This window comes from Neorhizobium sp. S3-V5DH (assembly GCF_004343065.1).
GTDB classification, from domain to species: Bacteria; Pseudomonadota; Alphaproteobacteria; order Rhizobiales; family Rhizobiaceae; genus Neorhizobium; species Neorhizobium huautlense.
Window position 1 is genome coordinate 1 of the sequence record NZ_SMCL01000032.1, and the last position, 48,260, is coordinate 48,260.

The window sequence follows — 48,260 nt, forward strand, 5'->3', positions numbered from 1 at the left end:
TGCCGGCGCATCCGAAGAGATGTCTGCGACATCGGAAGAACTGGCCGCTCAGGCCGAGGAACTGCAGGCATCGATCGCCTTCTTCAAGGTCGATCGCACCGGCTCCAAGCAGCGAGGCCAGATCGCAGCAACCAAGCAAGCCCCAGCAAGATCTTCAGCACAGCCGACGCATAAAGGCTACACCACCCGGCCGGCTGAACAATCGTTGGCGGCGCAGCAGGCCCGTGCCAGGGGTTTCGCCCTCGACCTATCCATGGGTGGGCCGGACTCCGACGACGATGATTTCAGGGAGCGTGCATAATGGCTGCAATATCTTCCGAAGCGCAATTCGTAACCTTCGCCCTCGGCGAAGAGCTCTTCGCGGTCCCCGTGGAGGTGGTCCGCGAGATCCTTGACCATGAGGAGCCGTTCAAGATCCCGCATGGCCCGGAATATCTTCTGGGGTTGCGCGATGTCCGCGGTCAGGGTGTCCCGGTTATTGATCTCCGTCTGCGTCTCGGGATGTCCAGGACCGTCAAGACGTCCCATACGCGGATCCTGGTGCTCGATGTGCCTGTCGCCGATCGCGTTCTGGCGCTCGGCCTTGTGGCAGATCGGGTTTTCGAAGTCGTGCCGTTCCGCAGCGAGCAGATCGAGACCGCACCGGACATCGGCGTGCGCTGGCGCTCGGACTACATCGCGGGCGTCGTGCGACGGGACGGCGGCTTCGTGGTCATTGTCGATCTTGCGCGACTGTTCTCGGATTCCGGTTCGGCCCTCGCCGATGTCGGGCCGCAGGCTCAGGTCGCGTAGGAACAGGGACGCGGGCCTGGAAAGTCAACATGACGGGGGTGAGTGCGTGAGCATGGCGATGAGAAGCCAGCCGCTCGACGATCGGCTGAGCAAGCGCGATTTCGACGTACTGGCGGAATACATATACAATTACAGCGGCATCAAGATGCCCCATACGAAAATGACCATGCTGGAGGGGCGGCTTCGGCGGCGCCTGCGGGTCACCGGCATGCAGACCTTCGACAGCTATTGCGACTATCTTTTCAAGCAAGGCGGCATCGAGGCGGAAGCGATCTTCCTCATCGACGCGGTCACGACCAACAAGACCGACTTCTTCCGTGAACCGAAACATTTCGAATACATGACGAGGGCGGCACTGCCGGATATCCTGCGGAACTTCAACGAGCGACGCATCCGTACCTGGAGCTCCGCCTGCTCGACCGGCGCAGAACCTTACACCATGGCCATGGTGCTGTCCGACTATCTTGCGGCCAACGCGCCGGAGAGGGATTATTTCGTACTCGCAACGGACCTCTCCACCGACGTGCTGCAAAAGGCTCAACGCGGCATCTATCAGAGCGAACTTCTTCAGCCGGTCCCGTCCGAGATGATGCGGAAATACGTGATGCGGGCGTCGGATCCCCGCCGGCATGAAATGCGTATCGCTCCCAAGCTCCGTTCCCATGTGGGCTTCGCACGGCTGAACCTGATGGACGACGCCTATGCCGTCGGCGATCCGATGCATATGATTTTCTGCCGCAACGTCTTGATTTACTTCGATAAACATACCCAGAGCCATGTACTTACAAGGCTCTGTGACCGGCTGATGCCGGGGGGTTATCTGTTCATTGGCCATTCCGAAACGGTAACGGGGTTCGATCTGCCGATCAGACAGGTCGCGAATACGATCTTCAGGCGAGTATGAGCATGATGGGCAAAATCCGCGTCCTGATCATCGATGACTCGGCGAGCGTCCGGCAGATTTTGTCTTCAATCCTGTCGGCCGATCCCGATATCGAAGTCATGGGGGTCGCCAACGATCCCTTCATGGCGGCGCGGAAGATTCGTGAAGAAATCCCCGACGTCATCACGCTCGATGTCGAAATGCCCCAGATGGACGGCATCACTTTCCTGCGCAAGCTAATGTCGCAGCATCCCATTCCGGTGGTGATGTGTTCATCGCTGACGGAAGCCGGATCGGAAACTCTGATGCAGGCGCTGGAAGCCGGCGCCGTGGATATCATTCTGAAGCCGAAGATCGGCGCGGCGGATCATCTCGCCGAAGCGGCCGATCGCATCCGAACTGCGGTCAAAGGTGCCGCCCGCGCCCGGGTCGGCAAGCTGCGCGCATCGCGACTTGTGGAAGGAAGCACAACCGCCAAGCTTACCGCGGATGCGATCATGCCGCCTCCAAGAGCCGGCGCCATGGCAAAAACGACCGAAATGGTCGTCTGCGTCGGCGCGTCCACCGGCGGCACCGAAGCATTGCGCGAGCTTCTCGAGGCCCTGCCCGCTAACTCGCCGGGCATCGTCATCGTCCAGCACATGCCGGAGAAATTCACCGCAGCGTTTGCCCAACGCCTTAACAGCCTCTGCCAGGTGGAGGTCAAGGAGGCTGTCGACGGCGATCCTGTTCTGCGCGGCCACGTGCTGATCGCGCCCGGCGACAAGCACATGCTGCTCGAACGGCGTGGCGCCCGTTACGAAGTCTCCATCCGGTCTGGGCCGCTCGTCAGTCGCCATCGCCCTTCTGTCGACGTGCTGTTCCGCTCCGCCGCGAGGTCAGCGGGCGCCAACGCCATGGGCGTTATCATGACCGGCATGGGCGACGACGGCGCCCGCGGCATGAATGAGATGCATCAGGCCGGCGCCTATACGGTTGCCCAGGATGAAGCCACCTCGGTCGTCTTCGGCATGCCGAAGGAAGCGATCGCACATGGGGGCGTCGACAGGATCGTGCCGCTCGACCAGATCGGGCGGGAAATCCTAGCTGCCGATCGCCGGCGGTGAAATCTGCCAATTCAGCCTTCATGCCTCATTAACCATGTTTGGCAAGAATGACGCCACGCATCATGAGGGTGCGGTGAAGAGCAATTTGCGCTCGGCAGCCGGACGGGGACCCAAGATGCCAGTTATAACCTTTGCCAACACCAAGGGCGGTGCAGGCAAGACCACGGCCGTGCTTCTTCTCGCCACAGAACTGGTAGAGCAAGGCTATCGCGTCACGATCCTCGATGCCGATCCGCAATACTGGATCTCGCGCTGGCATCAGCTCTCGCCGGCGGACGACAGGCTCAATGTCATCTCCTATGTCACCCAGGCGTCGATCGAACGCCATATCCTGGAAAACCGGCACAAGACGGACTATTTCGTGCTGGATCTGCCCGGCGCCCAGAGCCCGCTGCTCGCCAAGGCGATCGGCCTCTCAGACCATGTCCTGATCCCCATCCAGGGCTGCGCCATGGACGCCCAAGGGGGCGCCAACGTCCTGGAACTGCTGCGCTACCTCGCAGAAAAGGCCAACCTCCGCGTGCCCCATTCCGTGGTGCTGACGCGCGTCAACTCCATGGTGACCACTCGCGCCCTGCTGACGGTCAAGATGCTGCTCGCAGAGCGCAATGTCGACGTGCTCGATACGCCGATCATCGAACGTGCTGCGTTCCGCGACATCTTCGATCTCGGCGGCACGCTTTACACGATGGACGAAGCCCGGATCAGCAATCTCGACAAGGCCCGGCAAAATGCAAGGCTTTTCGCGCTGGAAATGCTCCGCCGCGTGCCATTGCACAAACGCGCGCCGCTTTCGAGCCGCTTCGTCCGGGCCGCCTGAAGCGCGACCGGAAGAACTCTGCCTGGAGGTGAGTTTATGGCCGCGTCTTCTTGATCACGGTCACCGTGCCGGCATCGGCATCGACTGTAACCCAATCGCCGGTCTCGATCACCAACAGCGGATCCCGATCGAGATCGGTGACCGCCGGCACGCGGGTGACGACCGCACCGAGCGCGATCTTCGTCGTCATCCGCGTAAAGATCATCGCCGCAGGCTGGACGCCGTTCAATCGCGTCATATGGAAATAGGCCGACCAGCCGGACGAGCCCTTGGCGCCGGGAAAGACCAGAACCTTGCCGGCGAATGAGACCCCCCTGAGCTCGTGGCGACGTTCTATGATTGCACCGCTCCGCTCGTTGATGCCGCCCCAGCCGGAAATCGTCTCTGATGTCACCAGCGCCTCGCCCTCCGAGCGCCCCCCCACCACCTTGCGCCCCTTGAGGACGATGGTTTCAGTTCTGGTTTCGGCCGCGATATCCATCAGATCCTCCCGTTCCACGTCCCCGTCAGCGCGGCATCCACGCAATCACGTACGGAGCCGAACCAACCCTGCACCCCGGTGATCGCCGGCAGATAATGCGCCTGCTTGGCGGAATCGGTGGCGATGACGCGGGTCCCCTGTGGCAAACGGCGGGAGATGGCGGGACAGGTGTCGCTCATCACGACGCCGCCTGCTTCCTTGATGACATCGATGTAGCCATTGCGTTCGGCGACCTGCTTGATGGCCCGCGGCGTGTGCACCCACAGCGCCACATCCGAATGAATTCGATTGCCCTCAAGGAGATGGGCGATCAGCGACATCTGATCGATGGAGTTATGCGGGCAGCCAAGCATGATGAAATCGACTTTTTTCTCGGTCGCGCTCTGCAGCTTCTCATAGGTCTCGCGACGTTGTTGAGAACCGTACCGGAACGTGCCCTGCATTTTGCGGCCACCAAAGGCTTCCTCGACCGATTCCGCTTCCGGCGTGATCCCGGGGATATGATACATCTCGACACCGCCCGACGATGCCGCGGCAGCGCCAAAATGTTTGAGCTTGACGAGATCCGGCTGGCGGATAGGGCCTTCCACGACGGGAATATCTTCGCCGATCACCTCGCCGAGGTAATAGCCCAAAAGCCCCCAATCCATCATCTCGTCGACCTCGATATCGAGCTCGACCAAATGGGTGCCGCGACGGTTTTCGGTGATGTGGAAACCCCAATAAGGAATTCGGCCCGTCAGCGCCGCGGCACCGGTACTTTCCTTTCCCTCGACATTGGTTCGGGCACCCAGCACGGAGTTGCAGTAGATCACCGCCGAGGATTCCATCCATGCGCAATGCTCGCCCTTCACCGGCACATTGCCAACCTGATAGGGCGTGCAGGTGGCGAACATGTTGACGCCGCGGCGGCCGAGGAACTTTTCGTTTTCCCGCTGCATGTCCACAAGGGATTTATCAACGCCCTGCAGTTCCCAATTGTCGTTGTCGATACCGGTGATCAGCTGGCAGGTATGCGCCACCATATGCGGCACCTCCACCACCTCGTCGCTGTCGAGGTTGAGCTCGGAATAGACATGCTCCATGCCCTTCCGGGCGATCGGCTGCACAGAGGGCGTCGAGGCGTTGAAGGCGCCTGCAACATTGTTGGTCTCGACCAGCCGTTCAGCGCCGAGCGCTTCGCCGTAGCGCACGAGCAGGTCCATGGCACGTGCCTTGGCACGGCCGTGCTCGCCGTCATACATAGCCTTCTCATAGTCGCTCAGCTTCATCGCTTCCTCCTCACGATGCGGCGCGCATTTCCTCGTCGGACCAGCGATAATGCTTCTTTTCGACATTATCAGAAACCCGTTCGCGAAGTGCTGCGAGATCGATCTGGTGCACGCTGCCCGTCCCGGCAAGATCGAGAGCATTGGCGGCGGCCATGCCCATGCCGATGCAAGGCCCCATGACCCTTACACTCGAAAGGGCGGCGGAATCCGCATCGATACACCGACCGGCGGCCGCAACGTTATCGCATTCCTCCGGCGTCAGGCTGCCGAGCGGGATGTAGTGGGCATGGTCCTCGTCGAAGGTGATCCAATGATGACCGTCGCCATGATCATGCAACTCGATCGGCCACGCCGTGCGGGCGACAGCATCGTCAAACCTGGTGCCAGCCTTTATCTCTTCCACCGTCAGATGATGCCGACCGGCGATCCAGCGGGTCTGACGGATGCCCGGCAGGCCGAAGGAGCGGATGCGGGCATTGCCGAAGCATTCGGGAAACTCCGTCTTCAGGAACTCCACAGCACGCGCTGCCTGGTCTTTGCCTTCAAGCGCCTTCCTGGATGCCTCAACCGGATCGAGCGGCGTCTCCACATGGGTCATGTTCATTGCGGCGATGCCGCGGCCGGGAATAGTGAAGCCAAGCCCCTCGCGACGCAGGAGGCCGTAACCCGCGCCCTTGTCCTTCATCCGGTCGGCGATCTCGTAGCGCGTCGGCTGCTTTGCCTCATCGATATTCTCCAGTACCACCATCTGCGTGCCGAAGACGCCGCCCCTTTCGGGCTCGCGGCACGCAAAACCGGCTTGCCAGACGAGTGCGGCATCGCCGCTTGCCTCAACCCAGCCCGTAGCCTCGACGGATACGCCGCCGTAACGCGTCATGAAGTCCGTCTGAACGATACGTCGTCCCTCGACATGCACGTCGAGAATGGTGGCGCCAAGCACGACCTGAATACCCGCCTCAAGAACGGCATTCTCCATCCAGCGCCCGAGCACCACTTCGTCGTAATAAACGACGGTGGTATTTGGTCCGTGCCGGTAATGGACTGCCTTGTCCTGCGTCTCGAGGTAGGCAAGCAGCTCATCGGCCACGCCGTAGGTGAATTGATAGCCGTGGGTGCCGTTGGAAAAGAGGCCGCAGAAGGTGGCGATGATCGAGTTGACGGCCTGTCCGCCAAGCGCTGCCTGTCCATCCACGATGACCACCGAACGGCCGAGCCGAGCCGCTTCGAGGGCTGCGGAAATACCGGCGATACCCGCGCCGACGACGCAGATATCTGCCTTAAGCTTGCGAAACGGCGCCGCCTTTTCGCGCCTGACGATCCGGGTTTCCCTGCTCAGCATCTGTGACATCACGCCTCTTTCGCACGGTGCCGTATCCTGTCGGCACTTATCGGTCGGATGGTAGCTGAAGATACCGTCATCGGAACCCGGCAAGTTAAGCGATCAGCTTTCGTGTTTTGCGAAAACTGGAAGGTAAACAAGCGCTGATCTCCTGTCAGAAGGCAGGAATGTCCTGTGTTGGAATTCCTTGCGCAAACCGTTTCTGCGCATAGGCGATGAACTCGGCGACGACGTTCCTGTTCATCTTGATGCGCGGCACCGACGCCTTGACCCATAACGGTTCAACCGGAAACTCCGGCATCACTTCCTCCAGCATACCATTGTCCAGATCCGACTGCGCGAGGAACCGCGGGAGGATCGCGAGCCCTAATCCCTGCCTGGCGGCGGCAAGCAGGATACGGCTGTCGTTCGCGGTAAAATTCGAGGTTATTTCCACGTTGAGCGCGCTTGTTTCCAATTGGAAGGTCCAGGTCGTGCCGATGGTATGGAACGTGATGCATTCATGGCCGACAAGCTCTGTCGGAGTCTTGGGCCTCCTGCGGTTTGCAAAATAACTCGGTGCCGCGCAAAGGGCTCGCGGATACGGGCAGAGCGGGTGGTCGATCACATAGGCATAGGATTGCGGCAACGCGCCCACCGCCACATCAAACCCTTCCTCCAGCGGGTTCACGGAGCGGTCGAGCAGCACGATCTCCAGCTTGACCCGCGGATTGGCCGCCTGGAAGGCGGCACAGATATCGCCGAAGAACATCGACGTCAGCGTCGTCGGCGCCTTGATGCGCAGCGAACCTGTCAATCCCAGTTCCTGCGTATTGGGCGTGGCCAAGGTCTCCTCGATCTCCCCGACGAGAAGCTGCAGCCGCGGCCTTAACCGCTCCCCATCGAGCGTCAACGCCAAACGTCGCGTTGTACGCACGAAAAGCTGGGTTTTCAGATGGTCTTCGAGACGCCTGACCCGCTTCGTGATGACGGAGGTCGCAACACCCAGATCTCGACCGGCCGCAGAAAAACTCCCAGCGCGGGCGGTTGCGAGAAAGGCGCCGATATCGAGAAGTATGTTCACTGTCTTCTCATTCCGAGCAAAAATCGAAGCGGGCATCAGACATGCAAATCAGAGCCTGCGCAACTTCACCTTATTTACAAAGCGCGCTATGAAGTGCGAACTCCGCCCTCACCCGTTCTACCGCCCTGATATCGGAGAGGCGCAATGCTATCCAGGCAGATACGGTCGCCCAGGCGGCGCGCATATAATGGTCCGCGCGGTAAAGCGCCGCGTCAGGATCACTCTGCATCGCCATCATCCGCTCGCTCAGCGCCTCAAAGTCGTCGAGAACCGTAAGCAGCGCCTCTGACGCCTCCGGATGTTCCGCGGAATAGGCGTCCACCTCGTCCCGCGCCTTCTGAAGAAAAACGCTGAGCCCCTTGCCCTCGTCACGCCAGAGGCGCCGCGCCAGAAAATCCAACGCCTGCATACCCGTCGTGCCTTCGTAAATCGTCATGACGCGGGAATCCCGCAGATACTGTTCGAGGGGCCAGTCACGGGTGAAGCCGGCGCCGCCGAGCACCTGTATTGCCCGATGGGCGACATCGAAGCCCGTTTCCGCGCCGAAATTCTTGATCAGCGGCAGCATCCAGCCGCAAAAATCCTCCAGCCCCGGCTCGGCTTCCAACTGAGCCAGATCCATGGCAGTCGCCAGTTCCAGCACTGCTGCGCGCATGATTTCGGTCGAGCTGCGCAACTCATGGAGCTGTCGCCGAATATCCGGATGGCTGGCGATCGGCACCGGTGGCTGGTCCGCCGGGCCACCCTGTCGGCGCTCTCGGGCATAGTCCTCGGCAATATCGGCGGCAGCGGACGCAATACCCAGCCCTTGGCAGCCGGTGAGAAGCCGCATCAACTCGATCATGGTGAAGAGCTGCGGCAGGCCGCGCCCTTCCTTGCCAAGGAGAACCCCCTTTGCATTGTCGAATCGCATGGCGCAGGTCGGGGAGCCGTGCAGGCCCATCTTCTCCTCGATCCGGTCGAGCGTGACCCCGTTCGGCTGGCCATCGACGAAATTCGGCACGAGAAAGAGGCTGATGCCGCGTGTGCCCGGCTGATTGTTCGTGCGGGCAAGCAGGCAATGGCCGATGCGTGTCGCCATATCGTGATCGCCGAAGGAAATCCAGATCTTCTGACCCGTGACGAGCCATTCTCCATCTAGGAACTCGGCTTTCGTACGAAGCCGCCCGACATCGGACCCGGCCTCCGGCTCCGAGATGCAGATCGTAGCCGCCCATTCGCCCGAGGCGAGCTTCGGGACCCATTCGCGTGCAGTCGCCTCGTCGGCCACCTCGGCCAGAAGATGGGCCGCGGCCCGCGTGGAGCCCGCCGCCATCATGAGTGCGACGCAGCCGCGTTCGAAGAGGGGTGCACAAGCGGCATGCAGCGTCAGCGGCACCGCCTGCCCGCCGAACTCCTCCGGCACGTCCATTCCGAGCCAGCCGGCGTCGGCATATTGCCGGAACGCATCGGCAAATCCATCGGGCGTCTTGACGCGGCCATCAACGACCCGTGCGCCGACCCGGTCACCGACCGTATTCAACGGCGCCAGTATGCCTTCGGCAAAATTCGCCGCTTCCCCGACGATCGCCACGACCGTCTCATCGTCGCAATCTTGCCGCATCTCCTTCAACCGCTGCCAGCCCGGCGTCAGGGCCAGGAGATCCAGCGTCCGGTTTGCCTGATCCTGGAAAGACATCTGTGTCACCGCGGCTGCATGCGGATGCCGCCGTCGAGCCGGATCACTTCGCCGTTGACATACTGGTTCTCAATCAGGAACCGCACCGCATCGGCAAATTCCGCCGGATCGCCGAGCCTCGACGGATAAGGGATCGCAGCGGCCAGACTATCCTGCGCCTCCTGTGGCAATTCGTGGAGCAAGGGAGTGAGAAAAATGCCCGGCGCCACCGTATTGACGCGGATACCGAAGCGCGAGAATTCGCGTGCCGCCGGCAGCGCCAGGGAAACTATGCCTCCCTTGGAGGCCGCATAGGCCGCCTGACCGACCTGCCCCTCAAAGGCGGCGACGGAGGCCGTGTTGACGATCACGCCGCGCGCCTTGTCATCCCGTTCCGGCAGCGCCGCCATGCGCTCGGCCGCAAGCCGCATCATGTTGAACGTGCCGATCAGGTTGATGCGGATCACTCTTTCGAAATCGGCCAACGGCATCGGGCCTTGCTTGCCGAGGATGCGTCCGGCGGTGCCTATGCCTGCGCAGTTGACGAGAATTCTAAGACCGTCGCCGGCTCCGGCTGCAATATCCAGTGCACGCGATGCATCACCTTCGTTTGTCACGTCGCCAAGGAGCGCCGTCCCGCCAATTTCACCCGCTACCTTCTCCGCGGCAGCCGAATTCCGGTCGAAGATATGCACGATCGCCCCAAGTTTCGCGAGCTGGCGCGCCGTCGCCTCGCCGAGCCCCGATCCGCCGCCCGTCACAACCGCGCTCGCTCCCTCGATCTTCATGCCGCAAGCTCCTTCCCGACGCGGATGACATCCACTCCATCCGCATAAAGCGCCTCGACCAGGTCCTTACGTTGAGCGAGCACGGCACGCTGGTTGATCGAACCCTTGTCGGTCACTTCGCCCTTTTCGAAACGCAACGGCTCGGTCATCAGCATCACACGCATGATGCGCGTCGCCGAACCGCTTGCCTGCCGCTGATGGCCGGCAAGGCGCGAAGCGATCGCCGTCCTCACCTTGGGATGCGCGATCACCGCCTCATCGGAAAGGCCGGTCTCTCCTGCAATGATCTCCCGCAAAGCCGGCATGAACGGCACGGCAAGCGCGCCGAGTTCTGCCCGGTTTTCGCCGGTGATGACAGCATCGCGGATAAGACCGCCAAACTGGTTGACGAACTGTGCGCGCAACATGCCGACGGCGACCCAGGTGCCCGTCTGCAGCTTGAAATTCTCCGCCGTCCGACCGTCAAAGTAGAACCCCTTGCTCGGGTCGCCGGGAACCGCAAACTTCACGGCGTCGCCTATGCGGTAAAATCCTTCTTCATCGAAGGCGGCTGCCGTCAGCTTCTCGTTCCGCCAATAACCGGGGGTGATGTTCGGACCCTTCAGGCGCAGTTCGAACTTGTCTTCGAAGGGCACCAGCTTCAGCGTGACGCCTTGAGCAGGTATCCCAATATTGCCTGGTTTGTCCTGAGGATCCGTGCAAAAAAGCGAAAATGGCGCCGTTTCCGTGGAACCTAAGCCCGTGCCGAGGGGAATGCTTCCCCCTACAGTCATTTCCGCAAGCTCGATCAACGCATCCCAGGTGTGCTGCGCCATGCCGGCGCCGGCATACATCATCATTTTCAGGTTCTTGAAGAAGTTCTGGCGGAGCGTATCGTCCTCGCGCATTTCCTGCACCAGCATCTCGTAACCGGCAGGCACGTTGAAATACCAGGTGGGCGAGATCTCTCTCAGATTGGCGATTGTCTGGCCGATCAGCTTCGGCGTCGGCTTGCCGCGGTCGATATAATAGGTGCCGCCGTGATAGATCACGATGTTGAAGCACTTGTTACCGCTCGCCGTATGGTTCCACGGAGACCAATCGACAAGGACCGGAGGCTCGTCGCGGAAATAAGCATAGCAGTCAGCCACCATTTCCTGGTTCGAGCAGAGCATGCGTTGAGTCTGGATCACTCCCTTGGGAGAACCCGTAGTGCCGGAAGTGAAGAGAAATTTCGCCATCGTATCAGGGCCGACGGCGTCGAATGCCTCGTCCACGGCCGCTGTCGGCTCGGTACCGATGACGTCCTCAAACTGATATGAGTTGGACCGGTCACCCGGGAGATTGCTGATGGCAACGAATGGGACATCATCGCCGAAAGCCGTATCGACGGCTTTGCGGAAGACGGCCGCGTCATCGGCGAACACCAGGCCCGGCGTGATCTGCGCGGCAATTTCGGCAAGTTTTCCAAAGTCGGCGGATAGCGTTGCATATGCCGGCGCGATCGCCGCCGAAGGTATCCCGACATGCTGGGCGCCGAGCGCCATCAGGGCGTGTTCGATCGAATTTTCGGAGAGAATGACGAGCGGACTTTCGGCGGAAAGTTTCAGGTCGAGCAGGAACTGACCGATACGCCGTACCCGGTCGAGCGCCTCTCCATAGGTTACGGTCCGCCAGCCCCCTGTCGCGTCGCGATCGGCCATCCAGGCGCGGTCGGGCGCAGTCTTTGCCCAATGCACCAGCCGCTCGTTGAGCTTGTCCGGATAAGCACCGAGGGGATCGTCCCGCCAGACCAGGAACTCGCCGCCCGGCCGTTCCTCCCACTTTACCACAGGCGACCACAGCTTTACATCACGCGCGGATTGACCGGCCATGACACTCCTCCCAGACGTCAATGCCTCCACAGGCTCCCAAAAATTTGTTTACAAGGAAACAATCTCCATGTAAACGATCAAAAACTCAAGGCGGATGAATGGGAGCGTCCGTTGCTGGAGGAGTAAGCACAAAATGGCCGATCAGACGGCAACGAGCTTCGTGACCTATGAGCTCAAGGGCAAGATCGCCCATATTGGTCTCAACCGCCCGGAAAAACGCAACGCCATCAGCGACCGCTTCGTCGAGATGATCGCCGAGGCAATAGCCCGCGCCGAAAGCGAGGCGAAAGCCGTCGTCCTTTTCGGCCATGGCGACCATTTCTGTGCAGGGCTCGACCTTGCCGAACATGTGAAGAAGACGCCGATCGAAGGCGTGCGTGGCTCGCGCCGCTGGCATGCGGTATTTTCCGGCATCGAGCACGGCACAATCCCGTGGATTTCGGCTCTGCATGGCGCGGTGGTCGGGGGCGGCCTGGAACTTGCGGCGGCCACGCATATCCGCGTCGCGGATCGCTCCGCCTTCTTTGCGCTGCCGGAAGGCCAGCGCGGCATCTTTGTCGGCGGCGGCGGTTCGGTGCGAGTCGCGCGGCTGATGGGCGTCGCGCGAATGACCGACATGATGCTGACCGGTCGCGTCGCCTCCGCCGAAGAAGCTGAGAGTTGGAACCTCGCCCAGTACGTGGTCGAAAAAGGCACGGCGCGGCAAAAGGCGCACGCGCTGGCGGAAGCGGCCGCGAGCAATGCCGAGATTTCCAATTACGCCGTCATCAATGCGCTCCCGCGCATTCAGGATATGGCGAAGGAAGACGGCCTGTTCGTGGAATCCTTCATCTCCTCGTTTACCGCCACCAGTCCGGAAGCCGAGGAGCGGCTGCGGGCCTTTCTGGAAAAGCGGGCTGCGCGTTTGAAGGCGCCGGGTTCGGCCTGAGAGGACACCATCATGGATATGCCAGTCCGCACGTCAGAAGACGTCGATCTAGACCGGCTCAGCACGGCGCTCGGCTTCCTGATGCGGCTCGCGCAGCTCAAGATCTATGAGCGGTTTTTCGAAGAAGTCGGAGAGCACCACCTGAAACCGGGCGAGTTCTCCGTTCTCTGGGTCATCCTTCACAACCCCGGCATCCGCCAGAGCCTGCTCGGCCAAAGGCTGATGATCAAACGCGCCCACATGACCAAACTCATCCGCGCGCTGGAAGATCAGGGCCTCGTCACACGCCAGGTTCCTGACGATGATCGCCGGGCGGTCGAAATCACGCTTACGCCGGCTGCCGCAGACAAAATCAGACAGGCAAGCCATTGGTTTTTCACCTACGAGGATTCCGTTGGCGAAAACCTGACCAGGGACGAACGCCAGCAACTGACGGGCCTCTTACGGAAATTCGTCGGGATTGACTGAAACAGGATCGGGAGGAGCCGGCCTTGAATATCGATGAACTGCTCGCGATCGACATCCATACCCATGCGGAGGAGCCCTGCTGCGGTCCGCGCGACGACGGCTACGACGAATTCCAGGCCGGCATGGCGAAATATTTCAAGAACCCGGCCGGCCACAAGGGCATGCTGCCGACGGTGAATGAAACCGCCGTCTATTATCGTGAGCGCAAGATCGGCTGTGTGATCTTCCCGGTCGACGCCGAACGGGAAACCGGCTTCCGCCGTTACAATAACGAAGAAGTAGCCATGATCGCCGCCGAAAACAGTGACATCATGATCCCCTTCGCCTCGATCGACCCGGCGAAAGGCAAGGCCGGCGCACGGGAAGCCCGCCGCCTTGTACGGGAGTTCGGCGTCAAGGGTTTCAAATTTCACCCGACCATGCAGGGTTTTTACCCCAATGACCGGATGGCATATCCGCTTTACGAAGCAATTGCCGAGGAAGGCGCGATCACACTCTTCCATACCGGCCAAACCGGTGTCGGCGCCGGCATGCGCGGCGGCATGGGCATGCGGCTCAAGTTCTCGAACCCCATCCATCTCGATGACGTGGCGGTCGATTTCCCCGATATGCCCATCATCCTGGCTCACCCTTCTTTCCCGTGGCAGGAAGAAGCGCTGTCGGTCGCGACCCACAAACCGAATGTCTATATCGACATGTCCGGCTGGTCGCCCAAATATTTCCCGCCGATCCTAGTGCAGTACGCCAACTCCATCCTGAAGCACAAAATGCTGTTCGGCTCGGATTGGCCGGCAATCACGCCGGATCGCTGGATGGCCGATTTTGCCAATATTCCAATCAAGGATGAGGTGCGGCCTCTGATCCTCAAGGAGAATGCCCGCAAGCTTCTCAAGATCTAAAAAGTCGCGCAACAGCGCGTCCCGGCTGCTCAGACTTCCGCGACAAGCGGCGTTGGATCAGAAAGAGCTGTCTGCATGAGATCAGTTAAAAGAGGAGTCAAAGCCGATTGACGCCGGCAGCACCGTCAACGACGGCGAAGCGTTGGAAAACAGCGGCAGGTGAATTCCGCTGCTTGCGGTCGGCAATGCCGATGAAATCCACCTCCGCAGACCGCTCGCTGAGACGCATGATCGCATAACCATGCTTGCCGGAGGCAAACTTGAGATGCGGGTTCTCGGCGAGAGCCGTCGCCAGGCTCGCCTCCGACGGAGCATCCGAGGTGATCGAGCCGCAGACGAATTCGCTGGCGATCGGACGCGCCTTTTCATCCATGAAATCCCGCTTCACATCGGCGGCATAGAAGGCATGCAGATCACCGCCGATGACAATCGGGTTCGAGGCAGCCGAAGACTGTACGGCGCTCAGTAATCTGCCACGCGCGGCGCGGTAGCCGTCCCAGCCGTCAAGATTATAACCCGTCTCAGGCCCCACCTTGGTGTCGCGTTCCGAAACCAGCGTCTGCTGAGCGATGATATTCCATTTCGCCTGCGACATGCCGAGCGTTCTTGCCAGCCATTGTTCCTGGACCGACCCCAGCATGGTCCGCTCCGCCTGATCGTTCCCGGCGGTGCCTTGAAGCTGCGGCGAGCGGTATTGCCGCGTATCGAGCAGGCTCACGCCAAGCAGATTGCCAAAGCGATAGTGATCATAAATGCGCAGCGCGTCGAAGCCGGCAGCCAGGGCCGGCGGGACCGGCATGTGTTCGAACCAGGCCTGATAAGCAGCACGGCGGCGGTCGAGGAACTCCGCCCGGTTCGGAGCATCCGGCGCGCGATCGCTCGCATAATTGTTGGTGACCTCGTGATCGTCCCAGATGGTGAGCCAAGGGAAAGCGGCATGCGCCACCTGCAATTGCGGGTCCGACTTGTATAACGCGTAGCGATCACGGAATTCGTAGAGAAGCGAAGGCACGCCGGTTCCATGCCGGCGGACAAGCTCGGCACCGTAGCTGCGTTCGTAGATGTAGTCGCCGAGGTGCACGACGAGATCGAGGTCGCTCCTGGCCATCTCACCGTAGGCGCTGTAGAAACCCTGCTCATATTGCTGGCAGGAAGCGAAAGCGAAACGGAAAGCGTCTCCGCTTTCTGGCGCAGTTCGGGTGCGGCCGACCGGACTTGTCGCATTGCCGGAGCGGAAGCGGTAGAAATACCAGCGGCCGGGCTTCAGGCCCTTTACTTCCACATGCACCGAATGCGCGAATTCCGGTACGGCGCGGAAAAGACCGGACTGTACCGTTTTCGAGAACGTCTCGTCCTCGGCGACCATCCACTCAATGTCCATAGGTTCCGCCACCCGCTTCGGAGCAGGGGCAAAAGGATCGGCGGAAGTGATCGCAGACGTATCTTCCAGAATCAGTCGCGTCCAGATGACGACACTGTTCGCCCGCGGCGAGCCGGAGGCGACGCCCAGAGAAAACGGATCAGCCTTAAAACTTGCCGCACGTGCCTGCCCGAGCGGTCGCCAGATGGCCGCAGCCGCAAGTCCGCATGCCAGGAGGCTTCGCCGATCAATGCGTGGCATAGATTAGTCCTTCCAGCGCCCGGCGATCCTTGCCTAGATATTGCGTCGCTTGCCTTCGAGCAGGTCGAGGATGGAGTTCGCAGCATCGAGAACATTGGTGCCGGGACCGAATACCGCCGAGACGCCATGTTCCATCAGATAGTCGTAGTCCTGTCGGGGGACCACACCTCCGACGACAACGATGATGTTTTTGGCACCGTTCTGTTTCAGCGCCTTCACGAGCTGCGGCGCCAGCGTCCTGTGGCCGGCGGCAAGCGAAGACATACCGACCACTTGCACCTTTTCCTTGATCGCAAGCTCGGCAGCCTCTTCGGGCGTCTGGAACAGCGGGCCGGCGAGCACGTCGAAGCCTATGTCCCCGAAGGCGGAAGCGATTACCTTGGCGCCGCGGTCATGGCCATCCTGGCCAAGCTTGGCGACCATGATCTTCGGGGTGCCGGATCTTTTGGCGTAATCGGCAAGGCGCGCGGTAAGGGTCTTATATTCCGGATCGTCCTCGTAGGCGGGGCCATAGATATCGCCGACCACTTCCGGCACGGCGGAATGGTCACCGAAGGCCTTGCGCATCGCATCGGAGATTTCTCCCACCGTGGCACGGGCCCGCGCCGCCTCGACCGCAGCGGCGAGTAGGTTGCCCTGACCGGAACGGGCGACATCGGAGAGGGCATTCAGTGTCTTCTCGACTTGCGCCGGATCACGCTGGCGGCGTACCTCCTCCAGCCGCTTGATCTGAGCCTTCCGGACTGCGGTGTTGTCGATCGCCAGGATATCCAGCTCGTCCTCGTTCTCCAGCCGATACTTGTTGACGCCGACGATGATCTCCTCGCCACGGTCCACTGCAGCCTGGCGCCGGGTGGCGGCCTCCTCTATCAGCCGCTTCGGCAAACCTTCGGCGACAGCTTTCGTCATACCCCCCATGGCCTCCACCTCCTCAATCAGCGCCCAGGCCTTTTCCGCCAATTCATTGGTGAGGCTTTCGACATAATAGGAGCCTGCCAACGGATCGACGACCTTGGTGACGCCGGTCTCGTGCTGCAAAATAAGCTGCGTATTGCGGGCGATGCGGGCGGAAAAATCCGTCGGAAGCGCCATGGCTTCGTCCAGGGCATTGGTGTGCAGCGACTGCGTGCCGCCGAGAACGGCCGAGAGAGCCTCGTAGGCGGTGCGGATAACGTTGTTATATGGATCCTGCTCCTGCAGCGAGACGCCTGATGTCTGGCAGTGGGTGCGCAGCATCAGCGACGATGCCTTCTGGGGCTTGAATTCTTCCATGATGCTGGACCAGAGCAGGCGCGCGGCACGCAGCTTTGCCGCCTCCATGAAGAAGTTCATGCCGATTGCGAAGAAGAAGGAAAGACGGCCGGCAAACTCGTCGACGTTCAGGCCCTTTGCAAGCGCAGCGCGAACATATTCGCGGCCGTCGGCGAGCGTGAAGGCCAGTTCCTGCACCAGCGTCGCGCCCGCCTCCTGCATATGATAGCCGGATATGGAAATTGAATTGAAGCGCGGCATTTCCTTCGCGGTATACTCGATAATGTCGGCGACGATCCGCATGGAGGGCTCAGGCGGGTAGATGTAGGTATTGCGGACCATGAACTCCTTCAGGATGTCGTTCTGGATGGTGCCGGAAAGCTCGGCCCGCGAACAGCCCTGCTCCTCGCCGGCGACGATGAAGGAGGCAAGGATGGGGATTACGGCGCCGTTCATGGTCATGGAGACGGACATTTCCTTCAACGGAATTCCGTCGAAGAGGATCTTCATGTCCTCTACGCTATCGATCGCCACCCCCGCCTTGCCGACGTCGCCCTCCACGCGGGGATGGTCGGAGTCGTAGCCGCGATGGGTGGCAAGATCGAAAGCGACCGAAAGACCCTTCTGACCGGCAGCCAGATTGCGGCGATAGAAGGCGTTGGAGGCTTCGGCCGTCGAGAAACCGGCATATTGGCGGATGGTCCACGGCCTTCCGGCATACATGGTGGCACGTGGCCCACGTACGAAAGGCTTGAAACCCGGCAGCGAACCGAGATGATTGACGCCCTGAAGATCTTCGTCCGTGTATAGCGGCTTGACATCGATGCCCTCCGGGGTGTGCCAGAGGAGCGTTTCCGGCGGCGCCTTCAGCTCTTTTTCCGCCAGAGCTTCCCAATCTTTCACGGTCTTTTCGGACATCGTTCAAACCTCATTACCGCAAAGCGCTCGCGCCTGCGTCGGATATATGTCAGGCGCCCTCAACTGAAAGAGCTACTCGAATTCCAGGATCAGCTCATCGACCGCCAGGCTCTGCCCCGGAGCCGCAGCTACTCGTTTCACGACACCCTTTCGCTCAGCCTTCAGGACGTTCTCCATCTTCATCGCCTCGACTGTGGCGAGCGTCTGACCCGCCTCGATGTGATCCCCTGCCTTCACCGCCACCAAGGTGATCACGCCGGGCATGGGGCAAAGCAGCATTTTCGAAGTGTCCGGCGGAGCTTTCTTCGGCATCAGGCGGGCAAGCTCGGCTACGCGCGGCGATCGAACCCGCGCCGTCACATCCATACCACGCCAGCGCAACCGGATTGCCGATCCGACAAGATTGACCTTTACGCCCATTCCCTCACCGTCGATATGGAAAACAGCGTGGCTCTGTCCCGGCAGCCAGCCGCTCGCGACCGACATTCGCGTCCCATCGGTGAAGACGACGGATGTGCCGTCGAGCGTGGTTTGGAGGGTGACGGCGTCTTCGAAACCGGCCAGCGTCGCCACCCATTCCTTGCCTACGACACGGCGATGGTTGCCGATTGTGCCGGAAACCTGTACGGCGCGCTCCTGAAGAGCCTGATTGGCGAGGACGGCAATGGCGACAAGCTTGCGCGCCGCCGCTTGATTCGGCAACACCCCGGAAAACCCTTCAGGGAACTCTTCGGCTATATAGGCGGTCGTCAACCGACCGGAGCGAAAGCGTTCCTGACCCATAACCGCCGAGAGGAAGGGCAGGTTATGGCCTATACCCTCCACCTCGAAATCATCGAGCGCGGCACCCATGGCGTTTATGGCCGTCAACCGGTCCGGTGCCCAAGTGCAGAGCTTGGCGATCATCGGGTCGTAATACATGGAAATTTCGCCACCCTCGTACACGCCGGTGTCATTGCGGACCACGGTGCCGTTGTCATGTCTGCCTTCGCGAGGCGGGCGGTAACGGCTCAGCCGCCCGATTGAGGGCAGGAAGCTGCGATAAGGGTCCTCGGCATATAGCCGGCTTTCGATCGCCCAGCCGTTGAGCTTGACATCATCCTGGTTGAACGAGAGCTTTTCACCGGCGGCGACGCGGATCATCTGCTCGACAAGATCGATGCCGGTGATCAATTCTGTGACTGGATGCTCCACCTGCAATCGGGTGTTCATCTCGAGGAAATAGAAATTGCGGCTGGCGTCGACAATGAACTCGACCGTGCCGGCGGAAAAATAACCGACCGCCTTCGAAAGCGCGACGGCCTGCTCGCCCATCGCCCGCCGCGTCTCCTCGTCGAGGAATGGCGACGGCGCCTCCTCGATGACTTTCTGGTTGCGTCGCTGGATCGAGCATTCGCGCTCGCCGAGGTAGAGAACATTGCCGTGTTTGTCGCCAAGCACCTGGATTTCGATATGACGAGGCTCGGTGACAAATTTCTCGATGAAGATGCGGTCGTCGCCGAAGGAGCTTTTTGCCTCGTTTTTCGAGGACTGAAAGCCTTCGCGAGCCTCCATGTCGTTCCAGGCGATGCGCATGCCCTTGCCGCCACCGCCCGCCGACGCCTTGATCATCACGGGATAACCGATGGATGAAGCAATCCTCACCGCCTCGTCGGCGTCTTCGATCAGGCCCATATGACCAGGTACCGTCGAGACGCCGGCTTCGGCTGCCAGCTTTTTGGATGTTATCTTGTCGCCCATCGCTTGAATCGCCCCAACGGGCGGACCGATAAAGACGATGCCAGCCTTTTCCAAAGCTTCCGCGAACGCCGGATTTTCCGAGAGGAACCCATAGCCCGGATGCACGGCATCGGCACCGGTCTGCCTGATTGCGGGGAGGATGTTGTCGATGACGATATAGGACTGCGACGAAGGCGCCGGACCGATATGCACCGCCTCGTCGGCCATCCGCACATGCAGGGCATCGCGATCGGCATCGGAATAGACGGCGACCGTCTTGATGCCCATTTTCTTTGCCGTCTTGATGACCCGGCAGGCGATCTCGCCGCGATTGGCGATGAGGATTTTATTGAACATGATCAGGACTCGCCTTCGCGATTATCGTCTTCGTCGCGATACTTGGTGTCATAGGGGAGGGTGAAGATCGCTGAGGCAGCCGCGGCGCCGCCAAAGAGCGAGGCGAACGGCACAATCACCAGAAGAAATGGAGGGATGGGATTGGGCGCCCGCGACAGCAGCTTTCCAAGCCCGCCGATATCCAGGAGAATCAGGGCAGTGCCGACGGCTGCGCCGATACCTATCCCGGCCAGTGCGTGAAGCCCGAGATACCGCAGCATCTGCCAATGATCCCTCCTTGCTTCCTCCGGGGTCATTCTTGGCTTGCGGCTGTTGTGGAGGGATGCGGCCCGGGAGCGCTCGCCCTCGGCCCACCGCCTCAGCCACCGAATGGGATCCGGCAGCCTCGCCATATGCAGATCACGTTGAGACATTGCCCTCCTCCCCACCGACATCACACTTCGAAAACGTCTTCAAAGGACTCGGGAAAACTCTGGCGCGCAACCTTCTCGTTGATCTGGAGAAGAGCTTCATAGGAGAGGGGATCAAAATCCTTCTCCGCCGGCACCACTTCCCGGCCAAAGAGAAGGTTGAGGCGAGCGGCGTCGAGATTGCCGCGCTCGAAGGGTTCCGGACCGAAATGATGCCAGAGCGCATGCAGGAAGGCCGCGTCGACCCGATGCTCCGCCGTGCCGGGACGGCCGCGGCGGGGCAAGGCCTTGATCGGCGTCACCCCTTTTGGATTGGCGCGGCGGATGGTGAACTGGATGCCGGTGCCCGGCATGCCGGACGGGAAACCCCGGTGTTTCGTCATGTCGGGCAGGCTGGCCATTCCGCTCTCCTCAGGCTATCGCGATCTTGTCCTGCGTCTTCGTGTCGAAGTCGGAGGCATCGTGGCGTTCATGCAGCTGTTCGGACGGATCACCCGATGTCCGGTTGACCATACGGCCTCGGCGGACTGCGGAGCGCCGATCTATCTGTTTTGTCCAGCGCTGCACATGCTCGTATTCATCCACGGACAGAAAATCGCCCGCATCGTTATAAGCGTCCTTCAGGGCGAGCCGCCCATACCAGGGCCAGATTGCCATGTCGGCGATCGTGTATTCGCTGCCCGCCATGAATTCGTTGTTCGCCAAATGCCTGTTCAGCACATCCATCTGACGCTTGACCTCCATGGCATATCGGTCGATCGCATATTTGATCTTCATCGGGGCATAGGCATAGAAATGGCCGAACCCGCCGCCCAAAAAGGGCGCTGAGCCCATCTGCCAGAACAGCCAGTTGAATGTCTCGGTGCGCGTCCGCGGGTCGGTCGGCAGGAAGGCGCCGAATTTTTCCGCCAGATAAACGAGGATGGAAGCAGATTCGAAAACTCGAAGAGGTTCGCCGCCGCCCTTCGGCGCATGATCCATGAGAGCCGGGATTTTTGAATTGGGATTGACCTCGACAAAGCCGGAACCGAACTGGTCGCCCTCACCGATCCGGATGAGCCAGGCATCATATTCGGCGCCCTTGTGACCGGCGGCCAGCAACTCCTCCAGCATAATGGTGACCTTCACGCCGTTCGGGGTGCCGAGCGAATAAAGCTGCAGCGGGTGCTTTCCGACCGGCAGGACCTTTTCGTGGGTCGGGCCGGCAATCGGACGGTTGATATTGGCGAACTGGCCGCCATTGCCCTTTTCCCAAGTCCATACTTTCGAAGGCTCGTAGCCGGCGGGAAAATTGTCGGCGGGGGATTTTTCGGACATGAAAATTGATCCTTGTTCTCTAACGGGTCTCGCATCTGGCGAGCGCTACGCGGTCAATATAGGCACTGCCTCAATGCTTTTCCGCCCCCCGTCAGAGCGGGATTGTGTCGTGCTTTTTCCAGTGCGTCGTCACCTGCTTGTTGCGCAACGAGGCAAAGGCGCGGGCGATGCGGCGACGAGACGAATGCGGCATGATCACCTCATCGATGAAGCCGCGCTCGGCCGCGACGAACGGGTTGGCGAAACGCTCCTCGTATTCCTTCGTGCGTGCCGCAATCTTCTCGGGGTCGCCAAGTTCGGAACGGTAGAGGATTTCGGTCGCGCCCTTGGCTCCCATCACCGCGATTTCGGCAGTCGGCCAGGCATAGTTGATATCGGCCCCGATATGTTTGGACGCCATCACGTCGTAGGCGCCGCCATAGGCCTTACGGGTGATCAGCGTCACCATCGGCACGGTCGCCTCCGAATAGGCAAACAGCAGCTTGGCGCCGTGCTTAATGACGCCGCCATACTCCTGCGCCACGCCGGGCAGGAAACCCGGCACGTCGACGAGCGTCAGGATCGGGATCGAGAAAGCATCGCAGAAGCGCACGAAACGTGCGGCCTTGCGCGAACTGTCGATATCCAGGCAGCCTGCGAGCACCATCGGCTGGTTGGCGACGACGCCAACCGTCTGGCCCTCGATTCGGACGAAGCCGGTGATGATGTTCCGGGCAAAGGCCTCCTGGATCTCGAAGAAATCGCCCTCGTCGGCGACCGCCAGGATCAGCTCCTTCATGTCGTAGGGCTTGGCGGCGCTATCCGGAATGAGGCTATCCAGCCGGTTTTCGAGGCGGGCCGGATCATCGTGGAAGGGACGGACCGGCGGTTTTTCGCGATTGTTGAGCGGCAAGAAATCGAAGAGCTGCCGGACAGCTTCCAAGGCTTCGATGTCGTTTTCGAAGGCTGCATCGGCGACCGACGATTTTTTCGTATGGGTGCCGGCGCCTCCGAGCTCTTCAGCCGTGACGATTTCGTTGGTGACCGTCTTCACCACGTCCGGCCCTGTGACGAACATGTAGGAGCTGTCGCGCACCATGAAAATGAAGTCGGTCATGGCCGGCGAATAGACCGCCCCGCCGGCGCAGGGGCCCATGATGACCGAAATCTGCGGAATGACGCCGGAGACCTCGGCATTGCGGCGAAAGACCTCCGCGTAACCGGCAAGCGAAGATACGCCTTCCTGAATGCGGGCACCGCCGGAATCATTCAGTCCAATCACCGGAGCGCCGACACGTACCGCCATATCCATGATCTTGCAGATTTTTTGTGCATGGGTTTCCGAAAGCGAACCGCCAAGGACCGTAAAGTCCTGACTAAAGACATAGACCTGGCGGCCGTTGATCGTGCCCCAGCCCGTGACGACGCCGTCGCCCGCGACCTTCTGTTCGGCCATGCCGAAATCCACAGCCCGGTGGGTGACATACATGTCGAACTCCTCGAAGGAGCCCTCGTCGAGCAGCACCTCGATGCGCTCGCGCGCCGTCAGCTTGCCTTTGGCATGCTGTGCCTCGATACGCCTTTCACCCCCACCGAGCCTTGCTTCCGCCCGACGCCTCTCAACCTCACCCAATACCGCGCGCATGATCACTCCCGGATGCTTTAACTTTTCCTATTCCGTCTACGTGCTTCAGAAAACCATTGAACGCGTGTCGTTGTGAAATTATAAAATCGCATAACTAAAATTGCGAATCTGCGAACATGGCAATCGGAAAGCTCTTCATAGGCCGGAAGGTAAGGGAACTGCGGGCGGCGAGCAATGCCACGCAGAGTCAGTTCGCCGAGCGCATCGGCATCTCCACCAGCTATCTTAACCAGATCGAGAACAACCAGCGGCCGGTTTCGGCCGCCGTGCTTTTGGCGCTCGCAGACAAGTTCCAGCTCGACATCGCCGAACTGTCGACCGGCGAGACGGACCGGCTCCTCTCGGCGCTCGCCGAGGCGTTGTCCGACCCCCTATTCCAGGCTTATGCACCGAGCGTTCAGGAACTGAAGCTGGTGACCCAGAATGCGCCGGGGCTGGCACATGCATTGATCACCTGCCATCAGGCGTATCGCCGCAGCGGCGAGCAACTGGCCAGTATGGACGACAGGCTGGGAAGGGCCGCGGCCGCGGAAACCACACCCTATGACGAAGTGCGGGATTTCTTCCATTTCGTCGACAATTACCTTCACGACCTCGACACGGCCGCCGAGAAGCTGGCACTGGACCTCGGCCTGCCGTCTGCAGACAGCTATCCAATTTTGACGAATTACCTGGAAAAGCAGTTCGGCGTGCGTGTGGTGCTTGGGCCACTGGCCTCCGACACCATCCGACAATACGAACCGAGTTCCTGTGTGCTGACCTTGAATCCCTATGCGCCTGCCCAGACGCGCGTCTTTCAGGCGGCGGTGGAAATTGCCCAGCTTCATGCCGGCGCGCTCGCCGACACGATCGCCCGCAATGCCGGTTTCCGGACCGAGCAAGCGGTGGATATCTGTCGCATTGGCCTTCACAATTATTTCGCAGGCGCGCTTTTGATGCCCTATCAGGCCTTCCTGAAGGCGGCGCGGGAGCTCCGGCACGACATCGAGCTTCTGGCGGCGCGTTTCGGCGCATCGCTCGAACAGGTGTGTCACCGGCTTTCCACCCTCCAGCGGCCCGGCCTCAAGGGCGTGCCTATCTTTTTTGCCCGCATCGACCGGGCCGGCAACATCACCAAGCGGCATAGCGCCACCAAGCTGCAATTCGCACGCTTCGGCGCGGCCTGTCCGCTCTGGAACGCCCATCAGGCGTTCGAAGCGCCGGGACGCATCATCCGCCAGCTTGCCGAGACGCCGGACGGGGTGCGCTATTTATGTCTGGCCACACAGGTGAGCAAAGGCATCGGCGGCTTTAGAACGCACCAGCCGATTTTTGCTCTGGCGCTTGGCTGCGAGATTTCCTACGCGGAAGCCTTCGTCTATGCGGACGGCCTGAACCTGACCGATCGTGCAGGCTTCGATTCCATCGGCATATCCTGCCGCATCTGCGAGCGGCCGAACTGTACGAGCCGAGCGGTCCCACCCTTCCGCCGCAAGATCTCCGTGGACCACAACATACGCGAGACCACACCTTACAAACTCTGGTAGCGACCAGGGTTAGGCATTACGAGCCACCCGTGGGAGCAAGCTCATTTTCATCAAAAGCCAAAGCGCCGGCCGGGCGCCGCTTCGGGTATCCGATTCAGGTCATTGGGCATGCTGCCCGCCAGGCCGCGCAACCTTTTTCAGGCCGGCGCCGGCGGCGGCCGCTTCAACCAGAGCAGCATCCCCGAGCGAGACGACGCCGGTGAGGCGCTTGTCGCGGTTGACGACCGGGAGACGGCGCACCTGCACTCGACCCATATTTCTGGCGACGTCGTCGATGTCTTCATCCTCGAAGCAATATTTGACGTCTCGCGTCATCACTTCGCGAACCTTGGCATCACCGCCGAGCCCATCGGCGAGGCCGCGCACCACCAGATCGCGATCGGTGATCGTGCCGACCAGGCGGTCGTCCTCACCGACCGGCATGAAGCCGATCTCGTCGTCGGCCATGCGCTTGGCCACGTCCGCGAGCGTCTGCTGCGGGCTGGCGATTTTGACATCGCGAGACATGATATCTGAAACTTTCATCGTTCTTTCTCCTGCTTCTGGTGAGATCAGCGATCGAATGTGCCCTTAGATGGCCTCCGCTAAGGCCGTAGCTGCTCACCTCACTCCAAAGGAATTTGGCGCCTCCGATGTAGGTATTTAAGGCTGCAGGGTGGCAGCGGGGCCAAAACCGAGACGCTCAAAGAAATCCCTCATACCCGAACTCGGGGCCTCCCATACTGTTCCCCGACGAGCCGGCTGTATTTTCGGTCAGCTGTCCTCGGCGGCCGATTTGCGCTGCTCCTCCATAAGGATGCCCCAGGCTGCGATGAAGAGAGCCGCAATCAAAGGTCCGATCACGAAACCGTTGATCCCGATCAGCGAAATGCCGCCGATGGTTGAAATCAGCACGACATAGTCCGGCAGCTTGGTTTCCTTCCCCACCAAGGGTGGGCGCAGGAAATTGTCGACCAAACCGATGACCAGCACGCCGATCGCGACGAGAATGAGAGCTTTAAGCCAAAATCCCGCAAGAGCGAGGTAGATCGCCGTCGGTATCCAGACCAGCGCGGCGCCGACGGCGGGGAGTAGGGACAGGAAGCTCATCACCACGCCCCAAAGCAGCGCGGGCTCTACCCCCAACGCCCAGAAGGCGACACCGCCGATTGCGCCCTGGATAACTGCGATGATGACATTGCCCCGAACCGTTGCCCGGATGACCGAGGTGAATTTGGCGCTGAACCGCCGCGTATGGGCCTCACTCAAAGGCAGCGCCGTCCGGACAGCGCTGGCTAGCGAACGGCCATCCCGGAACAAAAAGAACAGCAGATAGAGCATAACGCCGAAAGCCACGAAGAATTGCAGCGTGTTCTGCCCGAGGCTCAAGGCACGACCGGCAAAAAAGCTGCCACCCTGCATGAGCGCGCCGGACACACGGTCCCGCAACTCGGCGAAACCCGTGAGCTCCAACGTCCGGATTCGATCCTGCAGGAAGATGGGCAGAGCGTCCTGAAGTTGCTGGAGAAGCCGCCGGACATCAATCTCGCCGTTGTCGATCCGCTGGTAGAGATTGTTGCCTTGCTGGATAAGGGAACTGAGAATGATCAGGCCGGGTATGATGACGAGGCAAACGCAGACCAGGACGGACAGCCCCGCTGCAATATTTGGATGGCGCCCTCCCAATCCCGCTTCCAGTTTCACATGCAGCGGGAAAAATATGATCGCCAGGACCACAGCCCAGAATATCGCGGAATAGAAAGGCAGTACGACGGCGACGAAAGCCAGGCTCACAAGCACGAGGAGCACATAGAAACTGATACGCTGGACAGGCATGCAATCTCTTTCGTTTCGGACGGTCGTTGCCGGATCGTAGCACAGATATTTTTGCGCAGATGCGGCCGATCTGGAATTCCTGCCACCTTGCTGCGCTGTCGATGCCAAGAACAGGCATGCTTGACGCCCTTATGGATAAAGCCGCGCCCGCGACATAGATTATTCGTGTCAGCGCAACCGCAAGAGCCATACCTTCGCACCGGGAGAGCCGCATGCCGATCAACAAGAAGACGCAGTTCAACGTCTGGTACTGGGTTGCCGCCTTCTTTGGACTCATGGTGTTTCAATACTTCTTCACGACGGCAACCCAGGTCGCCCAGATACCCTACAGCCAGTTCGAGACGGATTTGCAGGATGGCAAGATCGCCGAAGTCGCGGTATCGGACCAATATATCCAGGGGCGCTACAAGGAGCCGCAGAACGAACGTCCCTATTTCATCACCACACGCGTTCAACCGGACCTCGCCCGGCAGCTCCAGCAGCATGGCGTGGTGGTAACCGGCCAAATCCAGAGCACCTTCCTGCGCGACCTGTTGTCATGGATCATCCCGGTTGCGCTCTTTTTCGGCGTCTGGATGTTCATGTTGAAGCGGGCAGGCGGCGGCCTGGGCGGAGGGCTGATGCAGATCGGCAAGAGCAAGGCCAAGGTTTACGTGCAGTCGGACACCGGGGTGACCTTCAAGGACGTGGCCGGCGTCGACGAAGCCAAGGATGAATTGAAGGAAATCGTCGACTTCCTGAAGGATCCGGTCGCCTACGGGCGACTCGGTGGGCGGATGCCGAAAGGCGTGCTGCTGGTCGGCCCACCCGGGACGGGCAAGACACTGCTCGCGAGGGCGGTGGCGGGCGAAGCGGGCGCTCCCTTCTTCTCAATCTCCGGTTCTGAATTTGTGGAAATGTTCGTGGGCGTCGGTGCCGCACGTGTCCGCGACCTTTTCGATCAGGCGCGCGCCAAGGCGCCGGCTATCATCTTCATTGACGAACTCGATGCGCTGGGTCGTGCCCGCGGCATCGGCCCGATGGCGGGCGGCCATGACGAGAAGGAGCAGACGCTCAACCAGCTTCTGGTGGAGCTTGACGGTTTCGACTCCTCGACCGGCCTGGTGCTGCTTGCAGCAACCAATCGTCCCGAAATTCTCGACCCTGCTCTTCTCCGAGCAGGGCGCTTCGACCGCCAGGTGTTGGTCGACCGCCCCGACAAAGGGGGCCGCATCCAGATCCTCAACGTCCATCTGAAGAGGGCCAAACTGGCACCGGAGGTAAACGTCGAACAGATCGCAGCCCTTACGCCCGGCTTTACCGGCGCCGACCTCGCCAATCTGGTGAACGAAGCGACGCTGCTCGCCACCCGCCGCAAGGCGGATGCGGTCGCCATGGAGGACTTCAACAATGCAATCGAGCGCATCGTGGCGGGGCTTGAGAAGCGCAACCGGCTGCTCAATCCCAAAGAGCGCGAGATCGTCGCCTACCACGAGATGGGCCATGCGCTGGTGGCTATGGCGCTGCCGGGGGTCGACCCGGTCCACAAGGTCTCCATCATCCCACGCGGCGTCGGCGCACTCGGCTATACGATTCAGCGCCCCACCGAGGACCGTTTCCTGATGACCAGGGATGAGCTCGAAAACAAGATGGCGGTGCTGCTCGGCGGTCGTGCCGCGGAATGGCTCGTCTACGGCCATCTCTCGACGGGCGCTGCCGACGATCTGGTAAAGGTCACCGACATTGCCCGCGCCATGGTGACCCGTTACGGCATGACGGAAAAGCTCGGGCATGTGGCACTGGAAAAGGATCGCCGCTCCTTTCTCGCGACAGACCAACCCTATTATGGGCCGCAGGAGCACGAATATTCCGACGAGACGGCCGCAGCGGTGGACGATGAAGTACGCCGGATCGTAGACGCAACATTCGATCGGGCGGTGGCTCTTCTTAAGGAGCGCAGAAATACGCTCGAAACCTCGGCGCGACTCCTGCTCGAAAAGGAAACGCTCGGCGAGGAGGATCTGGTGCCGCTGCTCAAAGCGCCGGCAGACAGCTCTGTCACAGTCTGATGCCCCGATCCGGCCAAAACGGATCAGCCGGCGGCCGTGATCTCGATGGACAGACGAGCCGACCGCCCCTCACCCGACTGCAGGACAAGAAGGCCAGCGGCGGTTCGCAATTCGGGCGGGAAACCGAACACACCCGCGACATGCGACACCGGCTCCATGCAGAGGTAAGCAGGCATACGATGCACCACGAGATGCGGCAGAGCCGGGTCTGCGGCCAGTCTGACGCGCGCTCCATCGTTCAAGGCGGCGGTGGCATGGTGCCATTCCGAAAGGAATATAGTGAAGCCTTCCTCCGGGAAATGCTTGTCCTCTCGTAGGATCGGCGGTGCGCCGCCGGGAATGCCCGCCGCGCTTAAGGGCCAGATTTTTTTGGCATCGGATGACGCCGCCTGCTTGAAACCGGCTGCGAAATAAGGATGCCAACCGAAGCCGCCCGGCATCGAAGTTTGCCCCGTGTTCGTGAGAGATAACTCAATGTCCAGGCGATCCGCCGCAAGGGTAAAGCGTTGCACGGCACGGAAATCGAAAGGCCAGTCGGCGTCGGCAGTATAATCGAGGGCGAGTTCGATCCCGTCACTTTGGTGGGATACGACATGCCATGGCCGGCGGTGGGCGGGACCGTGCTGGGCATCCGGAACCAGCAACGGATGCGGCGGAACCCGGTAGCGCTTTCCTTCATGTTCGAAAGCTGCGCCGATCAGCCGATTGTGATAGGGGAAGAGCGGGTATGCGCCGGCCTTCGGCCAGTTCAGCGGATCGAACTCCGCACTCGCCGTCGGGACCAGGATACTGCCGAGCCGGTCATGGACGAGATGCGTCATCCGCCCTCCATTTTCCGGCAGGAAGCGGGCCTCGATCGGTCCACCTCGGATTTTGAGCCAATCAGGCGAAGGCATAGGACCCGTCCGGCCGCTTCGGCACACGCCGCTGCCAATGGACGTAACCGTCCTCCTGCATGGCCTTTTCATCCATCTCGACCCCCCAACCCGCACGGTCCGGTCTCAGCTCGAGATAACCGTCCTTCGGCAGGTAAGGGTCGACCACGTAGCGCGTCGTATCTTCACGTTTCTCGACCTCGGTCCCACCATAGACGTAAGCCTGACCCGTGGGCAATCGGTATTCGAGAATCTTGAAGTTCTGCTGCGCAGCGGAGAAATGCACATTGACGGCAGTGGCGAGCGGGCCCATCGGATTGTGCGGAGCCACGCCCACGTAGAAGGCTTCCGCCAGCGTCGCGATCCGCCGCATCTCAGACAGACCGCCGACCACGCAGATATCCGGCTGGATCAGATCGGCGCCCTTAACCTGCAGGAGCCGCAGGAATTCGTAGCGGCTGTAGAGCGACTCGCCGGTCGCGAGAGTGCAGTTCAGACCCTGCTTCAGATCTCCCCAGGCTTCCATGTTTTCCGGGCGGAGCGGTTCTTCGAAGAAAAGGGGATCGTAGGGAGCGAGCGCATTGCCAAGCTGGCGGGCAGCGGCCGGCTCGTAGATCTTCGCATGCGCGTCGAAGGCTATCTCGTAGTCATCACGAATGGTTTCGCGGAGCTGGCGGAAATAGTCCGCGGACGCTTTGACGACATTGCCCCAGCGATTGGAGTGCATGTCGATCCGCCACGGGCTGAGTTTGAAGGCGGTGAAGCCCCATCCCGCGTTCAGGCGGTCGAGCTCGTCGCGCGCAGCCGGCGCATCTGGCGCGGTATAGACCCCTGCATAAACCTTGATCCGATCACGCACCTCGCCGCCAAGCAGCTTGTAGACCGGCACGCCGGCAGCCTTGGCGGCGAGATCCCAGAGGCAATGATCTAACCCGGAAATCGCCGCCAGGCCCATTGCACCGGGCGGGAAGCGGCTTTGCTGGATCATCAGGTTAACGAGGAAATCCACCCGGGTTGGATCCTGTCCGGCGATGAAACCGTAGAGATAGTCCAGCAGCGGCGGCAGCGCCTTGTCGGGGCCATGATTGTAACATTCGCCCCAGCCGGTCAGGCCATCGTCGGTATCGAGGCCCACGATAACGCGCGGGCGATCCTTGTCGCGAGTCATGAAAACCCGCATGCGGTCAATTTTCATTGTCTTAATGTTCCTTACCGATTGAAATAGGAGCGGCGGGAAAGGCGTGCCTGTACGTATAGATGTTCGCCATAGGTGCCCGGATTGTAGGATCCGGAGCTTTCCGTCACCGGGATTGCCACATTGCCTTCGCTGGGGAAGCGCGCGACAAATTCTTCATCTATGTCGCATCCGAGCCCCGGTGCATCCGGCACCGCGATCGACCCACCCTCTTGCACGGGGTGCGGGACGATCGTGTGCTTGCGCCCTTCCCAATCGTCATCAAGGCGTTCAAGCATCAGTGCGTTCGGGATCGAAGCCAAGAGGTGCAATGCGGCATATTCCGCAACAGGCCCAAGCGAGCCGGAATGCGGCGCCATCTGAATATGATGGGCCTCCGCCATCGCGGCGATCTTCTTCATCTGGGTTATGCCGCCTGCCCGCCCGGTATCGGGCTGGATGATGTCCACCAGCTCCTCCTCGATCAGCTGCCGCTCGCCGAAAATCGTGGCCATGCGCTCGCCAGCAGCAAGCGGAACATGGGCGGCATCGCGGATGCGGCGATAGCCTTCGAGGTTTTCAGGCGCGATCGGATCCTCGACCCAGAAAAGCTCATAGGGCTCCAACGCCCGAACCAAGCGGCAGGCATCGGCCGGCGTCATCCAGGGCGGACCATGCAAGTCGATCGCGATATCCATTTCGTCGCCGACGGCTTCGCGCAGCGTGGCGACCTTGCGCAACGGGTCGGTCACCCCGCCGCATTTGATCGTCTTGATACCCCGGTCCTTGAGCTTGAGCGCAAGCTCGGCCGTATTGGCATGCGAATAGATCGGTATACGGTCGCGAACTTTCCCACCGAGCAACATCCAGACAGGAACGCCCAGAGCCTTACCCTTGATGTCCCACAACGCCATGTCGATACCCGTCATGGCGCCGCCGCCGACAGTGCCGAGCATGCCATGGCCCATCATGGCGACCGCCATCTTCTGCCAGATCTTCTCGGTATGAACCGGATCCTCGCCGATCAAAAGCGGCGTCAGGTCCTTGATCGCGGTCTCGACCACACGCGGCCAGCCGGAGCATTCTCCGATGCCGGTAATGCCCTCATCCGTTTCGATCTTCAGGAACAGCCAGTTGCGGGTTCCGGCAAAGGGCTGCTCCGCCCTGGAGGGCGGCGCCGTCTGCCGCTTGCCGATATCCGGCGCACCTGTCTGCATCAGAAAGGTTCGGATTCCGGTGATCTTCATCGCGCAGAACTACCGTTTTTTGCAGCACTTGGCTCGGTGTAGCGGAAGCGCCTGGAGTGGTCGCGGTCACGCGGGTCAGGCCGTGGAATGGCCGAGATGAGCGCCTGCGTATAGGGATGATCAGGGGCATTGCAGACCTTGTCCGCCTCGCCCACCTCGACGAGCTTGCCGCGATACATCACGCCGACCCGATCGCACATATAGCGGATGACACCGATGTCGTGGCTGATGAAGATATAGGCGAGGCCTAGTTCATCCTGCAGCCGCATCAGGAGATCGAGGACCTGGAAGCGCACGGAAACGTCGAGCGCCGAGGTCGCCTCGTCGGCCACGATGATGCGTGGGTTGAGCGTGATCGCACGGGCAATGCCGATACGCTGGCGCTGGCCGCCGGAAAAGGCGTGCGGGTAACGCTCGCGTGTGCTCGGATCGAGGCCGACCTGCTCCATCAGGTGGCAGACCCGCTCGTCCAGAGCCTTGCCTCTCGCTATACCATTGACGAGCAGTGGTTCGCCGATAACCTGGGAGACGGTCATGCGCGGATTGAGCGATCCGAACGGATCCTGAAAGACCATGCGCAGCTCACGCCTTGCCGCCTTCAGCTCGCCGCCACCGATTTTGGCGAGGTCCATGACGGTGCCATCGGCGCGGCGGTAGTGCATTTCGCCGGCGGTGGGATCGTAGAGCCGCATGATCGACCGCCCCATGGTGGTCTTTCCCGAGCCGCTTTCCCCGACGATGCCGAGCGTTTCCCCCGGAAGAAGGGAAATCGAAACGTCGTCCAGCGCCTTCATCTCTCCGAAATGCATGGAGAGGTTGCGAATCTCGAGAAGCGGGGCAGCGGTCTTATCGAGCGGCGGCCGCGCGAGCCGGATTTCCGCCTTCTGCTCCAGCTTCAGGACCGAGCCGATCAGCATGCGCGTGTATGGATCCTGGGGGGAATGGAATATCTGTTCGACCGGCCCGTATTCCTTCGCGACGCCGTGGTGCATGACGAGGACATCGTCGGCAATCTGGGCAACGACCCCCATGTCGTGGGTGATGAACAGCACGGCCATGCCATGGGCCTTCTGGAGCCGCGAAATTAGGTCGAGGATTTCCGCCTGGGTGGTCACGTCAAGCGCGGTGGTCGGTTCGTCGGCAATGAGCAGCTGCGGTTTGCAGGCCAGCGCCATGGCGATCATCGCGCGTTGCCGCATGCCGCCTGAATATTGGAATGCATAGCGGTCTATCGCTTTTTCGGGATTGGGAATTTCCACCTGGCGCAGTAGCGAGATCGCTTCCGTCCTTGCCTCGGCCTTGCTCATCTTGAGGTGCAGACGCAGAGCCTCGGTGATCTGGTCCCCCACTGTGTGCACCGGCGAAAGAGAGGACATCGGCTCCTGAAAGATCATGGCGATGTCACGCCCGCGGACAGAGCGGATCGCCCGGCCGCGCGGATCGAGCTTGGCAAGATCGAGCGAGGTACCATCAGGCTGATGAAGCAGGATCGATCCCGACGCGATACGACCGGGCGAATCGATGATCTGCAGGATCGAGCGTGCCGTTACCGACTTGCCCGAGCCGCTTTCGCCGACGACGCAGAGCGTCTTGCCCTGCTCGATGGAAAATGAGAGGTCGTCGACGGCACGGAAGATGCCGGTTCGGAGCGGGAACTCCGTTACCAGATTGCGGACCTCAAGCAGCGGCTTGTTGGTCGTCATTGCAGGACGGGGTGCGATGGACAGGATATCGGTCATCGGCGCCTCACTTGTTATAGGGATCGGCAGCGTCGCGAAGGCCGTCGCCGAAAAGATTGAGCGCCATGACGGCAATGACGACAGCAAGCCCCGGCAGGAAGAGCCAGGGCGCCGTGGCGATCGAGCGAATGTTCTGCGCCTCGCGCAGAAGCACGCCCCAGGAGATCGTCGGCGGCTGGAGGCCGAGACCCAGGAAAGACAGCGAGGTTTCCGCAAGGATCATCGCCGGCACGGCAAGCGTCATGGAGGCGATGATGTGGCTTGAAAAGCTCGGGAGCATGTGACGGAAGATGATCCTCCCCTCTGACACCCCATCCAGACGCGCAGCCGCCACAAACTCCTCCGTCCTGAGCGACAGGAACCGCCCTCGCACCACGCGGGCAAGCTGAGCCCAACCGGTGAAGGACAATATGATGGTGATCATCATGTATTGCAGCGTCGCCGGCCAGCCTTGCGGCAACGCCGCAGCCAAGGCGAGCCAGATCGGGATTGTCGGAAGCGAAAGAACAAAGTCGATCACCCGCTGCATGACGAAGTCGATGCGGCCACCGTAATAACCCGAAATGCCGCCGAGCACGATGCCGAGAGCCAAGGACAGGAACACGCCGACGAGGCCGATGGAGAGGGATACTTGCGCGCCCTGCACCACGCGACTGTAGACATCGCGCCCGAGGCGGTCGGCACCGAACAGGAAGAGCGGACGCGCTTTATCGGTACTTGCGATGAGGTGGATGTCGGTCTGAAACAGGCCGAGGACCGAATAGGTGTAACCGCGACCAAAGAACGCGATCGGTATCTTTTTTGCCGTATCTTCCACATAGATGGCGGCCAGCGTTTCCGGATCACGGGTGAGCTTCAGCGGGAAATAATGCAGACCGAATTCGAAGCCGTTGGAATTGTCGATAAGGTGGATCCGCTGCGGTGGATGAAATGTCGCCCGCGCATTCTGGACGGTGGGATCGTTTATGGCGAAGAAACCGGGAACAAGGGCCACGATATATAAAGCCAGCGTCACGAACAGAGCGGCCATCGCAAGCCTGTGCCGCTTGAACGCCCACCAGATGAGCTGCCATTGCGAGGCGACTGCGGCGCGCTCGGGACGAAGGTTGGCTATTGAGACGTCGACCATTTCAGCAGCCTCCTATTCCAGCCGAATGCGCGGATCGACCAGCGCCAGCAGGATGTCGCTGATGAGGGAGCCAATCAGCGTGAGCGCACAGATCAGGAGCACGAAGGCACCGGCGAGATACATGTCCTGCGCCATCAGCGACTGCAGCAGCAGCGGCGCCGCCGTCGGCAGGTTGAGCACGATCGCCACGACCACTGAGCCGGAAATGAGGTTCGGCAGAAGCCAGGCAATGGTCGAGATGAACGGGTTAAGCGCGATCCGGAGCGGATATTTCACCAGTAGCCGGAATTCCGAGAGGCCCTTCGCGCGTGCGGTTGTCACGTAGGGCTTCGGCAGCTCATCCAGCATGTTGGCGCGCATCACGCGGATGAGGCTGGCGGTCGAGGACACGGCCAGGATCGCCACCGGCAGCCACAAATGCGTCAGCAGGTCGTACATCTTGCCGATGCTCCATGGCGCAGTCTCGTATTGCGAGGAGAAAAGGCCCCCGACATCCTGCCCGAACTCGACCGCGGCGACATACATCAACACCAGCGCCAGCAGGAAGGATGGGATGGAGAGTCCGAAAAAGGTGAAGGCCGTGAAAGCATAGTCACCGATCGAATATTTTTTGACGGCGGAATAGACGCCGATCGGCAAGGCGAGAGCCCAGGTGGCGATCAGGCTTGCGAGAGCAAGCACGAGCGTAAGCGCCATGCGCTCCCAGATCAGTCCCGAGACCGGCTGCTGCCATTCAAACGAGATGCCGAAATCGCCATGCGTGACAATGCCCCAGACCCACTTGAGATACTGTACCAGCATCGGCTGATCGAGGCCGAAACGCTCACGCAGCTGTGCGGCGGTGTTCTGGTCGACCACCTCGTTGGACGACGCGAGGGTGGCAATATAGGTGGTGACGAAGTCGCCCGGCGGGAGCTGGATCAGCACGAAGGCGAGAAAACTCACCGCGAACAGTGATGGGATCATCCAGAAGAGTCGTTTGACGATGAATTTCAGCATGGAAATGCTCGCAATTCGGGTTGCATGACGCGCCGCTGCGAACCGTAAGGCTCGCCCAAGGTCTTGCAACGGGACTGGGAGAAAGTGCCGCCGCAGCGAGTCGGCGGCACCGACGAGGCAAATCAGCTCGTGAAGGTGAACTGCTGCGGGAGGGCAGGACCGGGATTTGGCCATGACCAGCTATCGGGCTGCTTTTCCGGCACATTGCGCAGGTTGTTGCGAATGACGCCGAAGCCGCCGACCGCAAGGCAGACGCCGATGGTCTCGAAATCTTCCGCCGCGAGGTCGAAGATCTGCTTCATGATCGCGCCGCGCTTGTCGAGATCGGCCGTTGACCGCGCCTCGTCGAAAAGCTTCATGCGCTTCTTCTGGCTTTCCGGAGGTTCCTCGCCCTTCTGGCCGTTGGACGTATACCAGAGCGTCCACGGAATTGCGTAACGCGAACCCTGCGGATGGAAGGCAAAGTAATCACGCGGGTCAAGCATCGGGTCGAGGCCGCCGGGACCTGGCCAGACCTGCGCGTCATGGGCATTGTCGTCGCCGCGGGTGTAGTAGAGCGCCCGCTCGATGGTATTGACCTTCATGTCAATGCCGATTTGCGCCCAATGGGCCTTCACAAGCTCCAGCACGTCGACCAGGTCCGGGTAGAGCGTCGGAATAACGTCGACCGCGAAGAAGACAGGCTGACCGTCCGGGCGCAACCGAATGCCGCTGCCGTTCTTCTTGTCGAAGCCAGCCTTGTCCAGCATGGCATTGGCCTTGTCGGGATCGTATTCCGTAAACTGCCGCCCCAGCTTCTCGTGATGCCAGGGATGCCCAGGGCGCGGGCCGGTCTGATAACCTTCGCTCTGGCCGAAATAGATGATGTCGATGATCTCCTGCCGGTTGATGCCGATCGAGAGAGCCTGACGGAAGGACTTGTCAGCGAACATCTTTCGCATCGCCGGGTCCTTGTGGGTCATGTTCAGGTAGAGCTGGCACTGCTGCGCCGCGGACGGGACGAGCTGCAGTAGCCGGTAGTCGCCTTTCTGCATGTTCTGCGACAGAGTAGGCTTGTTGGCGAGCGTGCTGATATGGCGCTCCTGTATGTCGATCTTGCCGGAGATGACGTTCAGCATCAGCGACTCGACGTCCTGCGAAATGCCGAAGTTGATCTCGTCGACATAAGGAAGCTGATTGCCCTCGGTGTCGACCTGCCAGAAGTAGGGATTGCGGACCATGAGCACCCGCGTGGCGCCGCCGGAATAGGCTTCTTTGACGATCCAGGGGTCGAGCGTCGGCTTGTCGACGTTACCCCAGCGCGACGGAATTTCGATGTCGCCGCATTTGGCGCGGAAAAGCTCCGTCCAGCTCGATACGCCCGCCGCCTTCACGTCGGCGTCGAGGTTCGGATTGTATTTCGGCAGGAACTTGCTGCAGTAGTGCTTGGCAAAGAGCGTCGGATGCTGCCCAAGAGGGGTAGCCAGGTTTTCCAGATAGAGCGCGTTCGCGGCGGCGAAAGTGAACTTGACGGTATAGTCGTCAACCTTTTCGACGGTGACCGGCTTGCCGGCAACGGAAATCTGGGCCGGCGTCGCGCTGTAGAGCTCCTTGTTTTTGACCACATCCTCAATGGCGAAGACGACATCATCGGCGGTGAAGGGGTGGCCATCGGACCACTTAGCACCCTTCAGCAGATGGAACGTGAACTGGGTTGCGTCAGCACTGACCTCCCATTTCTCGGCAAGATTGGGCAGGACCTGGGTGAAATCCATGTTCCAGCGCACGAGCCCCTGGTTGCCGACCATGCGCAGGATGCCATTGTGGTCGGATGAGCCGCGCAGACCGCGCCGCAACGTGCCGCCGTAGGTGCCGATCTTCTCGAACGGCTTTATCACCAGCGGGTTCTGCGGCAGGCGCTCGGCCAGCGGCGGCAGCTTGCCGTCCTTTACGAGCGCTGCCAGTTGCGGCGCTTCTTTTCCGGTTGCCGCCTTTGCGCCGGTGCCGGCAACGGAAAGAGCAACAGCTCCACCCACGCCTGCCAGGAATGTCCGGCGGGTCACACCGGCAGAAATGAAATTGTCGTCGTGCATCTGATCTCCTCCCAATCCATACCGAGCTTCTCCTCGGGCCGTCCCGCCCGAGCGGCCTCCCAGCCGCAACGCCTCGGACCTCCATCCGATCGCCTCGGACCATAAGCCGCTTTTCAGATGATTACAAGTATTGACAGATTTTTACAGATTGCATAGCTGTACGGCAAAAGACCAGGTCCGATAGGAAGACAGGAATGACGTTCACCGAGGAAGCGCTCGAGAAGCTGAAGGCCGTTTCGACGGCCACGTTGACGACCGTGCTGTTGAAACGCGGACTTCGAAACGTATTCATTCGCGGCGTTCACAAGATCAACCCGGACGCTCCGCGGCTGGTGGGGCCGGCTTTCACCTTGCGGTACATTCCGGCTCGGGAGGATATCGACACTATCGGCGTCTTTGCCGACCGCGCCCATCCGCAGCGACGTGCGATAGAAGAATGTCCGCCCGGCCATGTTCTCGTGATGGATAGCCGAAAGGACCCGTCAGCCGCTTCCGCCGGCGGTATCTTGGTGACCCGGCTCCACATGCGCGGCGTCGCAGGCGTCGTGACCGACGGCGGCTTCCGCGACACACCCGACATCGCGAAACTGCCGTTTGCCGCCTATCATTCCGCACCTTCTGCTCCCACCAATCTCATCCGCCACCACGCACTGGATATCAATCAGCCGATCGGCTGCGGCGACGTGCCCGTCTATCCCGGAGATATCATCGTCGGAGACGACGAGGGCGTGGTTGTCATTCCGGCGGACATGGCGCAAGAGATCGCCGACGAGGCTTTCGAGCAGACGGTTTTCGAGGATTTTGTGGAGGACCGCGTAAAGGCGGGACGAGGCATTTTCGGTCTCTATCCGCCCGGCCCCGAAGCCGAAGCCGAATTCCGCGATTGGAGACGTGAGAAGGGACGTTGATGGAGCAGCCAGACGTGATAGCGGCGGCGAAAGCTGAACCTCGTTTCAGCGACATCATCTACGAGAAGATCGTGGGAATGATCGCCGACGGCCGCTTTCCCGTCAACGAACGGCTGCCATCGGAGCCAAATCTGGCCATCCTCCTCGGTGCATCGAGACCTGTCGTACGCGAGGCTTTGGAGCGACTAAGGGCGGACCAGCTGATAGTCTCGCGGAAGGGATCGGGCTCCTATGTACGCCAGAGACCAGACTCGTCGGTTCTCAAACAGGTTCCCGTCGGATCACTTGCGGATGTGCAGCGGTTCTTCGAGTTCCGGGCCGGCCTGGAGGCGGAGGCCGCGGAACTGGCGGCCCGCAACTGGCAGCCTCACGACAAGATCCGCATCACCGCAGCGTTGAAGGCGCTCGAACATTGTCTCGAGGTCGGTGAGCTTGGAGCGGAAGAGGACCAGGCGCTGCATGACGCGATCGCGATGGCGACCGGCAATCAGTTCCACACCATCGTGAGGGAATGGTTCAAGCCGCATTTCGCCATCGGCATGTCCGTCACGCGCAGTCTCAGCCTGAAACGAACTCCACTGCATGTCCGCAACGTCCAGGACGAGCATACGGCAATCGTGGAGGCCATCCTGGCCCGAAACGAAGTGGAAGCACACGACGCGATGAAGACGCACATCCTGAACGCACGCGCCCGCATGTTCCAGGGCGTGGGAGGATAGAGGCTGCAACGGGCCGCGGCGCGGGGAGGCGCACGGAGGAGGATGTTTTGCAACGGATCGCAATGACGGGCGGCTCAGGCCACATCGCCTCGCAGCTCAGGGCTTTTCTCCGCCCTGAATTCGAGCATGTGAGGCTTATTGACCTCCGGCCGCCGAAGGAGCTCGCTCCGAATGAAAGCTTCTTTGCTGCCGATCTGGCCGATCGCGACGCGATGGTGGCAGCTTTGAAGGATATGGACGGCATCATCCATCTCGGCGGGATTCCGCGGGAGGCGGCCATCGGCGACATCCTGCGCAGCAACGTGCTCGGCACCTATAATCTCTATCAGGCGGCACGGGAAAACGGCATTGGCCGGGTGGTCTTCGCGTCGAGCAACCACGCGACCGGCTTTTATCCCCGCACCGATCCCGTCACGCCGCTCGATCCGGCCCGCCCGGACAGCCGTTACGGCCTGTCGAAATGCTGGGGAGAGCTCGTTGCCGGCCTCTATTACGACACCGCGGGCATCCGAACTCTCTCTATCCGGATCGGCAATGCGGCGCTCTATCCCAACAGCGAGCGATCAGCTGCAATCTGGATCAGCGCCCGCGATCTGTGGCAACTCGTGAAGATTGGCCTGACCCATCCGGATATTGCCGCTGCGGTCGTCTACGGCATGTCGCGCAGCGATGCCGGCTGGTGGCGAGACGAAGTTGCCAAGCGCCTGGGTTACCGGCCGCAGGACAGGGCGCTCGACCATCTACGGATTGAAAGCCGCCGGACGGAAAACGCGGTCGAAGGCGTCTTTCAGGGCGGCGGTTTTTGCGTGCCCGAGCATGACGGGACGATACGAACGCGTGACAGAAATGGGCTGGTGGCATGCCTGGAGGTGGCGCTGTGAGCAAAACCAAGATCATCACCCCTCAGGTGAGGCGGGTCATAGACCTGCCCTTGCGGGTCGGAGAGTCTCCCACCTGGGACGACAGGACCGGCGACCTCTGGTTCGTCGATATTCTTGCCCCCGCGGCACTCTGCCTGCGGGCCAACGGGCGTCTCGACCGTTTCGACATGCCTTTCAAGATCGGTTGCCTAGCGCTTTGCGAAGGGGACGATATCGCCGTGGCCCTGGAGAACGGCGTTCATCTGCTGAATCCGAAAACGGGCGCGATGAAACTGCTCTGCAATCCCGATGGCGGACGCCCCGACAGCCGGTTGAATGACGGGAAGATCGGCCCCGACGGCTGCTTCTGGGTCGGCACCCGCGACGAGGCGGTGCCGCAGACCGGGAATGGCCGTCTTTACCGGGTTATGCCCGACGGCAGCTTTTCGACGATTGCAAATAGCCTATTGACCTCCAACGGCCTCGCCTGGAGCCCGGATGGCCGAACGATGTATCATTCCGACAGCAGCGGTCTCTTTGCCCAGATCTTCGATTTCGATCCGGCTTTGGGCGTTACCAGCGCACCCAGGCGACTGCACGATTTCACTCCGGAGGAAGGCCGTCCGGATGGGGCGGCGATGGATGCGGACGGCTTCTATTGGATCGCCGGCGTATTGTCGGGCGGCGTCAACCGGCTCTCGCCGGAAGGCGATGTGGTCGAAATTTACAAAATACCGGCGAAATCACCCACCATGCCCTGTTTCGGTGGACCGAACCTCGACACGATCTACGTGACGACGCTTTCCACCGACAACAACGGCACCTTCGAAAACGGTACGATATTCGCCTTCGAAACCGGGATGCGCGGCACGCCGGTGCATCGCTTCGCGATCTGATCCATCATCTCCCCATCTGGAGAGGGAAAACCATGAACATTCGAGAATTCCGCAACGTCCTCACCGGCATCTCCGGCGTGCCTGTTACTGCGTACGGAGACGATGGCGAGGTCGATATCAGCACCACCCGCGCGATCTACGCGCGGGTCGCCGCGGCGGGCATCCACAACATCGTGGCAGCGGGCAATACCGGCGAATTTTATGCCTTGGCCCCAGAAGAGATCAGCCGCGTTGTCGAGGCCGCAGTTGCCGGCGTCGATGGCAAGGCGCCAGTGACTGCGGCTGTCGGCCGTTCGCTCCGCGAGGCAATCGCCATGGCGAAAACGGCCAGGGATATCGGCGCTTCAGCGGTCATGTCTCATCAACCGGTCGATCCGTTCGCAGCACCGGCGGCACAGATAGATTATTTCCGGCGGCTGGCGGAAGCGTCTCCGCTGCCGCTGGTGGCCTATGTACGGGCGGAAGGTTTCGGCCTCGACGACATGCTGCGGCTCGCGAGCCATCCGAACATCGCGGGCGTGAAGTTCGCCACGACCGACATTCTCCTCCTCTCGCGGTCTGTTGCAGCCGCCGATTCAAGCCATGCACTTTTCGTCTGCGGACTCGCCGAAAGCTGGGCTCCCGCCTTCACAGCCGCAGGCGCCCGCGGCTTCACATCCGGCCTCGTCAATGTCGCACCGCAGTTTTCGCTCGCCATTCACGCGGCTCTCGAGAGAGGCGCCTTTGGCGAGGCGCGCCGGATCATCGATCTCATCGAGCCTTTCGAGCGCATGCGCGCCAAATATCGAAACGGCGCCAATGTCACAGTCGTCAAGGAGGCAGTGAGCATCCTGGGAACGCCGGTCGGCGAGGTGCGTCTCCCCGGCCTACCCAGGCTCGATGCCGAAGACAGGGCGAGACTTGCCGATCTTCTCGCGAGCTGGTCCGCCGAAACTGACCCGACCAAAGCAGCGGTCGCAGGGACGCACTAGACAAGGCCGGCCGATTGGGCACGTTTCGACAGGATTGCAATCTGCGAACCGCTTGACGCATCTCACGTTTGCGCCCGAGCCTGCCGGACTCCAAGAGTTGCAGCGTATCAGTAACGCATCCTTTAGTGTCGCCTGATAATACTCCGGGCGTACGGAGGAGTGTTATGAGAGATTTCCTGAAGACTAGGGCCGGCAGGCAGCTGATTCAGATCTCCGCCTTCGGCCTGTTTTTCTGGCTTGTCTGCCTGATTTTTCGCGAAAAGATACTGGCGCTTGTCCAGGCGGTCAGCGCAGGGAAGGCCCATCTCATCATCGTCACCCTGATTGTGGCGGGCATCGCCAGCTTCGCCTATTCGGCCCTGCGCATTCTAGACATGCGCGACGAGATGGCGAACCGCCGCAAGGCGTTCGACGAAGCCGACCGCATCGCTACTCACGATCACCTCACCAAGCTCCCCAACCGCTATGCGTTCGACCGCCTCGTAGTATCCGACCTTCGCGGAGCGGTGGAAGAGACGGCTTCGCAAACCGCAACCGTGTTCTCCATCGATCTCGATGGCTTCAAGAAGGTCAATGATCTGCTCGGCCACCAAGGCGGCGATATTCTTCTTAAAGAGGTTTCGCGACGGATCTGTGCACTTGCAGAACACGAATGCGTCTTCCGCTTCGGCGGCGACGAGTTCGTCGCCGTCGCCCGCGACCTGCCGCCAGAGAGGGAAGAACTTGTCGCGCAACTGCTGATCCATTCGGTCTCCCGGCCTGTGCGGATCGGCACATTGTCGACCGAGGTCGGTGCAAGCGTCGGATATGCGAGGCTGCCCGATCACGGCCGCTCGCTCGAGGAGGTCTGCCACCGCTCGGATATTGCCCTTTATGAGGCAAAAAGCCGGGGGCACAATCAGTATGCGCTGTTTCAGCCGGAAATGCAGGAAAAGGTCGCGGAACGAGCGAAGCTGGAAGGCGAGCTCCGCCGAGCCATCGACGAGGGCAAGATAGAGCCGTTCTATCAACCCTTGATTGACCTGCGGACCGGCGCCTTGTGCGGCTTCGAAGCGCTTGCGCGGTGGCGCAACAACGAAGGGGCTTTCATTCCCCCCCAGCAGTTTATCACGGTAGCGGAAGAAACTGGGCTGATAACCGTGCTGTTCGAGCAACTGCTGTCGCGGGCATGCCGCGATGCCCAGCTCTGGTCGGAAGCCGCAACGCTTTCGTTTAATGTCTCACCCGTCCAGATGGAAGACAGGCTGTTGGCGCAGCGGATTCTCCATATTCTTCAGGACACCGGCCTAGCGGCGTCGCGGCTGGAAATCGAGATTACGGAAAATGCTCTCATGGGAGACCCTGATCTCGCCGCGTCGACCATCGACCATCTTCACGCCGCCGGGATCCAGGTGGCGCTCGACGATTTCGGAACGGGCTATTCCAGCCTCTCCCAGCTTGCCCGCTTCAAATTCGACAAAATCAAGATCGACAAAAGTTTCGTTGCCGCCTGCTCCAACAACGACAAGAACGCCAAGATCATCGATGCCATCCTTGGGCTGAGCCGCAGCCTCAATCTCAAGACGACGGTGGAGGGAATCGAGGAAAACGCCCAGCTGGCCTATTTCCTCGGCCAGGGATGTGACATAGGCCAAGGCTATCTCTTCGGCAAAGCCATGCCTCAGTCGGAGGTGACGGCCTTTGTCGCCGCACGCCGCCACGTCCTGGCCGCCCGACACGCATAAGCGGAACGCTGATTTCTCAACAACACGCGGAAGGCCTCCGTCGTTTCGGCATCTGCCTTGGTTTATGACCGATCGCCTGCATCATTGATCGATAGTGCGCCGGCTCAAGTTGAACTCCGAGATTGTTCTTCATTGGGCGGGTTGGATTTCTCGCCGGTCGGTTTCTGCCGTTTGAGTTCGTTTTCGATGGTCTTGCGGGAGCCTTCTGCCGGATCTTTGTCTTTCGGATCTGTCATTGCTGGTCCTCCTGGTGAATAGCCTAACCTGTCGCGATGCCGGATGTTCCGGCTGCCCGTAAGCGGATTCTGGAACGATCACCATCCTCCCTGGTTAGTCCCGCTGGCAACCAAAGAGGAAATGCAATGAAGGATTCATCCGAAACCCGTTCCATCTTCGTGACCGGTCTCAAGAATGCGCACGCCATGGAAAATCAGGCGCTGTCGATTATGAAGCCGCAGGTCTCGCGGATCGAAAACTATCCCGACGTGGCATCGCGGCTCGAGCAGCATATCCGCGAGACCGAAGGGCAGATCGCCAGACTTGAGGAGATCCTGAGCAGCCTATCCGAAGATCATTCTACCTTGAAGGACATGGCGCTCTCCTTCACCGGCAGCATGGCAGCGATGGGCCACAGCATTGCCGGCGACGAGATCATCAAAAACTCCCTCGCGAACTTCGCCTTCGAGAACTTCGAAATCGCCGCCTACAAATCCCTTATGACGATAGCCGAACTCGGCGGTTTTCCCGGATCTGTCGCCGCTCTGAAAGCCAATCTGGACGAGGAAATCGCCATGGCCAAATGGCTGGACGATAATCTCAGGAGCGTGACGATCAAGTTTGCCTCGCTCAAGGAAGCCGGGATGAGCGCAAAAGTCTGATCGGCTTTCCTGACCCGCCCGAAGGAAACAACTTACGAGGCTCCTCGAACGAGCCTCGTAACGGTTTGCAGGTCGGGTGCGCGTCGGCCGCGATCCGGAAACACAACAGTTCTCAAAAGGGTTATTGCGGAACCTTTCGGCCCCCATCCTTGAACCGCGGCAGGACCTCCCGCCCAAAGACGTCGATAAATTCACGCTGATTGCGGCCCACGTTGTGGACGTAGATTTCCTCAAAACCCATTGCCACGTCCCCTTCCAGCCATTCCACGTGTCGCGCCGGATCCGCCGAGATGCGGACATGATGATCCATGTCCTCCGGCCGCACCTTGGCGCAAGCTTGATCGAATTCCTCCGGCAAACGCAGCGTTTCCGAAACAGCTGTTGTCACGGCATTGCTGCGCCACTGATCAAAAGCGTTCGCGCGAGCCTCATGATCGGAGCTTGCAAAGGAGACATGGACCTGCAGGTAGAGAGGCTTGCCTTCTCCACCGCCGCGCCGAAAGGCTTGAATTATCTCCCGGAGGCTTTCCCGCGGCTGATTGATGGTAATCAGTGCGTCGGCCCAGCTTCCCGCCCATTCTGCCGTCTTCGGCGACAGCGCACCGGCGACAAGGCGGGGCAATTCCTGAGGAAGAGTATGAATGCGCGCCTCGTCTACCCTGATCGGTCCTTCCCGGCTGACGAGTTGGCCCGACCACAGGTCACGGATTATTCCCACCGCTGCCTCTAACCGTTCGTTCCGTTCCCGCTTCGAAGGCCAGCGTTCGCCGGTGACATGCTCGTTCATTGCCTGGCCGCTGCCGACGGCCATCCAGGGCAACCGCCCCGGAAACATCTCCGCGACGGTCGCAGCCGCCTGCGCCGTGATGACAGGATGATAGCGCCAGCCCGACGGTACCGTGATGATTCCAAATGGGATGGCTTGCGTCGCCTTCAGCGCCGCCCCAAGCCAAGCCCATGCAAAGCCCGATTGCCCTTGTCGCTCGCTCCAGGGGGTGAGATGGTCGGAGGACATGACCGCGTCGAAGCCTGCCGCCTCTGCGGCTTGTACATGGCCCAGGAGCTCGCTCGGCGGAAACTGCTCGTGGGAGGCGTGATAGCCGATCAGTGTCATGATCCGTTGCCCTTGGAAATCAGCCAGCGGTAGGCATAGGGTTCGAGTTCCAGACGGGGATCCTTTCCCACATCGAATTCGACTTCGTCTATCAGGTCGCGAAAACGCTTCGGTTGCATTCCGCCGAAATTGATGTCGGTCCCGATCCGTCGGCCCGCCAGATTGTGGACAAGCAACAACAGGTCGCCTGCATCTTCGAAACCGTGCACCAGGACGGCAGGGTCAGTCGCACTCAACCTTACTGGCCGCCCCTTTGTAAAAATGGGCTGACTTCGGCGAAGCGCGATAAATCTTTTGATCCTGTTCAGCAGCGAATTGGGGGCTTCCTGTTGATCGGCAACATTGGCCTTCCTGTAGGAGAAGGGCCCGTCGTTCACAACCGGCTGAACCAGCATCCTGGGATTGGCGCTGGAGAACCCCCCGTTCTTCTGTGAAGACCACTGCATCGGCACCCGCACCGAGTTCCGCCCCGGCTGGGAAAGATCCTCTCCGATACCGATTTCGTCGCCGTAAACGATCAACGGCGGCCCCCTCAGGGAAAAGACAATGCTGAAAGCCAGCTCGATCCGACGCTGATCGCCGTTCAGCATGGGTGCCACGCGACGGCGGATGCCGCGTCCGAAGACCTCCATCTCTTTCTTCGGAGCGAAGACCTCGAACACCGACTGCTTCAGATCCGGCGGCACGCGAGAGAAATCGAGTTCGTCGAGATTTCGAAGGAAATTCACCCAGCCGCATCCGGGCGGCGGTTCGGGAAGAAGGCTCAGTCCCCGATTGATCACAGAGGCTTCCTCCTTGGCAAAACCGGCAAACAGATAACAGGCCAGCATGAAATTGAGCAGAAGCTGGAGCTGATCACCCTCTCCGAAAAAGGCGTTTGACGCTTCCGGCGGAAGATTTACTTCGCCAAGAAGCACGCCACCCGGCCGGCGGCTCTGCAGATAGGACCCAATCTGCTTTAGGATGCCATGCGGATCGCGGGGATTGGCATGTTCGAGCCCCTTGTTCGCAATGATGAGCGGGGCCGCATCCAGTCGGAAGCCGCTGACCCCGAAGGCGATCCAGTAGTCGACGATCCTTAATATCTCTTCACGGACCTGGGGATTGGCGGCATTCAGTTCCGGCTGAAAGTCGTAGAAATGATGGAAGTAATAAGCCCTGGCAATCTCGTCATAGGTCCAGAGGCTGTCCACTTCACCGGGAAAGATCGATCTGGCGCCCGCGGCGACCGGCGGGGGATCGGCGCTCCAGACATAATAGTCCCGGTAGCGCGTCTCGTCGTCCCGTCGCGCCGCCTGAAACCACGGATGCTGATCGGACGTGTGGTTGACCACCAGGTCGATCACGACGCGAATGCCGTGTTCTCCCGCGCTGTGCAGGAATGTCAGAAAGTCGTCGAGCGTCCCGACCTTGGGATTGACGGAATAGAAGTCGCTGACATCGTAGCCATTGTCACGGTCGGGACTTCGGTAGAACGGCAAAAGCCAGATACAGGTGATACCGAGTTCCGAAAGATAGGTCAGCTTTTTGGTCAGGCCGATAAAGTCTCCGATGCCGTCGCCATTTCCGTCGGCGAACTTTTCGACGTCGATGCAGTAGATCACCGCCTCTTCATACCAGGTGCTGCTCGGGTTCTGCACTCGCGCCGTCTCCTGCCAGTTCCCATGGAGAGGCGTAAACGATCAGAGCTTGGGCAGGTTCCCACTGCCGAATGAGAACCGGCGGTCGTTCGCTTTTCACAGGCAGGGGCTCTCGGTTCTTCCCTGAGGTTCGCCTGCGGCAAGAAGAACCCGGACTTCCTCGAACAGACGGTGGTCCTTGAAGAACTGATGGGAGAGGCTGCGTTTCCTGCGCCCGGAACGCAAAAAGCCCCGCGGTTGGGCTTTTTTGGGATGTGTTGTAAAGATTGGTTGCGGGGGCAGGATTTGAACCTGCGGCCTTCAGGTTATGAGCCTGACGAGCTACCGGGCTGCTCCACCCCGCGTCACCAAGAATACGGAC

The 48,260-nt window shown here is 60.6% G+C and carries 42 protein-coding genes, 1 tRNA gene and 1 pseudogene; 17 read left to right on the forward strand and 27 right to left on the reverse strand.

What is annotated here, in order from left to right; genetic code table 11:
* The 5 genes and pseudogenes from EDE09_RS26180 to EDE09_RS26200 all read left to right on the forward strand — a co-directional run.
* Nucleotides 1-301: pseudogene (locus EDE09_RS26180) on the forward strand (methyl-accepting chemotaxis protein); the annotation flags it as partial.
* A complete protein-coding gene (locus tag EDE09_RS26185) occupies nt 301-792 on the forward strand; it encodes a chemotaxis protein CheW (RefSeq protein ID WP_105373552.1) in 492 nt (163 codons plus the stop codon). The pseudogene EDE09_RS26180 and the gene EDE09_RS26185, both read left to right, overlap by 1 nt.
* Before the next feature lie 52 nt (nt 793-844).
* Nucleotides 845-1,696, forward strand: a complete 852-nt coding sequence (locus EDE09_RS26190; RefSeq protein ID WP_132413347.1) for a protein-glutamate O-methyltransferase CheR — start codon at nt 845-847, stop codon at nt 1,694-1,696.
* Between the two features lie 2 nt (nt 1,697-1,698).
* On the forward strand, nt 1,699-2,781 hold the full coding sequence (locus EDE09_RS26195) for a chemotaxis response regulator protein-glutamate methylesterase (RefSeq protein ID WP_132413349.1): 1,083 nt from the start codon (nt 1,699-1,701) through the stop codon (nt 2,779-2,781).
* 115 nt (nt 2,782-2,896) lie between these two features.
* Nucleotides 2,897-3,601, forward strand: coding sequence for a ParA family protein (locus tag EDE09_RS26200; protein WP_132413351.1), 705 nt, complete (start codon nt 2,897-2,899; stop codon nt 3,599-3,601).
* A 34-nt stretch (nt 3,602-3,635) separates the two neighbouring features.
* On the opposite strand, the gene EDE09_RS26205 is transcribed toward EDE09_RS26200, so the two are convergent.
* From EDE09_RS26205 to EDE09_RS26235, 7 genes are all read right to left on the reverse strand, one after another.
* Nucleotides 3,636-4,082: a DUF126 domain-containing protein gene (locus tag EDE09_RS26205; protein ID WP_105373549.1), complete on the reverse strand. Its 447-nt coding sequence runs from the start codon at nt 4,080-4,082 to the stop codon at nt 3,636-3,638.
* Nucleotides 4,082-5,353: an aconitase X catalytic domain-containing protein gene (locus tag EDE09_RS26210; RefSeq protein WP_112796806.1), complete on the reverse strand. Its 1,272-nt coding sequence runs from the start codon at nt 5,351-5,353 to the stop codon at nt 4,082-4,084. The genes EDE09_RS26205 and EDE09_RS26210 overlap by 1 nt, the downstream gene beginning before the upstream one ends.
* A gap of 10 nt (nt 5,354-5,363) precedes the next feature.
* The gene (locus EDE09_RS26215) at nt 5,364-6,701 is read right to left on the reverse strand and encodes an FAD-dependent oxidoreductase (RefSeq protein ID WP_132413353.1); all 1,338 of its coding nucleotides are present in this window, start codon (nt 6,699-6,701) and stop codon (nt 5,364-5,366) included.
* Between the two features lie 145 nt (nt 6,702-6,846).
* Complete coding sequence (locus EDE09_RS26220; protein ID WP_132413355.1) at nt 6,847-7,755, reverse strand: LysR family transcriptional regulator; 909 nt, start codon at nt 7,753-7,755, stop codon at nt 6,847-6,849.
* A gap of 70 nt (nt 7,756-7,825) precedes the next feature.
* Complete coding sequence (locus EDE09_RS26225; RefSeq protein WP_165924273.1) at nt 7,826-9,433, reverse strand: acyl-CoA dehydrogenase family protein; 1,608 nt, start codon at nt 9,431-9,433, stop codon at nt 7,826-7,828.
* Nucleotides 9,434-9,438: 5 nt separating this feature from the next.
* Nucleotides 9,439-10,200, reverse strand: a complete 762-nt coding sequence (locus EDE09_RS26230) for an SDR family NAD(P)-dependent oxidoreductase (protein ID WP_132413357.1) — start codon at nt 10,198-10,200, stop codon at nt 9,439-9,441.
* Nucleotides 10,197-12,053, reverse strand: coding sequence for a feruloyl-CoA synthase (locus tag EDE09_RS26235; protein WP_132413359.1), 1,857 nt, complete (start codon nt 12,051-12,053; stop codon nt 10,197-10,199). The genes EDE09_RS26230 and EDE09_RS26235 overlap by 4 nt, the downstream gene beginning before the upstream one ends.
* A gap of 133 nt (nt 12,054-12,186) precedes the next feature.
* Here EDE09_RS26235 and EDE09_RS26240 point away from each other — a divergent pair, with 133 nt between their 5' ends.
* Genes EDE09_RS26240 through EDE09_RS26250 form a run of 3 tightly spaced genes read left to right on the forward strand, consistent with a single transcriptional unit; the run spans nt 12,187 to nt 14,348 of the window.
* Nucleotides 12,187-12,981, forward strand: a complete 795-nt coding sequence (locus tag EDE09_RS26240; protein WP_132413361.1) for a crotonase/enoyl-CoA hydratase family protein — start codon at nt 12,187-12,189, stop codon at nt 12,979-12,981.
* 12 nt (nt 12,982-12,993) lie between these two features.
* On the forward strand, nt 12,994-13,449 hold the full coding sequence (locus EDE09_RS26245; RefSeq protein ID WP_132413363.1) for a MarR family transcriptional regulator: 456 nt from the start codon (nt 12,994-12,996) through the stop codon (nt 13,447-13,449).
* Nucleotides 13,450-13,472: 23 nt separating this feature from the next.
* A complete protein-coding gene (locus EDE09_RS26250) occupies nt 13,473-14,348 on the forward strand; it encodes an amidohydrolase family protein (protein ID WP_105383910.1) in 876 nt (291 codons plus the stop codon).
* A 97-nt stretch (nt 14,349-14,445) separates the two neighbouring features.
* On the opposite strand, the gene EDE09_RS26255 is transcribed toward EDE09_RS26250, so the two are convergent.
* From EDE09_RS26255 to EDE09_RS26285, 7 genes are all read right to left on the reverse strand, one after another.
* On the reverse strand, nt 14,446-15,969 hold the full coding sequence (locus EDE09_RS26255; RefSeq protein ID WP_132413365.1) for an alkaline phosphatase D family protein: 1,524 nt from the start codon (nt 15,967-15,969) through the stop codon (nt 14,446-14,448).
* Nucleotides 15,970-16,002: 33 nt separating this feature from the next.
* The gene (gene scpA, locus EDE09_RS26260) at nt 16,003-18,138 is read right to left on the reverse strand and encodes a methylmalonyl-CoA mutase (RefSeq protein WP_132413367.1); all 2,136 of its coding nucleotides are present in this window, start codon (nt 18,136-18,138) and stop codon (nt 16,003-16,005) included.
* 72 nt (nt 18,139-18,210) lie between these two features.
* Nucleotides 18,211-20,214, reverse strand: a complete 2,004-nt coding sequence (locus tag EDE09_RS26265; RefSeq protein WP_132413370.1) for an acetyl/propionyl/methylcrotonyl-CoA carboxylase subunit alpha — start codon at nt 20,212-20,214, stop codon at nt 18,211-18,213.
* Between the two features lie 2 nt (nt 20,215-20,216).
* Entirely contained in the window at nt 20,217-20,627 is a 411-nt protein-coding gene (locus EDE09_RS26270; RefSeq protein ID WP_245505248.1) for a hypothetical protein, read from the reverse strand.
* 20 nt (nt 20,628-20,647) lie between these two features.
* Nucleotides 20,648-21,025, reverse strand: coding sequence for a hypothetical protein (locus EDE09_RS26275; protein ID WP_132413372.1), 378 nt, complete (start codon nt 21,023-21,025; stop codon nt 20,648-20,650).
* Between the two features lie 10 nt (nt 21,026-21,035).
* Entirely contained in the window at nt 21,036-21,941 is a 906-nt protein-coding gene (gene yghU / locus EDE09_RS26280; protein WP_132413374.1) for a glutathione-dependent disulfide-bond oxidoreductase, read from the reverse strand.
* 91 nt (nt 21,942-22,032) lie between these two features.
* On the reverse strand, nt 22,033-23,565 hold the full coding sequence (locus EDE09_RS26285; protein ID WP_132413376.1) for an acyl-CoA carboxylase subunit beta: 1,533 nt from the start codon (nt 23,563-23,565) through the stop codon (nt 22,033-22,035).
* A gap of 116 nt (nt 23,566-23,681) precedes the next feature.
* On the opposite strand from EDE09_RS26285, the gene EDE09_RS26290 reads away from it, so the two are divergent.
* Nucleotides 23,682-25,091: a helix-turn-helix transcriptional regulator gene (locus EDE09_RS26290; protein WP_132413378.1), complete on the forward strand. Its 1,410-nt coding sequence runs from the start codon at nt 23,682-23,684 to the stop codon at nt 25,089-25,091.
* A gap of 99 nt (nt 25,092-25,190) precedes the next feature.
* Here the strand turns inward: EDE09_RS26290 and EDE09_RS26295 are convergent, their stop codons facing one another.
* Nucleotides 25,191-25,616, reverse strand: coding sequence for a CBS domain-containing protein (locus tag EDE09_RS26295; protein WP_112803259.1), 426 nt, complete (start codon nt 25,614-25,616; stop codon nt 25,191-25,193).
* A gap of 228 nt (nt 25,617-25,844) precedes the next feature.
* Nucleotides 25,845-26,906, reverse strand: coding sequence for an AI-2E family transporter (locus EDE09_RS26300; RefSeq protein WP_132413380.1), 1,062 nt, complete (start codon nt 26,904-26,906; stop codon nt 25,845-25,847).
* 212 nt (nt 26,907-27,118) lie between these two features.
* On the opposite strand from EDE09_RS26300, the gene ftsH reads away from it, so the two are divergent.
* Nucleotides 27,119-28,954 carry an ATP-dependent zinc metalloprotease FtsH gene (gene ftsH / locus EDE09_RS26305; protein ID WP_205839381.1) on the forward strand — a complete coding sequence of 612 codons (1,836 nt, stop codon included), beginning with the start codon at nt 27,119-27,121 and terminating at the stop codon, nt 28,952-28,954.
* A gap of 23 nt (nt 28,955-28,977) precedes the next feature.
* On the opposite strand, the gene EDE09_RS26310 is transcribed toward ftsH, so the two are convergent.
* The 7 genes from EDE09_RS26310 to EDE09_RS26340 form a co-directional block, all read right to left on the reverse strand.
* A complete protein-coding gene (locus EDE09_RS26310) occupies nt 28,978-29,775 on the reverse strand; it encodes an aldose 1-epimerase (protein WP_165924274.1) in 798 nt (265 codons plus the stop codon).
* Nucleotides 29,776-29,836: 61 nt separating this feature from the next.
* Nucleotides 29,837-31,024 (reverse strand): galactarate dehydratase, encoded by a 1,188-nt coding sequence (locus EDE09_RS26315; protein WP_105374799.1) that lies wholly within the window; start codon nt 31,022-31,024, stop codon nt 29,837-29,839.
* A gap of 14 nt (nt 31,025-31,038) precedes the next feature.
* Complete coding sequence (locus EDE09_RS26320; RefSeq protein WP_105374800.1) at nt 31,039-32,250, reverse strand: mandelate racemase/muconate lactonizing enzyme family protein; 1,212 nt, start codon at nt 32,248-32,250, stop codon at nt 31,039-31,041.
* A complete protein-coding gene (locus EDE09_RS26325) occupies nt 32,247-33,989 on the reverse strand; it encodes an ABC transporter ATP-binding protein (RefSeq protein ID WP_165924275.1) in 1,743 nt (580 codons plus the stop codon). Before EDE09_RS26325 ends, EDE09_RS26320 begins: the two co-directional genes overlap by 4 nt.
* Before the next feature lie 7 nt (nt 33,990-33,996).
* Complete coding sequence (locus tag EDE09_RS26330; RefSeq protein ID WP_105374801.1) at nt 33,997-35,118, reverse strand: ABC transporter permease; 1,122 nt, start codon at nt 35,116-35,118, stop codon at nt 33,997-33,999.
* A gap of 12 nt (nt 35,119-35,130) precedes the next feature.
* Nucleotides 35,131-36,117, reverse strand: coding sequence for an ABC transporter permease (locus EDE09_RS26335; protein ID WP_105374802.1), 987 nt, complete (start codon nt 36,115-36,117; stop codon nt 35,131-35,133).
* Nucleotides 36,118-36,239: 122 nt separating this feature from the next.
* On the reverse strand, nt 36,240-38,189 hold the full coding sequence (locus EDE09_RS26340; RefSeq protein ID WP_105374803.1) for an ABC transporter substrate-binding protein: 1,950 nt from the start codon (nt 38,187-38,189) through the stop codon (nt 36,240-36,242).
* Nucleotides 38,190-38,383: 194 nt separating this feature from the next.
* On the opposite strand from EDE09_RS26340, the gene EDE09_RS26345 reads away from it, so the two are divergent.
* The 6 genes from EDE09_RS26345 (at nt 38,384) to EDE09_RS26370 (ending at nt 44,267) form a co-directional block, all read left to right on the forward strand.
* Entirely contained in the window at nt 38,384-39,097 is a 714-nt protein-coding gene (locus tag EDE09_RS26345; RefSeq protein WP_105374804.1) for a ribonuclease activity regulator RraA, read from the forward strand.
* Nucleotides 39,097-39,816 carry a FadR/GntR family transcriptional regulator gene (locus EDE09_RS26350; protein WP_105374805.1) on the forward strand — a complete coding sequence of 240 codons (720 nt, stop codon included), beginning with the start codon at nt 39,097-39,099 and terminating at the stop codon, nt 39,814-39,816. The genes EDE09_RS26345 and EDE09_RS26350 overlap by 1 nt, the downstream gene beginning before the upstream one ends.
* Nucleotides 39,817-39,863: 47 nt before the next feature.
* Nucleotides 39,864-40,697: an NAD(P)-dependent oxidoreductase gene (locus EDE09_RS26355; protein ID WP_132413382.1), complete on the forward strand. Its 834-nt coding sequence runs from the start codon at nt 39,864-39,866 to the stop codon at nt 40,695-40,697.
* Complete coding sequence (locus EDE09_RS26360; protein WP_105374807.1) at nt 40,694-41,572, forward strand: SMP-30/gluconolactonase/LRE family protein; 879 nt, start codon at nt 40,694-40,696, stop codon at nt 41,570-41,572. Before EDE09_RS26355 ends, EDE09_RS26360 begins: the two co-directional genes overlap by 4 nt.
* A gap of 32 nt (nt 41,573-41,604) precedes the next feature.
* Nucleotides 41,605-42,543 carry a dihydrodipicolinate synthase family protein gene (locus EDE09_RS26365; protein ID WP_105374808.1) on the forward strand — a complete coding sequence of 313 codons (939 nt, stop codon included), beginning with the start codon at nt 41,605-41,607 and terminating at the stop codon, nt 42,541-42,543.
* A gap of 164 nt (nt 42,544-42,707) precedes the next feature.
* Nucleotides 42,708-44,267 (forward strand): EAL domain-containing protein, encoded by a 1,560-nt coding sequence (locus EDE09_RS26370; RefSeq protein ID WP_132413384.1) that lies wholly within the window; start codon nt 42,708-42,710, stop codon nt 44,265-44,267.
* A 104-nt stretch (nt 44,268-44,371) separates the two neighbouring features.
* On the opposite strand, the gene EDE09_RS28915 is transcribed toward EDE09_RS26370, so the two are convergent.
* A complete protein-coding gene (locus EDE09_RS28915) occupies nt 44,372-44,503 on the reverse strand; it encodes a hypothetical protein (protein WP_280952552.1) in 132 nt (43 codons plus the stop codon).
* A gap of 126 nt (nt 44,504-44,629) precedes the next feature.
* On the opposite strand from EDE09_RS28915, the gene EDE09_RS26375 reads away from it, so the two are divergent.
* On the forward strand, nt 44,630-45,145 hold the full coding sequence (locus EDE09_RS26375; protein ID WP_132413386.1) for a ferritin-like domain-containing protein: 516 nt from the start codon (nt 44,630-44,632) through the stop codon (nt 45,143-45,145).
* A gap of 121 nt (nt 45,146-45,266) precedes the next feature.
* Here EDE09_RS26375 and EDE09_RS26380 read toward each other — a convergent pair whose 3' ends face one another.
* The 3 genes from EDE09_RS26380 to EDE09_RS26390 form a co-directional block, all read right to left on the reverse strand.
* Nucleotides 45,267-46,259: a TIGR03885 family FMN-dependent LLM class oxidoreductase gene (locus EDE09_RS26380; RefSeq protein ID WP_105374811.1), complete on the reverse strand. Its 993-nt coding sequence runs from the start codon at nt 46,257-46,259 to the stop codon at nt 45,267-45,269.
* Nucleotides 46,256-47,899 (reverse strand): alpha-amylase family protein, encoded by a 1,644-nt coding sequence (locus EDE09_RS26385; RefSeq protein ID WP_105374812.1) that lies wholly within the window; start codon nt 47,897-47,899, stop codon nt 46,256-46,258. The genes EDE09_RS26380 and EDE09_RS26385 overlap by 4 nt, the downstream gene beginning before the upstream one ends.
* Before the next feature lie 267 nt (nt 47,900-48,166).
* Nucleotides 48,167-48,243: transfer RNA gene (locus EDE09_RS26390), tRNA-Met, on the reverse strand.
* Nucleotides 48,244-48,260 lie beyond the last annotated feature (17 nt).

Excerpts from the sequence above, each read along its gene's own strand:
- EDE09_RS26185 (WP_105373552.1), top strand. The coding sequence starts at position 301 with ATGGCTGCAATATCTTCCGAAGCGCAATTCGTAACCTTCGCCCTCGGC.
- EDE09_RS26190 (WP_132413347.1), top strand. The coding sequence starts at position 845 with ATGGCGATGAGAAGCCAGCCGCTCGACGATCGGCTGAGCAAGCGCGAT.
- EDE09_RS26195 (WP_132413349.1), top strand. The coding sequence starts at position 1,699 with ATGATGGGCAAAATCCGCGTCCTGATCATCGATGACTCGGCGAGCGTC.
- EDE09_RS26200 (WP_132413351.1), top strand. The coding sequence starts at position 2,897 with ATGCCAGTTATAACCTTTGCCAACACCAAGGGCGGTGCAGGCAAGACC.
- EDE09_RS26205 (WP_105373549.1), bottom strand. The coding sequence starts at position 4,082 with ATGGATATCGCGGCCGAAACCAGAACTGAAACCATCGTCCTCAAGGGG.
- EDE09_RS26210 (WP_112796806.1), bottom strand. The coding sequence starts at position 5,353 with ATGAAGCTGAGCGACTATGAGAAGGCTATGTATGACGGCGAGCACGGC.
- EDE09_RS26215 (WP_132413353.1), bottom strand. The coding sequence starts at position 6,701 with ATGTCACAGATGCTGAGCAGGGAAACCCGGATCGTCAGGCGCGAAAAG.
- EDE09_RS26225 (WP_165924273.1), bottom strand. The coding sequence starts at position 9,433 with ATGTCTTTCCAGGATCAGGCAAACCGGACGCTGGATCTCCTGGCCCTG.
- EDE09_RS26230 (WP_132413357.1), bottom strand. The coding sequence starts at position 10,200 with ATGAAGATCGAGGGAGCGAGCGCGGTTGTGACGGGCGGCGGATCGGGG.
- EDE09_RS26235 (WP_132413359.1), bottom strand. The coding sequence starts at position 12,053 with ATGGCCGGTCAATCCGCGCGTGATGTAAAGCTGTGGTCGCCTGTGGTA.
- EDE09_RS26240 (WP_132413361.1), top strand. The coding sequence starts at position 12,187 with ATGGCCGATCAGACGGCAACGAGCTTCGTGACCTATGAGCTCAAGGGC.
- EDE09_RS26245 (WP_132413363.1), top strand. The coding sequence starts at position 12,994 with ATGGATATGCCAGTCCGCACGTCAGAAGACGTCGATCTAGACCGGCTC.
- EDE09_RS26255 (WP_132413365.1), bottom strand. The coding sequence starts at position 15,969 with ATGCCACGCATTGATCGGCGAAGCCTCCTGGCATGCGGACTTGCGGCT.
- scpA (WP_132413367.1), bottom strand. The coding sequence starts at position 18,138 with ATGTCCGAAAAGACCGTGAAAGATTGGGAAGCTCTGGCGGAAAAAGAG.
- EDE09_RS26265 (WP_132413370.1), bottom strand. The coding sequence starts at position 20,214 with ATGTTCAATAAAATCCTCATCGCCAATCGCGGCGAGATCGCCTGCCGG.
- EDE09_RS26270 (WP_245505248.1), bottom strand. The coding sequence starts at position 20,627 with ATGTCTCAACGTGATCTGCATATGGCGAGGCTGCCGGATCCCATTCGG.
- EDE09_RS26275 (WP_132413372.1), bottom strand. The coding sequence starts at position 21,025 with ATGGCCAGCCTGCCCGACATGACGAAACACCGGGGTTTCCCGTCCGGC.
- yghU (WP_132413374.1), bottom strand. The coding sequence starts at position 21,941 with ATGTCCGAAAAATCCCCCGCCGACAATTTTCCCGCCGGCTACGAGCCT.
- EDE09_RS26285 (WP_132413376.1), bottom strand. The coding sequence starts at position 23,565 with ATGCGCGCGGTATTGGGTGAGGTTGAGAGGCGTCGGGCGGAAGCAAGG.
- EDE09_RS26290 (WP_132413378.1), top strand. The coding sequence starts at position 23,682 with ATGGCAATCGGAAAGCTCTTCATAGGCCGGAAGGTAAGGGAACTGCGG.
- EDE09_RS26295 (WP_112803259.1), bottom strand. The coding sequence starts at position 25,616 with ATGAAAGTTTCAGATATCATGTCTCGCGATGTCAAAATCGCCAGCCCG.
- EDE09_RS26300 (WP_132413380.1), bottom strand. The coding sequence starts at position 26,906 with ATGCCTGTCCAGCGTATCAGTTTCTATGTGCTCCTCGTGCTTGTGAGC.
- ftsH (WP_205839381.1), top strand. The coding sequence starts at position 27,119 with ATGCCGATCAACAAGAAGACGCAGTTCAACGTCTGGTACTGGGTTGCC.
- EDE09_RS26310 (WP_165924274.1), bottom strand. The coding sequence starts at position 29,775 with ATGACGCATCTCGTCCATGACCGGCTCGGCAGTATCCTGGTCCCGACG.
- EDE09_RS26315 (WP_105374799.1), bottom strand. The coding sequence starts at position 31,024 with ATGAAAATTGACCGCATGCGGGTTTTCATGACTCGCGACAAGGATCGC.
- EDE09_RS26320 (WP_105374800.1), bottom strand. The coding sequence starts at position 32,250 with ATGAAGATCACCGGAATCCGAACCTTTCTGATGCAGACAGGTGCGCCG.
- EDE09_RS26325 (WP_165924275.1), bottom strand. The coding sequence starts at position 33,989 with ATGACCGATATCCTGTCCATCGCACCCCGTCCTGCAATGACGACCAAC.
- EDE09_RS26330 (WP_105374801.1), bottom strand. The coding sequence starts at position 35,118 with ATGGTCGACGTCTCAATAGCCAACCTTCGTCCCGAGCGCGCCGCAGTC.
- EDE09_RS26335 (WP_105374802.1), bottom strand. The coding sequence starts at position 36,117 with ATGCTGAAATTCATCGTCAAACGACTCTTCTGGATGATCCCATCACTG.
- EDE09_RS26340 (WP_105374803.1), bottom strand. The coding sequence starts at position 38,189 with ATGCACGACGACAATTTCATTTCTGCCGGTGTGACCCGCCGGACATTC.
- EDE09_RS26345 (WP_105374804.1), top strand. The coding sequence starts at position 38,384 with ATGACGTTCACCGAGGAAGCGCTCGAGAAGCTGAAGGCCGTTTCGACG.
- EDE09_RS26350 (WP_105374805.1), top strand. The coding sequence starts at position 39,097 with ATGGAGCAGCCAGACGTGATAGCGGCGGCGAAAGCTGAACCTCGTTTC.
- EDE09_RS26365 (WP_105374808.1), top strand. The coding sequence starts at position 41,605 with ATGAACATTCGAGAATTCCGCAACGTCCTCACCGGCATCTCCGGCGTG.
- EDE09_RS26370 (WP_132413384.1), top strand. The coding sequence starts at position 42,708 with ATGAGAGATTTCCTGAAGACTAGGGCCGGCAGGCAGCTGATTCAGATC.
- EDE09_RS28915 (WP_280952552.1), bottom strand. The coding sequence starts at position 44,503 with ATGACAGATCCGAAAGACAAAGATCCGGCAGAAGGCTCCCGCAAGACC.
- EDE09_RS26375 (WP_132413386.1), top strand. The coding sequence starts at position 44,630 with ATGAAGGATTCATCCGAAACCCGTTCCATCTTCGTGACCGGTCTCAAG.
- EDE09_RS26380 (WP_105374811.1), bottom strand. The coding sequence starts at position 46,259 with ATGACACTGATCGGCTATCACGCCTCCCACGAGCAGTTTCCGCCGAGC.